The organism is Pseudomonas sp. UBT, from assembly GCF_050915955.1.
Classification (GTDB): Bacteria; Pseudomonadota; Gammaproteobacteria; order Pseudomonadales; family Pseudomonadaceae; genus Aquipseudomonas; species Aquipseudomonas antarctica_A.
The window spans coordinates 2,533,674-2,589,850 of the sequence record NZ_CP168079.1; the positions used below are offsets into that span (position 1 = coordinate 2,533,674).

Sequence of the window (56,177 nt, forward strand, 5' to 3'; positions counted from 1 at the left end):
GGGGTTTCCCCATGTGAGAGTAGGTCATCGTCAAGATTAAATTCCAGAACCCCTGTTTGCTAAAGCAAACAGGGGTTTTGTTTTGGGCGGTCGAAAAGTGCAAAGGGGCTATCGGCATCCACAATGCACTTCACCATGAACGCACGCTGTCTCATATGTAGCATCGCCCCGTATGTTTTTCGATAAGTCGCTCAATCCTTCCCGACAAATTTGCACAGTTATTTCTGAACCAGACCATTAGAATAGGCACCTAACCTTTTTTAGAATTAGAGCCCTATCTATGCCCGATCCGGTTGATACCCCCGAGGTGTCGGATTTACCACTGGATGATCTGGTGGCATGCCATGAGTGCGACTTGCTGATGCGCAAGCCAACGCTCGCCCTGGGCGAAAAGGCTCAATGCCCGCGCTGCGGCTACGAGCTCTATGCTCATCGCCACAATGTCGTCGAGCGAAGCCTCGCCTTGGTGATTGCCGCGCTGTTGCTGTACATCCCTGCGAACTTTTTACCGATCATGCAGCTCAATCTACTTGGGCAGTCGTCAGAGGACACCGTGTGGAGTGGCGTCGTCGGCCTGTTCGATACCGGTATGCAAGGTGTAGCGGTTGTCGTATTCCTGTGCAGCATGGGAATTCCCCTGCTCAAGTTGCTCTGCCAATTAGCGGTGCTGCTAAGCATTCGCTGGAAGATCGGGCGCAGTTATGGGCTGTTGCTCTATCGCATTTACCATCACTTGAAGGATTGGGGGATGTTGGAGGTCTACTTGATGGGTGTGCTTGTCGCGATCGTTAAACTCGCCGACATGGCCTCTATCACAATTGGCCTGGGTCTGACCTGCTTCGTCAGTCTATTAATCGTTCAGGTTCTGCTTGAGGTGGTGATGTCGCCCCACCAGATCTGGCAGGCATTGGCAGGAGAGGATGATCATGCGGGCGATTGATGCAGGCATTCTGATTTGTACCGAATGCCACGAGTTGAACAAGCAAGAGGCCGATACCGATGAGCAGCTCTGCACGCGCTGCGGTGCGCTGATCCATGCCCGTCGCCCCAACAGCCTCATGCGCACCTGGGCCTTACTGATCACTGCGGCGATCTTGTATATCCCCGCCAATCTGTTGCCAATCATGACCGTCAGCTCCCTTGGCCAAGGCGACCCCAGTACGATCATGTCGGGGGTGATTCAGCTGGTACAGCACGGTATGTTTCCCATCGCTGCCGTGGTGTTTATTGCCAGCATCCTGGTGCCGACATTCAAACTGGTAGGCATTGGCCTGTTGCTGTTTTCGGTGCAGCGCCACCAACCGCTGTCCGCGCAGCAACGCATCGTTATGTACCGCTTTATCGAATTCATTGGCCGCTGGTCCATGCTGGATATCTTCGTGATCGCCATCCTGGTGGCGGTTGTTAACTTTGGGCGACTTGCCAGTGTCGAGGCCAATCTTGGCGCTGCAGCGTTCGCCAGTGTGGTGATCTTGACGATGCTTGCCGCAGTAACTTTTGATCCCCGACTGATTTGGGATAACACGGAGTCGGACGACGACCATGAGTGATTTGCCAAAAGCTAAAACCCGCCCAGCTTCCAATTGGTCGGCCATTTGGGTGTTGCCATTGGTCGCCCTGATTATTGGCGGCTGGTTAGGGTGGCGCGCCTATTCCCAGCAAGGCATTGAGATCCAGGTCCGCTTTGAAAGCGGCGAAGGCATCCAGGTCAACAAGACCGAAGTGGTCTACAAAGGCATGACCGTGGGCAAGGTCAAGACGCTGGCCCTGGACGACGAGGGCAGCAATCGCGGTGTGATCGCGACCATTGAGATGAACAAGGATGTCGAGCAATACCTCAAGACCAACACCCGTTTCTGGCTGGTCAAACCCAGCGTCAGCCTCGCTGGCATTACGGGTCTGGAAACCCTGGTCTCGGGTAACTACATTGCCGCCAGCCCTGGCGATGGCGAGCCCACTCGCAAATTCAAAGCGCTCTCCGAAGAACCGCCTTTGTCCGATGCCAAGCCCGGCCTCCACCTGACCATCAAGGCCGATCGCCTTGGCTCGCTCAACCGTGGCAGTCCGGTGTTCTACAAACAGATCCAGGTCGGTCAGGTCAAAAGCTACCTGCTGTCCGAAGACCAGAGCACTGTCGAGATCAAGGTCTACATCGAGCCGACCTACGCCAATCTGGTGCGCAAACACACACGTTTCTGGAACGCCAGCGGCATCAGCATCGACGCCAACCTCTCCGGCGTAAAAGTGCGCAGCGAATCCCTCTCCAGCATCGTCGCCGGTGGTATCGCGTTCGCCACACCCGAGAATCGCAAGGACAGCCCGCCGACCGACCCGAGCCTGCCGTTTCGCCTCTACGAGGACTTCGACGCCGCCGCAGCCGGCATCAAGGTCAAGGTCAAGCTCACCGATTTCGAGGGCCTGCAAGCCGGGCGTACTCCGGTCATGTACAAAGGCATCCAGGTCGGTAGCCTGAAAACCCTGAAGATTGACCCGGACCTGTCCAGTGCCAACGCCGAGCTGACCCTCGATCCGCTCGCCGAAGACTACCTGGTACAGGACACCCAATTCTGGGTGGTCAAACCGTCCATCTCCCTGGCGGGCATCACGGGGCTGGAAGCCCTGGTCAAAGGTAACTACATCGCCATCCGCCCCGGCGACAAAGGCAGCGCACCACAACGTGAGTTCGTCGCCCGAGCCAAAGCGCCGCCGTTGGACCTGCGTTCCCCAGGCCTGCACATGGTGCTGTTCACGGACAACCTTGGCTCCCTGGATGTCGGCAGCCCGATCCTCTATAAGCAGGTCAAAGTGGGTTCGGTGCAGAGCTACCAGTTCTCGCGCAAGAACAAACAACTGGTCATCGGTGTTCACATCGAGAAGGAATACGAGAACCTGGTCAACGGCTCGACGCGTTTCTGGAATGCCAGCGGCGTCACGCTGACCGGCGGCCTCACCGGCGGCATCCAGGTTAAGAGTGAATCCCTCGCCAGCCTGATGGCCGGTGGTATCGCCTTCGAAACGCCGGAACCGAATGTGCCGCTGAAAAAACGCATCCCGCGTTTCCGTCTGTTCACTGATCGTGAAGCGGCCAATCAACATGGCACCCTCGTGACCATCAAGGTTGATCGCGCCGACGGTTTGCGCGCGGGCACGCCAGTGCGCTTCAAAGGCCTGGATGTGGGCAAGATCGAGCACGTCGACCTCAGCGCCGACATGCAGTCAGTGCTGCTCAGCGCCCGTATTACCCAAGTGGCCGATCGGATCGCGCGCACAGGCAGCCAGTTCTGGGTGGTCAAGCCTGAGCTGGGTTTGATGAAAACCTCAAACCTGGAAACCCTGGTAACCGGCCAATACATTGAAGTGCTGCCCGCCGCGAAAAACCTAGGGCCGCAAAAAAGCTTCGTCGCATTGGACAAGCCACCGGAGGCGGTTCACCAGGAGGAAGGCCTCAGCTTGGTACTCAGCGCTGCACGTCGTGGCTCGCTGAAAGAGGGCGTTCCGGTCACTTACCGTGAAGTCACCGTCGGCAAAGTCACTGGCTACGAGCTGGGCCAGACCGCCGACCGTGTGCTGATCCACATCCTGATCGAACCCAAGTACGCGCCGCTGGTGCGTGGTGGCAGTCGCTTCTGGAACACCAGCGGTTTTGGACTCGACTTCGGCCTGTTCAAAGGTGCGACGGTCCGCACCGAATCCCTGGAAACCCTCGTTGCCGGCGGCATCGCCTTCGCAACGCCAGATGGCGAGCGTATGGGCAACGCCGCCCGCCCGCAGCAAACCTTCCCGTTGTTCGACAAGTTCGAAGATGAATGGCTGACTTGGGCGCCTAAAATCCCACTCGGCAAATAAGCCGAGGCGCGGCCTTCGCGAGCAAACCCGCTCCCACATTCGACCGCGTTCCTACAGGATAAACGCGGTCAAAAGTGGGAGCGGGCTTGCTCGCGATGAGGCCCTCAAAAACACCGCAAAAAAAGGCCACGATCCATAAGATCGCGGCCTTTTTGCATTTCAGCGCAGTGGATTAAACCGCATCCAACTCCGGCTCATCCGCCTGCACATTCACCGTTGCCTTCACCGCATCGTGACGACGGATGTACTTCCAATCCGCCTCGTCGATGTAGATGCCATTCGGCCCGCTGCCGCCTTCCAGGTCGATCGCCACCTGGGCGGACACCTGCGGCTTCACACTGGCCAGGATCGGCACAAAGCCCAACTGCAAACTGGTTTCCAGCAGCGCCGCCTGGTTCTTCTCGTCGATGTCTGCCGCTTCATCGAGGTAGTACGGCAAGCGCACGCGACCGGCCTGGTCACGGTCCATCAAGTGCAGCAACAAATACATGTTGGTCAGTGCCTTGATGGTCATGGTGGTGCCGTTCGACGCCGCGCCATCAATGTCGGTGTGAATCACGGGCTGACCGTTCACCTTGGTGATTTCGAACGCGAGCTCGAACAGGTCCTTGAGGCCCAACTGGTTATGGTTGGCAGCCACCAGGCGTGCGAGGTATTCCTTGGCCTCTTCGTTCTTGTTGTCCTGCTCGGCGCTCTGGCTGAGGTCGAACACCGACAAGGTTTCGCCTTCTTCATATTGACCGGCACTGTGGATGATCTGGTCGATATGCTTGAGGGCTTCCTTGTTCGGCGCCAGCACGATACGGAAGCTCTGCAGGTTGGAAACCTGGCGCTTGTTGATCTCGCGGTTGAACAAGGCCAGTTGGTGTTCCAGGCTGTCGTAGTCGCTGCGGATATTGCGCAGGGTCCGCGCGATATCGGTGACCGCTGCGCGGCGTGCCTTGCCCAGCGTCAGGGCTTCATCGGTGCGGTGCGCATAGGCGTTGATCAGCAATTGCAGGCGACGCTCCACGTCATCCTCGCTGTCAAACTTGGCCACACCCTTGAGGCGCACTTGGGCGTAAAGCGCTTCGATCTGGCCGTCGGCGCGCAGCAAACCTTGCCAGCTGTCCTGATAGTCGTTGAGCAACGGCAGCAAGTTGTCCATGGAGTCGTCCACCGGGTCCATGAACGGTGTGCCGAACGGCAAGTCCGCCGGCAGTAACTGACGGCGGCGCAGCGCGTCATCCAGCGTGCGCTGTTTGGCTTCCATATCGCCGATCTGACGCCCGACCAATTGCAGCTTGGCCGACAGCTGTTGGACGCGCTCGGTAAACGCATCGCTGGAGCGCTTGAGTTCATCCTGCGCCGCTTCCATCTGCGCCAGGTTTTCCAGTTTCTCGCCTTCCTCGGCACTCAGGGTTTGCGCGCGGCGGAAATCTTCCAAAGCCTTCTGCGCATCCAGCACTTGCTGGTACAGCGCTTCGGTCTGCGTCTTGCTCGCTGCCCGGTCAGAGGCTACGGCCTGTTGGGTCTTGAGCTGCTTGAGTTCTTTTTCCAGGCGCTCTTTCTGGTCGCGCAACGCCGCGCGATCCGCCAGCGCCTGCAATGCAGGTGGTTCGATGTGGGAGATGTCGATGGACAGCCCCGGTACTTCAAAACGCTCGCCTTTGAAGCCGTCGAGAATCTGCTCCAGGGATTTGACCCACTGGCCGTCCTCATCCAGCGTGATGCCGTGTTCGCCCAATGGCAGGCTGAACAACGAACTGTTGAACAGACGCATCAGGCGCTCGACGTCCTGCTGTGAGAATTCTTCGCGCAGTTTGGCGTAGCTGTTGTTGTCCGCGTGATCGAGCTGCTGCTTGACCGACTTCAGGCGTTTTTCCAGGTCGCGCAAACGCTCGTCCAAATCCTCGGCGCTGAACTGCCGCGACTGCGCCAGGGCGCCCGCCAGTTCATCGTGGGCATCTTTGGCCGCCAGCAGTTGCTGCTCCAGCACCTTGACGTCATCCACCAGGGCAAAGCGATGCTTGAGTACCGACAGCTCGCCCAGCCAACGCTGGATGCCGCTGATTTCCCGCTCCAGGCGCATCAGCTCCTGGGTGCCCCCACGTTGATCGTTTTGCAGCGCGTCCTGCTCGTTGCGGTAGTGCTCGGCCTGGATCGTCAGTTCTTCCTTGCGCGCACTGGCGTAGTCCGACCAAGTGCCGAGCAGCGAGTCCAGCAGCGGCGACAGGCGATGCAATTTGCCGCGTAAAATGTCGCGCTGTTTTACGCCATTGGCGAGCGCTTCCACCAACGGCCCGGCGGCCACCAGCGAGTTGTAATCCTGCTCCATGCGTCGCACGTCGCGGAAGGCTTCTTCGCACGCCGCGATGTAATCGACACTGCCGGAACGCAGGCTGTGTTCGAAAGCATCCAGGAACAGTTGCTTGAGCTTGGCCGCGGTGATTTCGCGCATGTGCAGCAGATTGATAAACAGCGCGCGGAAGGTCTTCAGGCTCTGTTCGCTGGTGGAGCGCAGCGGAATCAGGGTCAGGTCCAGCGGCACCGACGTGTGGCCGCCTACCAGCAAGCGGCGCAGTTCATCCGGCTTGAGTTCGTAGGCTTTCAGGCCTTCGCGTTCAAGGTTGGTGAACAGCTCTTTCTGGCGCAGGCAGGTGTCGTTTTTCTGGTAGTGGGCCAGGTCCAGCTTGCCCGCATAGGCAAAGAACTGGTGACCGAAACCACCGCCCGGGCCGCGCCCGACCACGCCGATCACGTGCGGGCCGTGGGGCAGCGAGACTTCCACCAGGATGTAGCTGGTGTCAGTCGCAAAGTAGAACCGCCGCGATTGCTCCAGGGTGTACTTGCCAAAACTCATGTCCGACATGCGTGCCAGAATCGGGAACTGCAGGGCGTTGATCGAAGCGGATTTACCCAGGTTGTTCGCGCCGTACACCGACAGCGGCTCTTCCAGTGGGAACAAACCCAGGCTGTAACCGGCGGTGTTCAATAGGGCGAAGCGGCGGATGCCGTAGCGTTCCTTACTCATGCGTCGGTCTCCTGTTCTTCGGCAATGGCACGGGCCAGGGCGTCTTCTTCGCTTTCTTCCGAGAAGTCACTCAGGTCGAGGGGGTCATCGGTCTTGAGCAGTTTTTCATCGCTGTCATCATCGATGATCACCGGCGCCGGCAATGGCAACACGCTGTGCACGCTGGCGGCAAGGTCGCGGTCCTGCTGCACCGACAGGCACACATCGAGGAATCGGTGCATCGGCGGCAGGAAGCGATAGATGCCGTTGTCCTCGCTGGCAAAACCCAGCTGGGTCATGCGGCGCATGATTTTTTCTTCGAGCTCTTCCTGGGTCTGCACTTCGGCCTGGATAAACAGGTCGCGGTACTTCTCCAGCAACGACGGCAATTCATCGCGGCCCAGGCTGCCACCGTCGAGCACAGCGATCGGGTCGCGGCCCTGGTCGGCCAAATGCTCGACGATGATGAAGGTGAACAACGCCAGGCGCTGGGCGGTCTTGTTCACCTGCGCGCTGGCAATGGCGGAGTCCGGCACGAAGTAGTAGAAACCGCGCGTATCGCATACCAGCTCGAAGCCCAGGGCCTTGAACAGCGTGCGGTACTGGTCCTGGAAGTTCGACAGTTGCGCATACAGCTCCGGGTCACGGCGGCTGACGTGATAACCCTTGAACAGCTCGCGAAAGATCGGCGCCAGCTGGGACAGTTCGGATAGATCAAGATGCATAAGGGGTGCTCGCAGAATTCTCGACGGCGTCAGTGCCAGCCGGGAGCAGGGCGAATGAGCGCAGGCTGACCTGGTGCTCGTGTGTGTGGTAGTCGCGGCGTTCCAGGCGTTCGCGCTTGAAACGTTTCTCGCGTGAGAGTCGCGAGAACCAGTACAGCAATTCGTCGGTGGCTCCGTCCGGCTCCTGCTCCAGCAGCCAGGTCATCAGGTCCGGCATCGGCAACGCGTCTTCGCAGCGCTCGAGCATTTCCTTGACCGTGCGCGGTGCACGCTGGGCTTCGCCCTTGTGGGATTTGTGCGCCTTGGGGAACCGCGCCGGTTTCGGCTCGAAATTCGCCAGGGCATACACATACGCTTCGACCTGGCTGGCGCTGCCGAGGAAGGTGCTTTGTGGCCGGGTGAACATCGGCATTGCTGCCTGTGGCACCGCGTCCAGGCCTTTACGGCGGATGGCCGATAGCGCCAACGCCGCGCCACGGGTCACGGCATTGTGCCGACGCGCTTCTTCACGCAACGGCAACAGCAGTTCGCGGGCATGACGCAAGGTCAACTGGGCACTGGTCTGCATTTCGAGGATGCGCGCGTGGGTGCGCAACAGCATGTCGTCGTCGACCAGGTGGCCGAGGCGCTGTTGCTCGGTCAGCATGCGCAACAGCACGTTTTCGACCTTGCGCACGCCTTGTTCGAAGGCGCCGTCGGCGTTCACCAGTTGGATCATCGGTTCGACGTATTCGTCCCAGGTTGCCAATACCTCGGCATAACGCTGGCGCAACGGGATCTGGCGGTCGCTGGTCTTGGCGCGGTCGGCCACGGCAGCGAGGGCCTGTTCGTCGTTGGCGAGTTTTTTCAGCACATCGCGGACGCGCATATCCAGCAGGCGCAGTTGACGGGCCAGGTCGTGGCCGTCACGGATGTCGAAGGCGTCCTGGATGTAGCCGGCCAGGCGCTCGAGGTGGCGCAGGTAGGCTTCGATTTCCAGGCACAGGCCAAGCCGGTGCTCCTTGCGAAGATACGCCAGGAAGTCGTGGATCTGTGCATTGAGCTCGAAACGGTTCGGGCTCTTGGCGACAGGCACCAGGATATCCAGGCGAATCCACACGTCCAGCAGGCTGGTGATGTCCTGGGGCGTGCTGTCCAGTTGTTGGGCGGCCAGTTGTGCGCGCAGCTCGCCAAGGCTCAAGGTGCCTTGGTCGAAGTGTTCGCACAGTGGCTCAAGTAAGGCCCAGTGTTCGGCGAGGGCGCGCAGGACGCGCTTGGGTTCGATCATGGGAATGGCCGGCTGGTTGGCGATTAAAAGTCGCGATTGTACTGCATCAGGCGCGGGATTTATCCACAGCCGGTCAGTGCGCAGTGGGCGATTGTTACCGAACAGCGGTAGAATCCCCGCTCTTTACTTATCCACAAGTGGCCGAGCTGTGCTTATCGAGTCCCGACGTCGCGCTTACTTGACCGCCATGCAGGTGGTCAACTGGCTGCCCCGCACCGAACTGCCGTTTGCCGCCCCGTCGCGGCCCGAGCTGCTGCAGGCGCCTGAGCCTTATGAGGCGTTCGAGGTTTCAGGGGAGGAGGCGGCGGCGCCGGTGGCGGTGGTCAAGCCCGTTCCCGAGGCGCGTCCTGTGGTCGAGCGGGCGAAGATCGAAGTACCGCGCCCTTCACCAGCAGCCAAACCCGTGGTGGCCGAAGAGGCCGCGCCGGTGGTCAAGGCCCCGGTGGTGCCGCCGCCACGCTTTGCCCTGCAATTGCTGCGGGCCGGGCGTTGCCTGCTGTTAGTGGAATTGCCCACTGGCGAACGCTTCCAGACCCGCGACCCGGCCTACATGCTGCTCAAGGACATGCTGCGCGCCGCCGGCCTGCCCGACAGCCCGCAGATCGTCGGCGACCCGGTGCGCTGGCCGCTGCTGGTGCGTGGCACCATGGACCAGGGCCCGGAAGCCGCGCGGGATTTTGTACAAGGTTTTGTGTCGGCGCGCCTGGAAGACGAACCCTGCGTGTGCCTGTGGTTGATCGGCCTGCCCGCTGTGCGTTTTGCCGGCGAAGCGAATGCCGAAGCCTGGTACCGCGAACTGCAGGTCGAAGGTCTGGGCTCGGTTTGGGCCCTGCCGGGCCTGGAATTATTAATGGAAGAGCCACAGCGTAAGGCTGATGTCTGGCAAGCCATGCGCCGGCTGATGGCGCGCTGGAAAAGTACCGATGAGTGAAGCTTTATCCTTTCGCCCGATGACCGAGGCGGACCTCGACGCTGTACTGAAGATTGAATACGCGGCGTTCAGCCATCCCTGGACCCGCGGAATTTTTCTCGATGGGCTGGGCAAGTACCAGATCTGGCTGATGTTCGAGGGCGAGCAGCAGGTGGGCCACGGTGTGGTGCAAATCATCCTTGATGAAGCGCATTTGCTGAATATCACCGTCAAGCCGGAAAACCAGGGCCGTGGTTTGGGCCTGGCGCTGCTGGAACACTTGATGTCCCGCGCGTATGCCGCCAAAGCCCGGGAATGCTTCCTGGAAGTGCGCGACAGCAATACCGGCGCGTTCCGCCTGTATGAGCGCTACGGTTTCAACGAGATCGGCCGTCGACGCGATTACTACCCCGCCGTGGGTGGGCGCGAAGATGCAGTCGTAATGGCTTGCACCTTAGTCGACTAAGACACAAAACCCCTGTGGAGGCACACTCCTGTGGGAGCTGGCTTGCCTGCGATAGCATCCCCTCGGTCTCACTGAGACACCGAGGCACCAGCATCGCGGGCAAGCCCGGCTCCAACAGGGGCGGTGGTGTGTCAGCGGTTACCGTCTACCGGGTCGATATCCGCCAACTCGGCTTCATCCAGCCCATTCCCGCCGCCGATCTCATCTTCATCGACGATGCTCAAATCGTAATCCGCCGGGCTGTCTTCACCTTCTTCCCGAGCATCCCGTGCGCCGTCCTCATGAATCAGCGTTTCCGGGCTCATGTCATCATCGGTGGGTTCGTGGTCATCCGTTGAAGCCCCGGTCATCCCGGCTTCGCGTACCCGCTCGTCGGGCATCAGGTGTTCACGTTCACTCGGTGGGATTTCATCGCCGATTTCTGCCGTCGGCGCTTCTTCGTCAAAATCCAGCTCATGTATCGAGCCCATGCGGTCTTCATTGTCATCAATGGGTTCCGGCTGCGTAGCGCCGTAGGGACGTCGTGATTCTGTCATGGCCAATCCTCATGCTGTGGGGCTTATAGTGTGTGGACAGGCATGGCTCCCCAAAGATTCAAGCTAATTAACGCCGGTCTATTCTTTAAACCGGGCGTGACCCGGACGAGCGGTCGTCTGTCAAAGCTGCGCATCATTCCTGAGGCTTTCCCTGATGAACGAACTACAAGACCTGCTTGATAACAACGAACGCTGGGCGGATGCGATCAAACAGGAAGATCCCGAATTCTTCGCCAAGCTCGCCCGCCAGCAAACCCCGGAATACCTGTGGATCGGCTGCTCCGACGCCCGTGTACCGGCCAACGAAATCGTCGGCATGCTGCCCGGTGATCTGTTTGTGCACCGCAACGTGGCCAACGTGGTATTGCACACCGACCTTAATTGCCTGTCGGTGATCCAGTACGCGGTCGACGTGCTCAAGGTCAAACATATCCTCGTGACTGGCCACTACGGCTGCGGCGGCGTGCGCGCGTCCATGCAGGACCGCCAGTTCGGCCTGATCGATGGCTGGCTGCGCACCATTCGTGACCTCTACTACGAAAACCGCGAACTGTTGGCCCAGTTGCCGACCGAAGAAGAACGCGTCGACCGCCTTTGCGAGCTGAACGTGATTCAGCAGGTGGCCAACGTGGGTCACACCAGCATTGTGCAAAACGCCTGGCACCGTGGGCAGAGCCTGTCGATCCATGGCTGTATCTATGGCATCAAGGATGGTCGCTGGAAGAGCTTGAACACCACCATCAGTGGTTTCGAGCAACTGCCACCGCAATATCGCTTGCGGCCATTGGGCGAGGTCTAAGGCCGTTTGCGCAGCCGCCATTGGGCCATGAAGGCCTGACCGTCGGCGTTCAAGGGCTCCGCACTGCCGGTGATCCACCCCCGGCAGTTCAGCTCGCCGCATTGGCAGGCGAACTGCCGGAACACCGCGTCCTCGGTATTGGCGTAATCCATCGTCAGCAGGTCGCCTGCAGCGATGGCTTGCACCGTCCAGACTTCCAGGTAAGTGGCATCGAAAAACACGTTCGGGTTGCAGGAGTGCGACAGCAGGCCGCTGAACCACGGGTCATACAAGTGGATGCGTGATGACAGTTGCAGGGTATGCAAGCGTCGCTCGCTCAGGGCGTAGCCGGAGACTCGGGCAATGCGCAGGCGGCTGTCAAAGGTAACGCACGCCTTGATGACGGCGCCTGGCCCATTTGCGTCCTGTGCGATCTGGAAGTGTTTGGTCGAGGGGTAACCCTGTTCAACGAGCACCGTCTTGAAGGGGTAAAGGCCGTCACTCACAGCGGTGTTAGCCTTATCCATGGCTTGAGTTTTCATGACTCTCCTGGGTTGGGCTGCATCGACCTGCGAGTGGGGCTGACTATCAGTCTTGCAGCGGATGGGTGCCACTCAAGACTCGCTGATATTGGATCCGATTTCTACTGTCAACTCTGACAGTAGAAATCGGTTATAACCTGTTCAGCTTACAGCGCCGGGGCCATGACCGCCGGGGTTGGAGCGGCGTCCTTCAGTTGTTTCAACTGAGCCTTGATGACGGGGGTGGCGCATTTGGCGTTGGCTTGTTCCGGGGTCAGATTGCGCACCGAGGTATAGAACAACTCACAGGTCTGTTCCTTGCGCGTGACCTGCCAGGTATTCATGCAAGCCTTGAGCAGTACATTCGCATCGCTGGCGGGTTTCTGCCCCATGCCGGCTTGCCAGCAGGCGGCGCTCAGGTCCTGCCCCATCACCTTCAAGCCGGCCTCATCGGCTTTCTGTTCATTACCGTCGTAGGTTGCAGGGTCTGCCGCATACCAGATGTAACTCGGGTGGTTGGCGCCCAATACCGACACGGTCTTGCCCGCTGTCGGGCTGATCTGCGCCAGGCCCAGCACGCCCACGGTCTGGCCGTATTGTTGCTTGATCCAATTCCGCACCGGTGCGCCGAACGCCACCATTGGCAACGAGCCGTTGGCGCGCAGGCTCAACTCCTTGACCATGCGTGTCTGGTAATCGGCGAAGTAGCTGTAAACGTTTTCGAGGTCCTTGCCCGCATTGGAGGGCGCGGCGATCGGTGCGATATCGATGATGGTCTGGTAGGCCGGCGTTTCGGTGGCAGGGATGCCATTGTCGGTGAGCAACGTGGCCCAGCGGTCGGTGGTTGCCGATTCCAGGTAATCCTGGGCCTGGGTCAGCGAATAGTCCGGCGGGAAGTGCAGCAGTTCGATGCTCTTGCGATTTTCCAGGGCCATGCCCAGCGGCAGGAACAGGTACCAGTTGTAAGCCCACTTGCCGTCGCTGTTGAGTTTGCTGGCGCCTTGGTAGGCCAGGTCGGCGGTATCGAGCAGCGTGGTCAGCGGCTGGCCGTAGTGGTCGGGCACGCCGCTGAAGGTGGCTGAGACCTGGCCGTCATGGGTTTTCACACTGACCTTGGCGCGGCTGTAACCGTCGCGCTGCAGGCTCTGGTTCAGATAATGCTCGGCGGTCTGCTCCAGCGTCCATGGCCGAAAGCAGATCACGTTGCAGTTATTGGGGAACGCAAACAACTGGGTGACCCGTTGCGTGCTGCCCAATGGTACTTCGATGTCGGCCTGTACGACCGCACTGGCCAGCAGTGCGGCCAGGGTGAAGGACAGCCTGGTCGGTTTGAACATAGTTGTTTCCTTGTCAGCGAAAGCCCGTCTGCGCGGGGTGAAAGCCCACTTCCACACAGTAGCGGTTGACCAGGAAAACCGCGTGCTAAATCGCTGGGCATGTCGCTATTGGATAAGAAAACCTACACCTTGAACTGCAAGGCGTTGCTCAGATCGCCCATGGGCTTCTGGCCGCGCGCAATCATTGCGTCGTCGCGCAGCTTGAGGCCGTCCAGTTTCTCCAACTGGAACACCCGGGTGATCAAGCGCAGGATCGAGGCGGTGTCGTAAACCGTATGGTCCACCGTACCTTTGCGCGCAAACGGCGAAATAACCAACGCCGGGATACGCGTGCCCGGGCCCCAGCGGTCGCCTTTAGGCGGTGCGACGTGGTCCCACCAGCCGCCGTTCTCATCGACGGTGATGATCACGACCATGTTTTTCCACTGCGGGCTCTCCTGCAACACTTTCAGGGCGCGGGTGATATGGCGGTCGCCTGAGGCCACGTCGGCGTAACCGGCGTGCATGTTGAGGTTGCCCTGGGGTTTGTAGAAACTCACCGCCGGCAGTGTTCCCGCCTGGGCATCAGCCAGGAAGTGATTGGTGCTCGGCTCGTCGCCCAGGCCGCCGTCGCGCAGGCGTTTCTTGCGCTCCGCCGGGTTTTCCGGACCTTGCTGCTTGAAGTAGTTGAACGGCTGGTGGTGATACTGAAAGCTGGGGATCTTCGGAATCGCCAGCGAATCCTTGTGCTCGTCGATCGTTGCCTGCCAGGCACCGCCATACCAGGCCCAATCGACGTTCTTCTTCGACAGCTTGTCGCCGATGTGTTCGTGAGACTGCGGCACCAGCACGCTGGGCAGGTCGGGCTTGGCGTAGTCCGGGCGCTCCGGGTCGCGGATCCAGGTGGGCCAGTACGGTGGCGCCATGGTGTTTACCGAATAGCCGTCCGGCGTCAGCGCGCTGGGCCCGAACTGCGGCGGGCCGGTCATGGCGCTGGCCGGTGACTTGTCCAACGGCTTGAGGCGCGTGTCGGTTGGGTCGTCGCTCTGCAGCGTGGCGATCTGCGATTTAGCCACCGAGTTGGCGGCGTCCGGGTAAAACGGCACTTGAGCACTGATCAAGTATTGGTGGTTGAGGTACGAACCGCCAAAGGCACCCTGGAAGAAGTTGTCGCACAGCACGAACTCCCTGGCGACGTCCCACAGGCGCAGCGAATAACGCGTTTGCGGGTAATGGCCAAGCGTTAGCGCACCGGAGTCGGCCCAGGCGACAAACAGGTCGTTCTTGCCCCCATTGATCTGCATCTGGTTCTGATAAAACACATGCCACAGGTCGCGGGTGACCAGGCCCAGGGGCAGGTCTTCGCCGTTCGGCCCCTTCAGTGCGTAGGGCGCGTTGGGCAAGTGTTCCTGATATTGGGTGGCGCTGGGGTAAAGCACCCCGTCAATTGTTTGCGGCCCTAGCTGATTCACGCCGCCCCAGACTTCCGGCAGCGTCTCCAGCAGGCTGCCGTCGCGGTCGCGTTGCTGGTAGTCGGCGGGTTTGAGAGCGGACAGCGGGCTTTCCACGCCGGGGAAGTCGGCAAACAGGTTGTTGAAACTGCGGTTTTCACCGTAGATCACCACCACATTCTTCACGTTGTCGTGCAAGGCCTTGTCCAGCTCGGCAGGCGACAGTTCGCGGGTGACCACCGGGCCAGCCGGTTCAGCGGGCCCACCGCAGGCGCTCAAGGTCGCCCCGGCGCCCAGTACGGCAACCCCTCCTAAAAAGCGCCGACGGCTTGAATCGGGGAGCGTGTCGGCGGCGTTTTTGGTGGCTTTCTGGTCTTCGGTTTCTTCGGTCATCCGAGGCTTCTCACTGCTGTTTTTGGTTTATTTGTTGCTGGATGTTTCGTTGAAAGGGCATCAAATATGGCAAAGCTTAAACGCTTCAGTCTATAAGGCGAGGCCTTAGGGCATAAGGGTTCTGATGATGACTATCGGGTGTCGTAACGTGGCCGCGCTGCAACGCATCGTGTGCACCTTGATCGGTTGAAGGCCGATCAAGGTGCAGGAGGCGTTGCCGGGCCTGAGGGCGAAGCTTAAGCAGGCAATGTGACAGAAGCGTTTACGGCATCACGGGAGGCAGGTATTTGAGCGTCGTGCCCAGCGCCCATAGCAGGAACAACACCAACGGCGTGTGCACCAGCAGTTGCACAAACGAGAAACCAATCAGGTCTCGCGCCTTCAGCCCCAACACGCCGAGCAACGGCAGCATATAGAACGGGTTGATCAAGTTCGGCAGCGCCTCGGCAGCGTTGTAGATCTGCACCGCCCAGCCCAAGTGGTATTGCAGGTCATTGGCCACTTGCATCACGTAAGGCGCTTCGATGATCCACTTGCCGCCGCCCGATGGAATAAAGAAACCCAGCACCGCGGAGTACACGCCCATCAACAACGCATAGGTGTCGTGAGAGGCGATGGAGGTAAAGAAGGTCGAGATATGGTGCGCCAGGGTCTGGCCGTCGCCGCCCTTGACCACGGTCATCAGCGCCGCGATGGAGCCATACAGCGGAAACTGGATCAGCACGCCGGTGGTGGTCGGCACGGCGCGGGCCACCGCATCGAGGAAACTGCGCGGGCGCCAGTGCAGCAGCGCGCCGACCATGATGAACAGGAAGTTATAGGTGTTCAGCCCCGAGATGGCGCTGATCGCCGGCTTGGTCGAGAACTCATGGAACAACCAACCGGCCGCCAGCAATGCCAGCAGAATGGTTAGCAGTGGGCTGTGCTCCAGCCATTCACCCGGGCGGGTTGGCGCTTGAATCTTGGGCAGGTTGAAGGCCGGGTCGACGCCGCAGGCCTTGGCATCACGGGCGCTGTTCGGCCCTGGTGCGGTGGCGTAAGCGATGATCAGCGAGACCACGATCAACGCCAGCAACATCACCCCGGATTGCCACAGAAAGATCGTGTCAGTGAACGGAATCACCCCCGTAATCGACAGAATCGACGGCGGCAAGCTGGCCGGGTTGGCCTGTAGTTGCGCCGCCGACGACGACAGTCCCAATGCCCACACCGCGCCCAGGCCCAAGTAGGCGGCGGCACCGGCCGCGCGGTAGTCCATGCGTAAATCCGTACGGCGGGCGAGTGCGCGCACCAGCAAACCGCCAAATACCAGGGACAAGCCCCAATTGAGCAGGGAGGCGACCATCGAGATCAACGCCACCCACGCCACGGCCGAGCGGCCGTTTTTCGGGATGCGCGCCAAGCGATCGATCAGTTTTACCGCAGGTGGCGAACTGGCCACGACATAACCGCCGATCACCACAAAGGCCATCTGCATGGTGAACGGAATCAGGCTCCAGAACCCATCACCGAAGGCTTTGGCGGCCTCGGTCGGCGCGGCGCCCATGCCCAGGGTCGCCACGGCGACGATAATCACGGCGAGGGCGGCAAATACCCAGGAGTCAGGAAACCAGCGTTCGGCGAAGTTGGAGCAACGCAGGGCAAATCGGGCATAGCGGCTTTCTTCGATAGCATCGGCCACGAGTCTTTCCTCTTGTATTTATTATGGGTTTTGGCAGTTTTACGGCATGTTCCTCTACGCCCATTGTTTTGGGAATGTAGTTATCTTCATTGATCCATGAGTAAAACAAATATATCTGTCGCGATTGCCATCATTGGGCTCAGCTCATAACCTGCACGCCATTTTGTTTGTCTGCCGAGCCTCCACATGACTGCCACCTTTTCCCCACAGGCGCAGCGTTTTTCCCGCTCCGACTACAAAACCCTGGGCCTGGCCGCCCTCGGCGGCGCCCTGGAAATCTACGACTTCATTATTTTCGTATTCTTTGCGCTAACCCTCAGCCAGTTGTTTTTCCCACCGGAAATGCCCGAGTGGCTGCGCCTGCTGCAAAGCTTCGGCATCTTCGTCACCGGTTACCTGGCGCGCCCGCTGGGCGGCATCCTGATGGCGCACTTCGCCGACCACCTGGGGCGCAAGCGCGTATTCAGCCTGAGCATCCTGATGATGGCGCTGCCCTGCCTGCTGATCGGGATCATGCCCACCTACGCACAAATCGGTTATTTCGCGCCGCTGATCCTGCTGGTGCTGCGCTTGCTGCAAGGCGCTGCGGTGGGCGGGGAAGTGCCCAGCGCCTGGACCTTCGTCGCCGAACACGCGCCGCGTCATCACCGTGGGTATGCCTTGGGCTTTCTGCAAGCCGGCCTGACCTTCGGCTACCTGCTCGGCGCACTCACCGCGACATTGCTGGCGCAACTGTTCACCCCCGCCGAAATCCTCGATTACGCCTGGCGCTTCCCGTTCCTGCTCGGCGGCGTCTTCGGTGTGATCGGCGTGTGGTTGCGCCGCTGGCTCAACGAAACCCCGGTGTTCCTCGAAATGCAGGCCCGCCGCCAGGCCGCCGCCGAATTGCCTCTGCGCACCGTGCTGCGCGACCATCGCGCCGTGTTGCTGCCGGCAATGATCCTCACCTGCGTGCTCACCTCGGCCGTGGTAGTGCTGGTGGTCATCACCCCGACCATGATGCAAAAAACCTTCGGCATGAGCCCCAGCCACACCTTCGCCTTGAGCGCGCTGGGCATTGTTTTTCTGAATATCGGTTGTGTACTGGCCGGCCTGCTGGTGGACCGCATCGGCGCCTGGCGCACGGTGCTGGTCTATAGCCTGCTGCTGCCGGTGGGCATTGCGGTTCTGTATGCCAGCCTGATCAGCGGCGGCGTGTGGCTAGGGGCGGCGTATGCGGTGGCGGGCTTGAGTTGCGGGGTAGTGGGCGCAGTGCCGTCGGTGATGGTCGGCCTGTTTCCGGCGCCGGTGCGGGTCTCGGGGATTTCCTTCACCTACAACATTGCCTACGCGCTGTGGGCGAGTACCACACCGCTGTTGTTGATTGCGTTGATGCCGACGAGCCCGTGGATTTGCGTGGGCTATTGCGTGGTGATGGGGGCGGTGGGGGTGGCGAGTGTGGCGCTGTTTGGCAAGCGCCACACCTTGGCGACCTGAGGGTCAGGTCAGAAAGTGCCAGAGCAACAGCGTACCGACCAGCCCGACCACCGAAACAATCGTCTGCAACACCGACCACACCCAGATCGTCTGTTTGAGCTGCAAGCCGAAGTACTCACGCACCATCCAGAACCCGGCGTCGTTGACGTGGCAGAAGAACACCGAGCCGGCGCCAATTGCCAATGCCACCAATGAACTCTGCGTAGCCGCCAGCCCGGCCATCATTGGCGCGAGGATGCCCGCCGTCGTGGTGGTGGCGACCGTCGCCGAGCCGGTGGCCTGGCGCAGGGCCACGGCAATCAGCCAGGCCAGCAGCAGATACGGCATGTGCGCGCCTTCGGCGACCTTGCTGATGGTCTGGCTGACGCCGGCGTCCAGCAGGGTTTGCTTGAGGCCACCGCCGGCGCCGATGGTCAGCAACAACACGGCGATGGGCGCGAGGGCTTTGCGCAGGGTGTTGCCGACTTCGGCACGCGGCATGCCGGCGGCCCAGCCCAGGCAAACCACCGCGGCGATTACCGCCAGGCCGAGGGCGATAAGCGGCTCACCGAGGAATTTCAAGGTCAGCGCCAGCGGGTTTTCCGGCGACATGGCGACCTTGGCCAAGGTGCTGCCGAGCATCAAAATCACCGGCAGCAAAATGATCAGCAACGACACGCCGAAACTCGGCTGGCGCGGCGCCTTGGGCGGTGCGCTGAACAGCGCGCCGATGTCGGCCGGTTCATCCACGTGCATGCGCTTGGACAGCCAGTTGCCATAGAGCGGGCCGGCCAGAATCACTGCCGGCACCGCCAGGCAGAAGCCCAGCAACATGGTCAGGCCGAGGTCGGCGTGCAACGCGCTCACCGCAATCAGCGGTCCCGGATGCGGCGGCATCAGGGCGTGCAGGGTGGTCATGCCCGCCAGTGCGGGGATGGCGATTTTCAACAAGGGCTGGTTCGAACGTTTGGCCATCACAAAGATGATCGGCACCATCATCACCAGGCCGACTTCGAAGAACAGCGGCAAGCCGATCACCATCGCCACCAGCGCCATTACCCAGGGCAGTGATTTGCCTTTGCCCAGCCCGAGCAGGGTGGTGGCGATACGGTCGGCCGCGCCGGATTCCGCCATCAGCGCACCGAGCATCGAGCCCAGCGCGATGATAATTCCTGCTTCACCGAGAATCGCCCCGGCGCCTTTGCTGAAGGCTTTGGCGACTTCCTCCGGGGGCAACCCGGCGCCGACACCCGCGATAAACGTGCCGATCAAAATTGACAGGAATGGCGGCAGCTTGGTCGCGCTGATCAACACAATGATGCTGGCGATCGCCAGCAGAACGCAGAACATGAGGCGGGTGTCGTGAACCATCCACGCGGCAGTCGATAACTCCAAAGCGGGACTCCTTATCGAACAGGTTGGCTAATATGTTTCTTTTTGTTTCCTGCTCGAAAAGCATACCTGATAGAACTGTGCCAGAGCGTCCATGTGCGATTTTGGTGCGCGTCATGTAACGGCGGGCTGTCGCGCGGATGACAAATTTGCAACCCGTGCCCGAGTATTTGGCCTATAGCTCTATGATCAACGGACCACACCTTTTGAGGATATTTCATGAGCGCAGGACATAACCACGGCCAAGCACGCGCCGGCCACGAGCGTCTTCTATGGATCGCCCTCGGGCTGACCAGCAGCTTCATGATTGCCGAGGTGATCGGCGCGTTTATCACCGGCAGCCTGGCGCTGTTGTCCGACGCCGCGCACATGATGACCGACGCCCTGGCCCTGGCGATTTCCCTGGTGGCCATCCAGGTTGCCAAACGCGCAGCCGACCGCAAGCGCACCTTTGGTTATGCGCGTTTCGAGATTCTGGCGGCCGCCTTCAATGCGCTGCTGCTGTTCGCCGTGGCGTTTTACATCCTGTATGAGGCCTATCAACGGCTCCAGGCACCGGCTGAAATCCAGTCCACCGGTATGCTGGTCATTGCGGTGCTGGGGCTGATCGTCAACCTGATTTCCATGCGCCTGCTCAGTGCCGCCAGCGGCGAAAGCCTCAATGTGAAGGGCGCTTACCTGGAAGTCTGGAGCGACATGCTCGGCTCTATCGGCGTGATCATCGCGGCGGTGGTGATCATGTTCACCGGCTGGGGTTGGATCGACTCCGTGGTGGCGGCGGCGATTGGTTTCTGGGTGTTGCCGCGTACCTGGACGCTGCTCAAGGAAAGCATGAACGTGCTGCTGCAAGGTGTGCCGGACGGGGTTGATATCGATCAGGTCGAGCAGGCCATTCGCAAGGTGCCCGGGGTCAAGGACGTGCACGATCTGCATATCTGGGCCCTGACCAGCGGCAAGAATGTGCTGAGCACTCACTTGGTGGCGGACTCGTCGCTCGGCACGGAGCAGCAGATCCTCGCGCTTGTGACGGAATTGCTGCACGAACAATTCGATATTTCCCACGTCACGTTGCAGGTTGAAGGCGAAGGGTTTCATCACGACGAACATGACGACGTGCACGCCTGATCCTCGCTAACGGATTTGTAATGTTCTGCCCACCGCCCTGATAAGTACCGAAAGTTACATTGCCCCCGCTGGGAAACCTCAGCGACTTCATGGGCGTGGAACTTTCGTTATGGCAATTTCCGTTAAAACACTGTTGGGGGCGACTGCGTTGTGGGTGGCGGCCAGTGCTGTCCAGGCGCAAACCCTCACGCTTGATAGAGCCCTGCAAACCGCGTTTGCCAACAACCCTGACCTGGCTGCCGCGCAGTGGGAAATCGACATCGCCCAGGGCGGTCGCCAGCAGGCGGGCTTGATCCCCAACCCGGTGGCCTCCTGGGATGCTGAAGACACCCGCCGCAGTACGCGCACCACCACCGTCAAACTCAGCCAGACCCTGGAACTGGGCGGCAAACGCGGTGCGCGGATTGACCTGGCCACTCGGGCCCAGGACGCTGCCGCACTGACCCTGGAGCAGCGTCGCAACGGTCTGCGCGCCGATGTGATCGACAGCTATTACGGCGCCCTGCGTGCCCAGGAGCGCCTCGACCTGGCGCAACGCTCTATGGCCCTGGCCGAGCGCGGCCTGGTGGTCGCCAACGGCCGCGTCACGGCCGGCAAGTCGTCGCCGGTCGAAGCCACTCGCGCGCAGGTGCAGGTCTCGGAGATCCGCCTGGAACTGAACCGCGCGCAGATCGGCCTGAGCGACGCCTATCGCCGCCTTGCGGCCATTACCGGCGGCGCCGCGCCTGATTTCCAGGCGGTCGCCACACAACGCCAATCCGCTCCGCCATTACCGGCCTCCACACCGTTGCTCGCGCGTCTTGAGCAAACCACGGAGCTGCGCCTGGCTGAACTGCAAATCCAGCAAAGCGAAGCCAGCGTCGGCCTGGAAAAAGCCCAGCGGATTCCCGACCTCGACGTGTCGATCGGCAGCCAGTACGACGCCAGCGTGCGCGAGCGGGTGAACCTGGTGGGCGTGTCGATGCCGATCCCGCTGTTCAACCGCAACCAGGGCAACGTGCTCGCCGCCAGCCGCCGCGCCGACCAGGCCCGTGACTTGCGCAATGCCACCGAGTTGCGCCTGCGCACCGAAACCCGCCAGGCCCTGGACCTGTGGCAAACCGCGAATACCGAAGTGCGCGCCTTCAACCAACAGATCCTGCCCGCTGCCCAAAGCGCGGTGGACAGCGCCACCCGGGGTTTCGAGATGGGCAAGTTCAACTTCCTCGACGTGCTCGACGCCCAGCGCACCTTGATCGCCGCGCGCACCCAGTACCTCACGGCGACCGCCCAGGCCACCGACGCCTGGGTACGCATCGAACGGATTTACGGCGACCTCGCCCGGTTTTGATTTTTTCTGGAGTCTTTTATGAAGCATAAACACGGTGTGGCGCTGGCCGTCGCCCTGGGCCTGATGCTGTCTGGTTTTGCAAACGCCGAAGAAGAGGAGGGCGCACTCGAACTCACTGAGCAGCAGATCCAGGCCGCCGGTATTCAACTCGCCCAGGCCCAGCCACGCGCCATCAGCACCCTGCTGACACTGCCGGGAGAAGTGCGTTTTGATGAGGATCGCACCTCGCACATCGTACCGCGCGCGGCCGGTGTGGTGGAGGCTGTGAAGGTCAACCTCGGCCAATCGGTTAAGAAGGGCGAGCTGTTGGCGGTGATCGCCAGCCAGCAGATTTCCGACCAGCGCAGTGAGCTGGCAGCCAGTGAGCGGCGGGTCGAACTGGCGCGCACCACCTTCCAGCGCGAGCGCCAATTGTGGCAGGACCAAATCTCCGCCGAGCAGGATTACCTGCTGGCGCGCCAGGCCTTGCAGGAAGCGGAAATCGCCCTGAACAACGCCCGCCAGAAAATGACCGCCCTCAGCGGCAGCGCAGTCCTGGTCGGCGGTAATCGCTATGAACTGCGTGCGCCCTTCGCCGGCATGGTGGTGGAAAAGCACCTGGGAGTCGGCGAGGTCGTGAGCGAAACCAGCAACGCGTTCACCCTTTCGGACCTGTCCCAGGTATGGGTCACCTTCGGTGTATTTCCCAAGGACTTGAACAAGGTGCGCGTCGGTAAACCGGTGAAAGTCAGTTCTACGGAAATGGGCACCGACGTGCTCGGCACCGTGGCCTACGTCGGCAACTTGCTCGGTGAGCAGACGCGTACCGCCACCGTGCGCGTGAACGTGCCCAACCCCGACGACGCCTGGCGCCCCGGGCTGTTTGTCACCGTGCAATTGGCCACTGACACCTACCAGGCCAAGGTCACCGTGCCTCAAACCGCGATCCAGACCATCGAGGACAAACCCTCGGTGTTCGTGCGCACGCCGGACGGTTTTATCACCCGCCACCTTGAGCTGGGCGTGAGTGAAAACGGCTACGTCGAAGTGCGCCAGGGTCTCGACGCCGGGGCGCAGGTGGCGACTGTCGGCAGCTTCATCCTCAAGTCCGAACTGGGTAAAGGCTCGGCCGAGCACGCCCATTGATCCTGCGAGTGATTCCCCATGTTTGAGCGCCTTATCCAATTTGCCATCGAGCAGCGCATCATCGTGCTGCTGGCCGTGTTGTTGATGGCCGGTGTCGGCATCGCCAGCTATCAGAAATTGCCCATCGACGCCGTACCCGACATCACCAATGTGCAGGTGCAGATCAACTCGGCGGCGGCCGGGTTTTCGCCGTTGGAAACCGAACAGCGCATTACCTTTCCCATCGAAACCGCCATGGCCGGGTTGCCGGGTCTGCAGCAGACGCGGTCGCTGTCGCGCTCCGGTTTGTCCCAGGTGACGGTGATTTTCAAAGACGGTACCGACCTGTTCTTCGCCCGCCAATTGGTCAATGAGCGCCTGCAGGTCGCCCGTGGACAATTGCCCACCGGCATCGAAACCGCCATGGGGCCGATTTCCACCGGTCTCGGGGAAATTTTCCTGTGGACCGTCGAGGCCGAGGACGGCGCACTCAAAGAGGATGGCACGCCCTACACGCCGACCGACCTGCGCGTGATCCAGGACTGGATCATCAAGCCGCAACTGCGCAACGTGCCCGGTGTGGCCGAGATCAACACCATCGGCGGCTTTGCCAAGGAATACCAGATTGCCCCGGACCCCAAGCGCCTCGCGGCCTACAACCTGACGTTGACCGATTTGGTCACGGCGCTTGAGCGCAACAACGCCAACGTCGGCGCCGGTTACATCGAGCGCAGCGGCGAACAGCTGCTGATCCGCGCGCCGGGGCAAGTGGCGTCGATTGATGACATCGCCAATATCGTGATCACCACTTCCGATGGCACGCCGATCCGCGTGCGCAATGTGGCGCAGGTCGAAATCGGCCGTGAGCTGCGTACCGGCGCCGCCACCGAAAACGGCCGTGAAGTGGTGCTGGGCACGGTATTCATGTTGATCGGTGAAAACAGCCGCACTGTGTCCCAGGCGGTGGCGAAAAAACTCGAAGAGATCAACCGCTCGCTGCCCGCCGGCGTGGTCGCCGTCACCGTTTACGACCGCACCAACCTGGTGGAAAAAGCCATCGCCACCGTGAAGAAAAACCTCTTCGAAGGTGCGCTGCTGGTGGTTGCGGTGCTGTTCCTGTTCCTGGGCAACATCCGCGCGGCGTTGATCACCGCGATGGTGATTCCCCTGGCAATGTTGTTCACCTTTACCGGGATGTTTACCAACAAAGTCAGCGCCAACCTGATGAGTCTTGGCGCACTGGACTTCGGCATTATCGTCGACGGCGCGGTGGTGATTGTCGAGAACGCCATCCGCCGCCTGGCGCATGCGCAACAGCGCCACGGCCGTTTGTTGACCCGCAGCGAGCGGCTGCATGAAGTGTTCGCGGCGGCCAAAGAGGCGCGGCGGGCGCTGATCTTCGGGCAACTGATCATCATGGTGGTTTACCTGCCGATCTTCGCCCTCACTGGCGTGGCCGGGAAGATGTTCCACCCTATGGCCTTCACCGTGGTAATCGCGCTGCTGGGCGCGATGATTCTGTCGGTGACGTTCGTGCCGGCCGCGATTGCGCTGTTCGTCACCGGCAAGGTCAAGGAAGAAGAAAACCTGGTGATGCGCACGGCGCGTCGGGTCTATGCGCCGGTGCTGGATTGGGTGATGGCGCGCCGCCCGTGGGTATTTGGCTTGGCGGTGTTGACCATTGTCGCCTCTGGGGCGGTGGCCAGCCGCATGGGCAGTGAATTCATCCCCAGCCTCAGTGAAGGCGACTTCGCCCAACAGGCCCTGCGCGTGCCGGGCACCAGCCTGACGCAATCGGTGCAGATGCAGCAGCAGCTTGAGAAAACCTTGAAGACCCAGGTGCCGGAAATCGAGCGGGTCTTTGCGCGCACCGGCACCGCGGAAATCGCCTCTGACCCGATGCCGCCGAATATTTCCGACAGCTACGTGATGCTTAAACCGAAGGCGCAGTGGCCCGATCCAAACAAGTCCCGCGAGACACTGATTGCCGACATCCAGCGCGCCAGTGCGATTGTGCCGGGCAGTGCGTATGAACTGTCGCAACCGATCCAGCTGCGCTTCAACGAGCTGATTTCCGGGGTGCGCAGTGATGTGGCAGTGAAGGTGTTTGGTGACGACATGTCGGTGCTCAACAAAACCGCCGGGGAAATCGCCGAGACCCTGCAAAAGCTGGAGGGCGCCTCGGAAGTCAAGGTCGAACAGACTTCCGGCTTGCCTGTGCTGACCATCAATATCGACCGCGACAAGGCCGCACGTTTCGGCCTGAATGTGGGCGATGTGCAGGACACCATTGCGGTTGCCGTGGGCGGGCGTCAGGCCGGTACGTTGTACGAAGGTGATCGCCGCTTTGACATGGTCGTGCGTTTGTCCGACGCCCTACGCACCGATATCGACGGGCTGTCACGGCTGCTGATTCCGGTGCCGGCGCTGGCCGGCAGTGCGGCTGGGCAGTTGGGCTTTATTGCCTTGTCCCAGGTCGCGAGCCTGGACCTGGTGCTCGGCCCCAACCAGATCAGCCGCGAGAACGGCAAGCGCCTGGTGATCGTCAGCGCCAACGTGCGCGGGCGGGATATCGGCTCGTTTGTCGAAGAGGCCGAGGCGGCCATCAGCACTCAGGTGAAAGTCCCCGCCGGTTATTGGACCACCTGGGGCGGCCAGTTCGAACAGTTGAAGGAAGCGTCCGAGCGTTTGCGCATCGTGGTGCCGGTGGCATTGCTGCTGGTGTTCGGGCTGTTGTTCATGATGTTCAACAACCTCAAGGACGGCCTGTTGGTGTTCACCGGGATTCCGTTCGCGTTGACGGGTGGGATCATGGCGCTGTGGTTGCGCGATATTCCGCTGTCGATTTCGGCGGGCGTGGGCTTTATCGCCTTGTCCGGCGTTGCGGTGCTTAACGGGCTGGTGATGATTGCCTTCATCCGCAACCTGCGTGAGGAAGGGCGCGCGTTATCGGTGGCGGTCAACGAAGGGGCGCTGACCCGTTTGCGTCCGGTATTAATGACCGCGCTGGTGGCGTCCCTGGGGTTTATCCCGATGGCCCTGGCCACCGGCACCGGCGCCGAAGTGCAGCGCCCGTTGGCGACGGTGGTGATTGGCGGGATTATTTCTTCTACGCTGCTGACCTTGCTGGTGCTGCCGGCGCTTTATCAGTGGGCGCACCGCAAGGAAGAGGAAACACCAGGCGAAACAGTGTGAAACCACCGGGCAGGCTGCGCACGTCAGCCTGCCCCTGGTGCAGGGTCATGATCGACCGCACGATGGCCAGGCCCAGGCCGGTGCCACCCTCGGTGCGAGCGCGGCTGCTGTCGACACGGTAGAAGCGTTCGAACAGGTGCGGCAGGTGGTGCGCTTCGATGCCGGGGCCGGGGTTGCTGACCGACACCGACGCCGTGTTCCCGTAGGCCTCCACCAGCAGCGAAATATGCGAGCCCGCAGGGCTGTGGCGGATGGCATTGGACAGCAGGTTCGACAGGGCGCGCTGGATCATCAGGCGATCGCCGTGCACGTGAGCATCGCCGCTGAGGGTCAGGGTCAGTTGTTTGTCTTCGGCACTGAGGGCGAACAAGTCCATCACCCGAGCCGTTTCAGCCGCCAGCGACACCGCCGCGAACGAAGCCCGCGCCGCCGGGTGGCTGACCTGGGCCAGAAACAGCATGTCGGAGACGATACGCGCCAGGCGCTCCAGCTCTTCGGTGTTGGATTCCAGCACGGCTTTGTATTCGTCAGGCGGCCGCTGGCGCGACAGCGTCAACTGGGCTTTGCCCATCAGGTTGGTCAGGGGCGCGCGCAATTCGTGGGCGAGGTCATCGGAGAATTGCGACAGTTGCTGTACCCCAGCGTCCAGGCGATTGAGCATCACATTAAAGCCTTGCGCCAACTCGCCCAGCTCCTGGGGCAGGTTGTCGACGGAAAGACGATGCGTGAGGTCCTGAGTGGTGACTTTGGCCGCCACATGGCTGAACTGTTTCAACGGCGCCAGCCCGCGCTGCACCAGCCACCAGGCGCCCATGCCGATCAAGAGCAGCAGCATGGGCAAGGCGATCACCGTAGCGCGCAGGTAAGCACTGAGCAGCGCTTGATCGTCGGTGCGGTCCAGGGACAGCAGCACGCGTACACGTTCGCCGCTGGCCAGGCGCATCAGGCTGGAAGCGCTGAGCACTTGGTTGCCGACACTGTCGGTCCAGTTGAGGTAACCGAGGGTTTCCCGTGGGGTGAAGTCTGTGAGCAAAGGCGTCTGAGGCTTGGCCCCGGTGCTCAGCAGCACGCTTTCGTCGGGTGCGGTGCCGACGATGGTCAGGTAGAAGTTGTCATGGCCAATCACCAAGTCCATCAGTGAATGCGGGCGGGCGCGGATGGTGTTCACGTCCATGCCCTGGGCGACGCTGTGCTGGATCTGTTCCATCTTGCTTTCCAGGCCCTTGCGCGCCAGCTTTTCCAATTCGTGGGTCAGGGCCAGGTACGCCAGGGTTGCCAGCAACAACACCAGGCCTGCGCCCATCACACTGACCGTCAGGCCCAGGCGCATCGACAAACTGCCGGTTTTCATCCGCGCGCCTCCAGCACATAACCCACGCCGCGAATGGTGTGGATCAGCTTGACCTCGCTCTGGTCATCCACCTTGGCCCGCAGGCGGCTGATGGAGACTTCCACGACGTTGGTGTCGCAGTCGAAATTCATGTCCCACACCAGGGAAATGATTTGCGTGCGGGTCAGCACTTCGCCGGTTTGGCGCATCAATACCTGCAGCAGGGCGAACTCTTTGGTGGTCAGGTCGATCCGTCGGGAGCCGCGATACGCGCGATGGCGGCGTGGGTCCAGCTCCAGGTCCTGCACGCTGAATACTTCCGGTTGCGGGATATGCTCGCTGCGTCGCAGCAGGGTGCGGACCCGTGCGAGCAATTCGGGAAACTCGAAGGGTTTGACCAGGTAATCATCGGCGCCCATGTCCAGGCCCTTGATCTTGTCGGCCAGCCGGCCACGCGCGGTCAGCATCATTACCCGTTGCGTGCCGTTGCGGCGCAATTGCTCCAGCACTTCCCAGCCATCCTTGCCCGGCAGGTTGACGTCAAGAATGACCAACTCATACGCGTGCTGCCCGGCCAGGTGCAGGCCGTCGATGCCATTGGACGCGCAGTCGACCACATAGCCACTTTCACTCAGGCCTTGCTGCAAATAGTCAGCGGTTTTTTGCTCGTCCTCAACCACAAGGATACGCATAGAAATTTACCTTTTACTGAAAGAGAAGAGGTCCATTTCCCTATGGAATCAGGTGTTTTGAGAGTAGGGAAATTCTGAAGTCTGAAGTAGCTTCAGGGTCAACTGCGACCATTGGTCGCGACTTGGCTTGCGGGCAAAAAAAACGCCCCAGAGGGGCGTTAAAAATTCATCTCTTTCCAAAGGAGCTACACAAAAGCTTCAGAGATGAATGTGCTCGGTGCAACTAAGTTGAAGCGAGTATAGGAAGTTCAACTTAACGGGAAGCTGAACCCAATGTTACAGTTTTGATAGTTATCAATTTGTGAGCAGATGTTAGTTAATGGCGAACGAATGTAAGCAATGGTCAAAGTGCTACTAGTGGGTATTCGGCAATCAAGCGAATTTCCTCCAGGTCTGATTCGAAGGCGCTGGAGCGCACGGTGGCCTGGCGTAAACGCAATGACAAATCCTTCAGGCTGCCACTCTGCACCACGTACTTGGCCTCGACGTCCCGCTCCCAGCGACGTTGATCCGTCAGCGGATCGCCTGCCGCATCGCGGCGCATGTACACCGCGTTGGCGTTGCTGTAATCGGCGCCGGTGCCTTTGCCGTAGCGGGTCATGAACGACAGGCCGGGAATGCCGAACGTCTGCATGTCGAGGTCGTAACGCACCATCCACGAGCGCTCCTTGGGCGAGTTGAAGTCGTTGTACTGGATAGAGTTGTTGAGGAAGATCGAGTCCGATTGGCGCAGGTAATCGAAGTCGTCGTCGCCATTATTGCGCTGGTGCGACACGGCCAGGCTGTGGGCGCCGACCTTGACCCCGAGCCTGGCGCTCCAGATGTTGTTATCGAATTCACCCAGCAGTTTTTTGCCTTCGTCCACGGCCTTGTAATAGTTGACGTCGCCGAACAAGGAGACGTCGTCGGTCAGCGGGTACGTGGCGGCACTGCCGACGTAATACTGATCCCAGGCGTCCTTCAAGCGGCTGCTGTACAGGCTGACACTCAGGTGTTTATTGACGGTGTAGTCGCCGCCGAAATAACCGATCCAGGGTGAGTCGACCTTGCCCGCATAGAAAGTCGCAAAGCCTTTGTTCATGCCGCTTTCGCTTGGCTGGCTCATGCCGCTCAGGCGCCCACCTTGCAGGCTCAGGCCTTCAAGGCTGGTGTTCTGCGCGGTGACACCGCGAAAGCTTTGCGGCAACAGGCGTGAGTCGCCGGCGGCCACCACCGGCGTGGCGGGGAATACGTCGCCGGCCTTGAAGACCGTGTCCAGCACGCGCAATTTCGCGGCGCCGCCGAATTTGCTGTAACCGCTTTCGGGGTGGTTATTGCTGTCCACCGGCAGCATGCCGAACGAACCCTTGCCGCCGCTGCGGCCGGTGCCGGAGTCGAGTTTCAGGCCGTACATGACAAACGCATCCAGGCCAAACCCCACGGTGCCTTGGGTAAAGCCGGATTCGAACTTGCCGATCAAACCCTGCGCCCAGGCCTCGGAATAGCCATTGCCCGTGGGGCTGGACTGGCCCTTGCGGTCGTCGCGGTTGAAGTAAAAATTGCGCGCCAGCACGTTCACGCTGCTGCCTTCGATAAAACCTTCGGGCTTGTCCTCCACGGCCACGGCTGCCAGGGGCAGTGCGGCCAGCAATGAAAAGGGAAGGGTGTAGTAAGCAATGCTCATGGTTCGCTCCTCGGTGTTGGCAGTGTTCAGCTTCTTATAGAAGTGGGCGTTTTTATTGATCTGGCCCGGGCTGATAGTTGCAAACAGCGGATAACGACTTCATGGCGTGAACATTACAATTCTGGAAACTCACGGCCACCTAACAAATAAGTAATGGTTTGGTGAACATTCCGTCAGGGTTACTTCATTACGCTCGTCACTGAACTTCTTAGACGAGGAACCTGTCATGAACTTTTATAAAATTGGCCTGGGTGTATTTACTGCAATCCTGTCATTGGGTGCATTGGCCGAAGGCGGCGGTGATCGCACCTTTGCCCTGATGATGGAACGCAATGAGAAAGCCATGGCGGCTTACGCCGAAAAAAAGGGGCAGCCGGCACCCGAGGTACAGGCCTACCGCTATGGCATGGCGCTGGACATTGCCAAGGTGGTCAACGTCACGCCGCCGATCCGTTCGTGCAACCCGGTGCCGTCGCGCATGACCTATGAAGACTCCAGCGGCAAGCTCAATACCCTTGAATATCAAGTGATGGGCGTCTGCCGAAATAATGGTGGTTAACAGAGCCAGAAAAACAGTTGGGCGAGGGGCTAAAAAGCGCTTCAGAAAATCCCGGCAGCGCCGATGCAGGTCAGATTCATCTCCTCAAATATCATCGGTGCCTCATGTTCAACACCCGTTTGAAGCAGGAGCTGTCGGCTCTTCGTGAAGAGTTGTCGAGCTTGCAACAGGTCAAGGAGAGCCTGGAAAGTGAAATGCTGTGCCTGACGCTGGACGCTGAAGGCCGGGTGGAGTGGGCAAATGCCAACTTCCTGCAGGAACTGGCGTACCAGGCCACCAATATCCTGGGGCGCCACATTGATGATCTGGTGCCGGCACACGTGCGTCAGGACGAATTCCAGCTGCGTTTCAAGAATGCCCTGGTGCGCGGCGAACACTTCGCGGGCACCGTGCGGCTGATGCGCGGCAATGGCAAGGAAGCGTGGTTGCGCTCGATCCTGCAACCCGTGCGCAGCTCGGATGGGCGCATCAAGCATTTTTCGATTTACTCAAGCGACCTCACCCGCACCATCGAGGCCTCGCGCGAGCATGAAAACCTTATCACCGCGCTGGTGCGTTCTACGGCGGTCATCGAGTTCGACCTCGGCGGGCATGTGCTGACGGCGAATGACCGGTTCCTCAGCGGCATGGGTTACAGCCTGGCGCAGATTCAGGGCAAACATCACCGGATGTTCTGCGAGCCGCAGGAATACAACAGCGCCGAGTACCAGAACTTCTGGAAGCGTTTGAATGCCGGTGAGTTTGTCGCCGCGCGTTTCAAGCGGGTCGACAGCCATGGCCGTGTGGTCTGGCTGGAAGCCACTTATAACCCGGTGCTGGATGCCAATGATCGCCTGTACAAGGTGGTCAAATTCGCCACGGTAATTACCGACCAGGTCAGCCAGGAACAGGCGGTGGCCGAGGCCGCCAACATTGCCTACAGCACCTCGTTGCAAACCGACAACAGTGCCCAACGAGGCACCACTGTGGTGACGCAGGCGGTGGACGTGATGCGTGATTTGGCCAAGCACATGCAGCAGGCCGGTGATGGCATTGAGGCGCTCAATGCCCAGTCGCAAGTGATCGGCAGCATCGTCAAGACCATCAGCGGCATTGCCGAACAGACCAACCTGCTGGCGCTCAATGCGGCCATCGAAGCGGCGCGCGCGGGTGAGCAGGGCCGTGGTTTTGCGGTGGTTGCCGATGAGGTGCGTCAATTGGCGTCGCGCACCAGCAAGGCCACCGAGGAAATCGTCGGTGTGGTGCGTCAGAACCAGGACATGGCTCGCGATGCGGTGTCCCTGATGACCGAGGGGCGTCTGCAGGCCGAGCAAGGCTTGGCGCTGGCGGCTGAGGCCGGCACGGTGATTGTGGAAATCCAGGACGGTGCGCAAAAAGTGGTGAGCGCAGTCGGGCAGTTCGCCAATCAGCTGTCGAGCTGACCCGTCGGGCTTGTGCTTGAGGTATCGTAGGTTTTTTCTTGCTTGAAGAGCCGACCCTCCATGAGCCCTACTCACTGTCGCCCCGTTCCACTGTCCAAGGCCTATCGCTTGCTCAATCACGGGCCGACCGTATTGGTGAGCGCAGCCCACGACGGTCGACGCAATATCATGGCCGCTGCCTGGGCCATGCCCTTGGATTTTGAACCGCCGAAAGTCGCTGTGGTGCTGGACAAGGCCACCTGGACCCGGCAATTGCTGGAAGGCGCCGGCACCTTCGTGCTCCAGGTGCCCTGCGTGGCGCAGGCCGATCTGGTGCAGACGGTCGGCAACACCACGGGCGCCGACACGGACAAATTCGCCGCTTACGGCCTGCAAACCTTCCACGGTGAACACACCGACGCGCCGTTGCTGGAGGGTTGCGTGGCGTGGTTGGAATGTCGCCTGTTGCCCGAGCCTCACAACCAGCAGACCTACGATTTATTCCTCGGGGAAGTGCTCGCGGCTTATGCCGACGAACGCGTATTCAGCGAAGGGCACTGGCACTTCGAAGGGCATGACGCGTTGCGCACCTTGCACCATATCGCGGGCGGGAATTTCCTGAGCATCGGCGAGCCGGTTGTCGGGCGCCAGCTGTAAGCCTTGCCTCCCTGCGGCGGCTGCGCACATTGCGCCCGGTGGGGCCGATATTGGAAACAACCTGGATCAAGTGTGGGAGGGAGCTTGCGCCCTCCCACCGTTTTATTGCATTTCCCCTCAGCCAGTCAGCGCCCGAGCATCTTCACCCATCGCGACGGTGGCATGCCGTAGGTGCTGCGAAATTGCCGCGTCATATGGCTCTGGTCGGTGAACCCGGCGGTCAGTGCTGCATCGACCAGCGCTTGGCCTTGGGCCAGCAGGCTACGCACCAAGTCCAAACGCCGCATGGTCAGGTAGCGGTAGGGACTGGTGCCGAACAACAACCGAAAATCGCGCGACAATGCCCAGCGGTCACGGCCGCAATGGTCGGCCATCTCATCCAGGGTGATGCTGCGGCCCAAGGCGCTGTGGATAAATTTCCGGGCACGCTCGGCGGCCACGTAATCGAAGGATTTACGGCTGACGATCACGCCCGACGCAGCGCTCAGCGCCTGGGCCAGGTCGTACAGCGCGTCCTGTTCCTGCATCGGGTCAATCGGGCAGTCCAGGCTTTGCAGCAATACCTCGCTGGCGCGGAACAGCCTCGGGTCAGTCGACAGGCCGTTGTGGATAAACGGTAGCGGCCGGCCGCCCAGGATCTGCTGGATCAGCGCCGGCTCCACATAAATCATGCGGTACTTGAAGCCTTCTACACTGCTGGCGCGGCCGTCATGGGTTTCGTCGGGGTGAATCACCATGGTCGTACCGGGCAGGCTGTGGGTCATGCAGCCGCGGTAATGAAAACTTTGCACGCCAAACAACGTGCGCCCGATGGCGTAGGTGTCATGGCGATGCGGGTCGAACGCGAAGCCGGCAAAGTACGCCTCGATACGATCCAGGCCGCTGGCGTGCGGGGCGCGGTGCAGCCAGTCGAGTGCGGAGGTGGGTTGGCCCATGGTGGTTTGTCACAAATTGAGGTGGAAACACGTTAACCCAGTCTGGCGTGGGTTGTCTGGCGGGGTCTTGAACGATTGTGCGTGCTGGCGGTAGCGCCGAGACAGTGTGTTTCTCAGTTAATACACTGCTATGCATTAAAAAATGATTGTTTTACGATAATTTATCTATTATTTTTGCGTCCTCCTTCACCCATTGAGGTTGCTTATGAATACCCAACGTCTGGCCCAGCTCAGTCAGCGCATGTCGCTGCTTACCCTTTTGCTGATTGTCGTCATGCTGGTGCTCAATACCTGCGTATGGCTGTTCCCGGTACTGAGTTCTTCTGCCGATGGCCTGGGGTTTGGCTTTGCCTTGAGTGACCGCCTGATCCAGGCACGCAGCGCGCAAGTAGCGCTGCTGCCCTGGTGGCAAATCCTGGGCGCTATTGTGCTTTCCAGCATTCCGTTGCTGGCCCTTGGCGGGGGCTTGAACCATCTTCGCCTATTGTTCCAGAACTACGCCCGTGGCGAGTATTTCTCCCGTGCGGCGGCGCAGCACTTGGGCAAGGTGGGGCGGGCGGTTGCGGTGTGGGTGCTGCTGGACTTTTTATGCGAGCCGTTGCTCAGTGTCTGGGTCACGATGAATGAGCCGGTCGGCCAGCGGTTTATCACGTTAAGTGTCACGGCGCCGAGCTTCGTCGCCTTGTTTCTCGCTGCCTGTATCGCGGTAATCGCGCGTATCCTGTGGCAGGCCAGTGAAGTGGATTCTGAAAACCGCACTTTTGTTTGAGATCGACATGCCCATTGTGATTGAACTGGACGTTATGCTTGCCCGGCGCAAGGTCAAATCCAAAGACCTGGCAGCCGCTATCGGGATTACCGAACAGAACCTGTCGTTGCTCAAACAAGGCAAGGTCAAGGGCATACGGCTGGGTACGCTGGATGCAATCTGCGCCTATCTGGACTGTCAGCCCGGCGACCTGTTGGTGCACACACCGGAGCCGGCGGCCGAACAGGCTTAACCACTTGCCAAGAGGGATCGTCCAATGCAGTTCTTCGACTTGCCGTATGCCGCGCCGTTATTGGCGCTGGGGCTGCTTTGGACGGTCGCGGTGGTGACGCCGGGGCCCAACTTTTTCAACACCGCCCAACTGGCGGCAAGTTGCTCGCGTCGGCATGGCGTGGTGGCGTCGGCCGGGGTGGCGACGGGGACGGTGATATGGGGGCTGGCGGGCGGCTTGGGCATCAAGTCGCTGTTCACCGCCGCGCCCATGCTCTATCTGGCGTTCAAGCTCATCGGCGGCTGCTACCTGATTTACCTGGGGCTGAAACTGTTCAAGCGTTCGGCGCCCTCGATGAGCCAGACGCTATTGCCTGCCGAACCCCGGCGCTCGCTGTTTTCCGCCTGGCGCTTCGGCTTGCTGGGCAACTTGTCCAACCCCAAGGCCGCGTTGTTCGTCACCACCGCCTTCGCCTCGACTATGCCGCCTTCACCGTCCCCCACATTGTTGGCCCTGGCGGTAATCACCATGGCCACGTTGTCATTCAGCTGGTACACAAGCGTGGCCCTGGTGTTTTCCAGTGAACGGATGGCCAACGTCTATGGCCGTTCGCGCAAGTGGCTCGACCGGTTCGCCGGTGGTTGCTATGTGCTGTTCGGCGCACATCTGGTAGCGAATCGCTGACGGCTCATGGTAAGAAGCCTTACTTTCAACAGTGAGGCCGAGTCATGAGCAAGGTGCGGGTAGGTATTATTTTTGGTGGCCGTTCGGCCGAGCACGAGGTCTCGCTGCAATCGGCGCGCAATATCGTCGATGCACTGGACCGCTCGCGTTTCGAGCCCATCCTGATCGGCATCGACAAGGCCGGCCACTGGCACCTCAACGACACCTCAAACTTCCTGATCAACCAGGAAAACCCGGCCTTGATCGCCCTTAACCAATCCAATCGTGAACTGGCGGTGGTGCCAGGCAAGGCCAGTCAGCAAGTGGTGGAGACGTCCGGTCAGGGTTTGCTGGAACACATCGACGTGATCTTCCCCATCGTCCACGGCACCCTTGGCGAAGACGGCTGCCTGCAAGGCCTGCTGCGCATGGCCGACCTGCCGTTTGTGGGCTCCGACGTGCTCGGTTCGGCGGTGTGCATGGACAAGGACATCAGCAAGCGCCTGCTGCGCGATGCCGGGATTGCCGTCACCCCGTTCATCACCCTGACCCGTCGCAACGCGGCGCGTACATCCTTTGATACGGCCGTGAGCACGCTCGGCTTGCCGATGTTCGTCAAACCCGCCAACCAGGGTTCCTCGGTGGGTGTGAGTAAAGTTGGCAACGAAGCTGAGTACCGCGCCGCCGTCGAACTGGCCCTGGGCTTTGATGAAAAAGTGCTGGTGGAGTCCGCCGTCCAGGGCCGCGAAATCGAATGCGCCGTGCTGGGCAATGACAGCCCTGTCGCCAGTGGCTGCGGCGAGATCGTGGTGAGCAACGGGTTTTATTCCTACGACAGCAAATACATCGACGGCCAGGCCGCCCAAGTGGTGGTGCCGGCCGATATCAGCCCTGAAGCCAGCGAGCGCATTCGCCACCTGGCCATCGAAGCGTTTGAGGTATTGGGCTGCGCCGGGTTGGCGCGGGTCGATGTGTTTCTCACTGGCGACGGCGAAGTGCTGATCAACGAAATCAACTCGCTGCCCGGCTTCACCCGCATCAGCATGTACCCCAAGCTGTGGCAGGCGGCGGGGATGAGCTACAGCGACTTGGTGAGCCGGTTGATTGAGCTGGCGCTGGAGCGGCACGCGGGGCGTAAGGGCTTGAAGATCAGCCGCTGAGTGTTCAAGGCCTGACGCGGTCCCTTGTGGCGAGCGGGCTTGCCTCGCCACAAGAGTCGCGTGTTCTTCAGGGGCTACGAACGATCCACGAATAGATCAAGGTCTTCGCCTCTTGCGGGTGATGAGTTCTTCGGCGGTAGCTGGCGAAGGTGGGGGATGTGCAATAAGTGCACACCTCACTGACGTCGATCTGTTCACGCTGCACCCCCGCAGCGTGTAACAGCATCACCCCATAGCCGCTCAAGTCAAACCAGGCACTTCCCGCTTGCCTCGCGTAGGGCGGTGCAATCTCCGGTGCCAGCAACGGCGCCGGTTGCTCGAAGCGCCACGGTGCCTGACCGGCATGCCACAAGTGACCCTGGTCCGCCTGAAACTGCGCAATAAACCCCTCGCTCACTTCATAGCAGCACGGTTTGATCGATGGCCCGATAGCCACCTGCAACTGGTCCACCGCAATCCCTTGAGCGGCAAATTGCTGCACGGCGTTGGCGATGATCCCGCCCTGCAACCCCTTCCAGCCGCCATGCACCGCCGCCACCATGGCAGCGCTTTTTGCAGTGATCAGAATGGGCAGGCAATCAGCGGTAATCACTGCGATCGGCTGATGCTCGCGAGTGAACACGCCATCCGCCTCGATCGTATTGGCCACCTGATCTGCCTGCCATTCAATCACCGACGCACTGTGTACCTGCTTGCAGATGAACACGTCATCCGGGCGCAGTGGATCATTGATCGAACAAAAGCCGTGTTCGACGCCGGGGATGGCGTCGAGATTATCTGCCTGCTGCACCGCGCGCGCTCCCTTGGATAAATACTCAGTCGCCGACCGCTTCGCCTTCACGCCGAGGGTCTGCCCCGCCGCTCAGCGACACCTTGCCGTGGGCATCCCGCGTGAGAACGATGGCCTGGATGCCGCTGGTCATATCGATCTCGCTCAGCGCATGGCCCTTGTCCTTGAGTGCCTGTTTCAACGCCGGGCTGAACAGACCTTGCTCCAGTTCTGTCGCGCCGTTGCGGCTGCCGAAGTTGGGCAGGCTGATGGCGGCTTGCGGGTCGAGGTTCCAGTCGAGCATCGCCACCAGGGATTTGCTCACGTACTCGATGATCTGCGAACCACCCGGTGAGCCCACCGTGGCCAGCAACTCGCCGCTCTTGCGGTCGAACACCAGCGTTGGCGCCATGGCCGAGCGTGGGCGCTTGCCGGGCTCGACGCGGTTGGCCACCGGTTGGCCGTTTTCTTCGGGGATGAACGAGAAGTCGGTCATCTGGTTGTTCAGCAAAAAGCCCTGGACCATCACATGGGAGCCGAACGCCGCTTCCACCGTGGTGGTCATCGACACGGCGCCGCCCTGGTCATCCACCGCGACCACTTGCGAAGTGGAGATGCGCAGTGGCGAGCGGTCCGGCGCGTACGCCACCTGGATGCCCGCAGGCTGGCCCGGTGTGGCGATGCCCATGCTGCGTGCGCCGATCAGCGCGGCGCGTTTGGCCAGGTAGTCGGGAGCGACTAGGCCGGCGACCGGCACCGGTACGAAGTCGGCGTCGGCCACGTACAGCCCACGGTCGGCGAAGGCCAGGCGGCCGGCCTCGGCGATCAGGTGCACGGCTTCGGGCGTGGGCTCAAGGCCGGCAGGCGAGGCACTCTTGACCGGTTTCATCGGTGCGATGGCCAGGCGCGGGTCGCGGGCTTCCACGGCCTGCAACGTGCCGAGGATCTGCGCCACCGCAATTCCGCCTGACGACGGCGGTGGCATGCCGCACACCTGGTATTGCTTGTAGTCGGTGCACAGCGGCGTGCGTTCCTTGGCGATGTAAGCCTTGAGGTCCGCTTGCGACAGGCTGCCCGCATTGCGGTTGCCCTGAACCTTGCGCGCGATCTCGTCGGCAATCGGCCCGTGGTACAGCGCGTCCGGTCCTTCTTTGGCGATGCGTTTGAACACGGCGGCCAGCGCCGGGTTCTTCAGCAGCGTGCCGGTGGCTTTGGGCGTGCCATCGGCATTCAGAAAATAGGCCGCCATGTCGGGTGATTGCGGGATGAAACGGTCGGCGGCGATCAACGCGTGCAAGCGTGGAGAAATCGCGAAGCCGTGCTCCGACAGACGAATCGCGGGTTCAAACAGCTTGGCCCATTGCAAGTGCCCGGTCTTCTTGTGTGCCATCTCCAGGGCACGCAAGACCCCGGGTGTACCGACCGAGCGCCCGCCAATCTGCGCATCGGGAAACGCCATCGGCGTGCCGTCGGCCTTCAGGAACAAGCGCTCAGTTGCACCGGCCGGTGCCGTTTCGCGGCCGTCATACGCGTGCACGGTTTTCCCGTCCCAGAGCATGATGAACGCGCCGCCGCCGATGCCGGATGACTGCGGTTCCACCAGGGTCAACACAGCCTGCATCGCAATCGCCGCGTCAATCGCCGACCCGCCCTGGCGCAACATCTCGCGCCCGGCTTCGGCCGCCAGTGGGTTGGCGGCGGCGGCCATATGGCGCTCGGCGTGGCGGGTGGTGAGGTCGGTGCGATAACCCGAACCCAATTCCGGTGCCGGCGGCTGTTCATTGACAGGGGTGTGACAGCCAGCCAGGGTGAGGGCTGCGGCAATCATCGACAGTTGACGGCGGGAAATCGAAAACACGCGTTGAACTCCGTTCATTTTGAGAATGATCTGTTGTCCTTGGGAAAGTGCTTTTTACAGGTAAATCGTGCCTTGCAGGTAGAGCGCTGCGTGGCCGGAGATAATCACCCGGTCGCCTTTGAGCTCACAACGCAGTTGCCCACGGCGGTTGCCACCCTGTTCGGCGGTCAATCGCGACTGGCCCAAACGCTCGCTCCAGAACGGTGCCAACGAGGTGTGGGCAGACCCGGTCACCGGGTCTTCGTTGACACCCACGTTGGGGCCAAACCAGCGGGAAATGAAATCAAAGCGCGTGCTTTTGGCCGTTACCGCAATCCCCCGTTTGGGCAGGCCCTTGAGGCGTGCGAAGTCCGGCGTCAGGGCGGCGACCTGGGCTTCGTCGTCGACCAGAACGATGTAGTCATCGGTGGCAAATACCTCAGCGTGCTCGACCCCCAATGCGCTCAACATGCCGGCTGGTGGTTCGCAGCGCTGGGGTTGTTTGGCCGGGAAGTCCATTGCCAACTCATCGCCATTGCGCGTCACGCGAAGCTCGCCGCTGCGGGTGGCAAAGCGCAACACTTCAGGTGCGCCCGGCAACTGGTGAATCAACACCCACGCTGCTGCCAGCGTGGCATGGCCGCACAGGTCGACTTCAACTTCCGGTGTAAACCAGCGCAACTCATAGACCTCGCCACGCGGCACGAAAAACGCGGTTTCCGAGAGGTTGTTCTCCGCGGCGATGTTGTGCAATTGCTCGGTGGGCAGCCACTCGGTGAGCGGGCAGACGGCCGCCGGGTTACCGCCAAAGGCCTGTTGGCTGAAAGCATCGACTTGGTAGATGTCCAATTTCATCGCAGGCGCTCCATGTGAGGGGAGGCTGGACACTAGCAGTGGGGTCGCGGGAGCGTCAAAGTACAGATGGCGCCTTTTTTTGAGCGCATGAGTCTGAGCTGCGCAGCGACGAGCCGCGCTCAACCCAGGCGCAACACCATCGCCCCGGCGGCAATGATGCACGCGGCAACGATGCGAACTCGCGTGAGAGGCTCTTTGAGCACCCACGCTGAAATCACCACGCCGAACAGGATCGACGTTTCCCTAAGTGCCGAAACACTGGCGATCGGTGCCTGCGTCATTGCCCACAGGGCCAGGCCGTATGACGCCACGGTGCCTGCGCCCCCAACGATGCCAAGCCGCCAATGACGCGCGACGTAATCACAAAACACCGCACGCCGCGTCACTAACGCCCACGTGGCAAGCGGGATGCCGGTCAGCAGGAAAATCCACAGGGTGTAAGCCGCCGGCGCGCCGGACGTGCGCACGCCCAAACCATCAATCAGGGTGTAACCGGCAATCACACCGGCGTTGATCAGTGCCAGGACCAAGCCTTTTCTGTGCCCTGCCGAAGGCGCGGCGGCCATGCTCAAGATGCCGAGTGAGATCACTGCGATCCCAAACCAGGCGAACGTCGACAGCGGTTCAGACAGCGCAAACACACTCACCGTCGCCACCAGCAGCGGCGCGGTGCCGCGCATGATCGGATAGGTCTGGCTCATATCGGCAATGCGGTACGTTGAGGCGACCAGCACGAAATACAGCACCTGGAACAGCACCGATACGCCGAGGTACGGCCAGCTCTCTTTCGCCGGCAGCACCAGAAAAGGGACGGCCGCCAACGCGATCAACGAGGCGACGGCGGCGATCATGCAGGTGGTCAACAGCGTGTCGACGCCGCCTTTGACCACGGCGTTCCAGGTGGCATGAAGTGCGGCACCCAGCAGGATGATCGCGAAGACGGTGAGGCTCATGTGTCGCGGTTTGCGCTGTTGATCAGCGACGTCAACACGTGGTCCGCCCACTCGCCGTTAATCTTGAGATAGGCCCGCGCTGCACCCTCGCGCTCGAACCCCAGCCGTTTGAGCAAGCGCGCACTGCGTTCATTCTCCGGCCGGTAGTTGGCCATGATGCGATGAAGCTTCATCTCGTCGAACACATAGGCAATCGCGGCGTTCAGTGCTTCGTGCATCAACCCCTGGCCCTGAGCCGACTCGTCGAGTGCATAACCCAGATGGCACGCTTCGAATGCGCCACGCACGATGGTGGTGAAGTTACAGCTGCCGATGATGTGCCCGTCGCGCAGTATCAGCAGGTGCAAGGCTTCGCCGCTGGCGGTTTTCTCGGCCATGGTTGCCAGGCGTTGGCTGATCGCACCCAGTTCGAAATACTCGTCGTCGCGCGAGGGTTCCCAGGGTTGGAGGAACGCGCGGTTGGCCACAAGGTGCGCGCGCAGGGTGCCCGCGTGGGAGGGGTGGGCCGCTTGCAGCAACAGCCGTTCGGTGCTGATGCAGCGGGTGGGGAATTGAGGGTTCACGTATCGCCTCCTTGGGGTTGGGGCGAGTATGCCTCAGGGCTTTTCTGGAGGCATAAAAAAACGGCCTACCTTTCGGTAAGCCGTTTTTAGTACTTGGTGGCTACACAGGGACTTGAACCCCGGACCCCAGCATTATGAATGCTATGCTCTAACCAACTGAGCTATGTAGCCAAGTGGCGCGCATTATTCGCGTAGAACGGGAATGCGTCAAGCACTTTTGTTGAAAATTTTTCTACGCTTTCAACTGTTTAACCAAAATTGCCGGTTCTGGCGACGAGTGGCTTGTCATTCGTGCGCCGGACAGGCTGTGCGCGGGTGCAGGCTTTCAATCGAGCGGTCGATCACGGCCTTGGCCATTTCCAGCAAGTGCCATACGGCGTGGATCTTGGCGCGGTCGTGGGGTGGCAGGTCGTCGCCGCAGTCGAGGACAGTGGCGCTGACGCTGTGGATCAGGTGGGAAAGGTAGAGCTGGCGGAGCAGGCACCGGGCAGAGGCTTGATGTTGGCGGGATCATTGCGGTGCGGCGCGGGCCGCTGGTGGTCTGGTTGTTACGTACGCAAAAGGTCTGAAGTCGGTTGGGCAGATATCCCTGCTGCCCAACGCTTGCCCCCAGGGCTGTTTACGGGTGCAGCGGGTTGTGCGTGACGCGTTTGAGGTGTTCACGCGCCCGTGACAGGCGTGAGCGAACGGTGCCGATGGGGATGTCCAACACGTCGGCAGTGTCCTGATAGCTGCCGTCGGTTTCCAGCGAGGCGTACAACGTCCTGCGCATTTCTGTCGGCAGGTGGTCGATGGCGCTCAGGGTTTTCTCCAGCCGGCGGTTGACCTCGAATTCCCAATCCAGGTTGTTGTTTTCCTCTTGGCCGTGCCACAGCGACTCATCGAATTCGCAATGCACCGGTTTGGCATACATGCGCCGAAAATGGTTACGGATCAGGTTTTGCGCAATGCCGCACATCCAGGTGCTGAGGGTGGCCTGGCCACTGAACCGCTCCCGGTTACGCCAGGCTTCCAGGTACGTCAGTTGCAGGATGTCGTCTGCATCTTCGGGGTTGAGTACGCGTTTATGAATAAAACGTCGGAGTTTCTTCTGCTGGTCGTCCGTCAGTTCGAGCATGAATTGAGGCGAGCCGCCAACGAGCTGCGCTAAAGCTTCAATAGGGATATTCACGATTTTTTCCTCAGGGTAGACGCTATCGAAATAATTTCGACGGGAACCCCTTTAGCACTGGCTGTGCCAAGCGAAAAAATCATGCAACTTGCTGATTTAATTATATAAATATTTTGAAATAAGGCGTTTTTGCGCAGTTTTTTGCAAAAGGCTTGCTCGCTTCGTGCCGGTTTTTTCAGAAAACCGCGATGGAGAGATTTCGATGGAACCGTATGGCACCGGCTTGCCACATAGGGACACAAACTTCCTGTCCTGGCACGCCCATGAAAGTCGAATTCAACCATGATCTGCACAAAGTCCAGAGCCTGGAACAGCCTGCACCTGAGAAGGCCGCCCAAGCCCGAGCGCAAGTCGCCGCGCCGGGTATCGACGAGCTCGCGAGCATTTTCAGCCAGGAAGTGGCGCTCACCAGCAAGGCACTGAACCAGCGTGCGATGGGCGTGCGTGTGACCCCAACCGAACAGCTTGCGCAACTCTATGATCAGTTGGGGCACCCCGCTCAGGCGAGCCTGGCAGCCATCACTCGCCAAGTCAGGCAGCACTTGCAGCAGCAGCCGAGTGTGGAAAAGTTGTTGGACCTCACGGGGGGCGACCCGGCGCGTACGTATGTGGTGCTGCGGCAGATTACGGCCCAGGCAGAAGCGGAGGTGCGCAAGACGGAAGCCGCGCTGGCACGTGATGCACTGGCCAAGCTGGAAATTCGCTACAAGCGGGAAATCCAGGCGGGCCTCAATATCGCGATGGCGTTGCAGGCCAATAGTGATGATCCGCAGGAGCGCCAGGCGGTGCGTGCGCTGTACTACGCCAATGTGGTCGTGCGCCAGTCGCTGGCCAGCATGATGCAGGCGCTGTTGGGCCTGTACGGCGGTGAGCAGTTTTCGGGCGGGCTCAACATCATGCGCCGGGCCTTGGCAGATGATATTGCGGCCTGTGCCTCGTCCCTTCCGACAGCCAAGTTGCGCACGCTGCTGTTGGGCCTGCAAAGCTGCGGTCAATTGGGTGGCGTGTTGTCCAGTTGTCGCACGTTGATCCAGCGTCTGAAGGTTGAACACGACGCCGTTATCCTGTTGCAGCGTCTGTTGGGGTACGCCGGTAATGGCATCGCCCCATCCGAGGTCCAGCGGCTGGCGGATGAGTTGGCGGGCGCCGAATCGGCCAGCCAATTGGCCTCGCTCAATGCGGTCTACCCGGTGCTCAAAACATTGCCTATGGCGTTGTGGCGTGACACGCGGGGGCGCCAGGAGGGCCTGCACAACTTTTTGCTGGTGATGGATGAGTTCACCCGCCTGGAGAACGGCCAGGCGCGCCTTGGCAGTGATCCGAGGGCATTGGCGTGACCGTCCTGGCGACCCTCAACCGCTGGATGCTCAAGGCTGCACAACGTGCCGAAGTCCTTGGTGCGGTGGTGGTGTTGGCCATCGTGTTCATTTTTATCGTGCCGTTGCCCACCTGGCTGGTGGATATCCTCATCGCACTCAACATCTGCATTTCCTGCCTGTTGATTGTGCTGGCGCTCTACCTGCCGGGGCCGTTGGCGTTTTCTTCGTTTCCGTCGATCCTGCTGTTGACCACGATGTTTCGCCTGGCGCTGTCGATTGCGACCACGCGCCTGATCCTGCTGGAACAGGACGCTGGCGATATCGTCGAGGCATTCGGCAATTTCGTGGTGGGCGGCAACCTGGCGGTAGGGTTGGTGATCTTCATGATCCTCACCCTGGTCAACTTCCTGGTGATTACCAAGGGTTCGGAGCGGGTTGCCGAAGTGGCGGCGCGCTTCAGCCTGGACGCGATGCCCGGCAAACAGATGTCCATCGACAGCGACTTGCGTGCAGGCTTGATCGACGGCGTGCAGGCGCGCGACAAGCGTGACCAGTTGTCCCGTGAGAGCCAGCTGTTCGGGGCCATGGACGGGGCCATGAAGTTCGTCAAGGGCGATGCCATCGCCGGCTTGGTGATCGTGTTGATCAACCTGCTGGGCGGCTTCTCCACCGGCATGTTCCAGCACGGCATGAGCGCCGCCGACTCCATCGCCTTGTATTCGGTGCTGACCATCGGCGACGGTCTGATTGCGCAGATTCCCGCACTGCTGATCTCGTTGACGGCCGGCATGATCATCACCCGCGTGGCACCCGATGGACGCAAGGGCATCACAAACATGGGCACCGAAATTGCCCGCCAGATGACCAGCGAACCCAAGAGCTGGATGATCGCTTCGGTCGGGATGCTCGCGTTTGCGGCGTTGCCCGGTATGCCCACGCTGGTGTTCATCCTGATTGCGCTGATCACCGGCTGCCTGGGTTTTTACCTGGTGCGCCAGCGTCAACGCCAGGAACAGGAAGAGGCCGGCGCCACCGTCGAGATGGCGCCGGAAGAGAACGGGTTTGTGGACTTGCGAGGGTTTGATCCCTCGCGGCCCTACCTCTTGCAGTTTCCGCCCGTGCTGCGTGGCACAGACGTGGTGGTAGAGCTCATGCACGAGATTCGCAAAGCGCGTAACGGTATCGTCGCCAGGATTGGCTTGACCCTTCCGCCGTTTGAGGTCGAGTTCGACGCCTCCCTGGCCGACGATGAAATGCGTTTTTGCGTGCATGAAGTGCCGATGGTCAAGGCCACCCAAGGCCATCGAGTGGCGGTCGCGCGCTCGACCTTGAAAGACGAACCGGACAACGGCGTGCCGGGGCTGACCGAGCGTGAGGAACAGGACTGGGTGTGGCTGGCCGCCGATCATCCGCTGCTCGACGATCCGCAGCTTGAGCGCTTCAGCGCCTTGAGCTTGATCGTTGAGCGCATGACCCAATCGATGATGCTCAGCGGGCCGCAGTTTCTCGGGATCCAGGAGAGCAAGTCGATCCTCGGCTGGCTTGAAAGCAATCAACCCGAGCTGGTTCAGGAGCTGCAGCGCATCATGCCGTTGTCGCGCTTTTCGGCGGTGTTGCAGCGCCTGGCCAGCGAAGGTGTGCCGCTGCGCGCCGTGCGGCTGATTGTCGAATCGTTGATCGAGTATGGCCAGCACGAGCGTGAGCCGGAGGCCTTGGCCGATTACGCGCGCATTGCGCTCAAGATCGCAGATCTTTCACCAGTACAGCGAGACAGACGGCTTGCACGCCTGGCTGCTGGCGCCGCAGACCGAGAACATCCTGCGTGAGGCGTTGCGCCAGACGCAGACCGGAGTGTTTTTTGCGCTCGACAATGACAGCAGCGCGGCGCTGGTCAGCTTGCTCAACCAGGCCTTTACCCTGCGACCCAAGACTAAAAGCGTGATGCTGGTGGCGCAGGATCTGCGCAGCCCCTTGCGCACTCTGTTGCTTGAAGAATTCAACCATGTGCCGGTGCTGTCCTTCGCCGAATTGGGCAGCACCTCCAAGGTAAAAGTGCTGGGGCGTTTCGACCTTGCCCAGGACGCGTTGATGCGCGGGGCGTTGGCATGAATACGTTATTGCTGCCGGTGCCGGGAAGGGCACGATGATGTTCGAGCTGCGTGTATTGGATGGTTTGCATCAGGGCGCCGCGCTGCCCTTGTTCGGTGAACAATGGAGTATCGGTGCGCATGCCGACGCCGACCTGTTGCTCAACGACGCCGGGATTGCCGAGCATCACGCACGGTTGCGGTACATCGGTTCGTGCTGGTCGGTCCAGGCAGAGGCGGGGCTGCTTCAGGAGCCCGATGGCCTGATCCTGGCGCAGATCGCCAATCTGGCGCTCGGTACCCCTTTTTCGGTTGGCGCCATTCGTCTGTGCGTCACCCCGGCCGACCATCCCTGGCCCCAGGCGCCTGCCGCCCAGCCCGCGCCCTTGGCGCCCGATCCAGAGGCACCGTTGACCCTGACGTTGTCTTCCCTCTCACCGTCGCGGCAGAAGCACTTGATCAGCCTGGTGCTGGTGTTTGCCGTCATCTTCGTGGCGGTCGGTATCGCCTCCACCGGAGACCGCGACGCGCAGGCGTCATTGATGCCGGCGCTGGAGCACAAGCGTGAGCTGGCCTCGCCTTTCGAGGTGCGTCAGCAACTGCTGAAAATGCTCGGCGAGCGCGAATTGGGCCCGAAGGTCAGCTTGCTGGTGATCAATGGCCAGATTGTGTTGGACGGCGAAGTCCCCCAGGACGACGTGGAATTGGTGGCACGCATGCTCGGCCGGTTTGGCGAGCAGTTTGATACCGCCGTGCCGGTGTTGAGTCGTGTGCGGGTCAGCGACGGGACGCTGCCTTTCAAAATTCTTCAAATCGTCGGCGGGCCGAACGGCCACGTGGTCCTGGAGCAAGGCGATCGCCTCTTTGTGGGCGACGAAGTGGACGGTTTGCGCTTGGTGCTTATCGATAACAACAAGGTGGTTTTCGATGGGCCACAACGTTATGAGGTGCGCTGGTGAACGATAACCTGCAAGAGCGTCTGGAAGCCTGGCAGCAGCGTCAGTCCCAGGCATTGACGCGCTTTGCGCCCGTCATCCAGCGTGGCCGCATCCAACGCGTCAACGGCATGCTGTTGCAATGCCGATTGCCCGAGGCGCGCATCGGGGATTTGTGCCGGGTGGAGAAGTCACCGGGTGACGACATGCTCGCCGAAATCATCGGTTTTGATCAGCAGGATGCGGTGCTCAGTGCCCTGGGCAATCTCGAAGGCGTGCGGGTGGGTGCCGGCGTGGAGCGTCTGGGCGTGCCGCACCGGGTACGCGTCGGTGATGACTTGCTGGGCCAGGTGCTCGATGGTTTTGGCCGACCGATTGCGGGCGACGGGCCCAGTGCGTTTGTCGAAACCGCCAGCGGTGACGCAAGCCCGGTGTTGTGCGAGGCCCCTTTACCCACGGAGCGCCCACGCATCAACCGGGCGTTGGCCACCGGCGTGCGCTCGATCGATGGGTTGCTGACCTTGGGCGAGGGCCAGCGCGTCGGTTTGTTTGCGGGCGCGGGGTGCGGCAAGACGACCTTGTTGGCCGAAATCGCGCGCAACGTTGATTGCGATGTGATTGTGTTCGGTTTGATCGGCGAACGGGGCCGCGAGCTGCGCGAGTTTCTCGATCATGAGTTGGACGACGCGCTACGGGCCAAGGCGGTGCTGGTCTGCGCCACGTCCGACCGTTCCAGCATGGAGCGCGCCCGGGCCGCCTTTACGGCGACGGCGCTGGCCGAAGGTTTTCGGCGCAAGGGCAAGCGGGTGCTGCTGTTGATTGACTCCTTGACGCGTTTTGCCAGGGCCCAGCGCGAAATCGGTTTGGCCGCTGGCGAACCGTTGGGCCGTGGCGGTTTGCCCCCGTCGGTCTACAGCCTGCTGCCGCGCCTGGTCGAGCGCGCCGGGCTGACCCGTGACGGCGTGATCACGGCGATCTACACGGTGCTGATCGAGCAGGACTCGATGAGCGATCCGGTGGCGGATGAAGTTCGTTCGCTGCTGGACGGGCATATCGTGCTGTCACGCAAGCTGGCTGAGCGCGGCCATTATCCGGCGGTCGATGTGCTGGCCAGCCTTTCACGAATACTCAGCAACGTCGCAGAGCCTGGGCATATTCAGGCCGGTACGGCGTTGCGGCGCCTGCTGTCGGCTTATCAACAGATCGAACTGATGCTCAAGTTGGGTGAATACCAGCCAGGCAGCGATGCACTGACCGATATGGCGGTGGACAGCCGCCAGGCAGTCGATGGTTTTTTGCGTCAGGACTTGCGTGAGCCCACGCCGGTCGCGATGACCCTTGAGCAACTGACGGAGCTGACCGCTTATGTCCCATTCTGAGTCGCCTCCTGCGGACCCGATACTTGGCGAAATAGAGACCCTGCGACGCTTGCGCAGGCACCGTGCAGACCGTGCCGAACGCGCGCTGCGTGAGGCCAAAAGAACCCAGCAGGCCTTGTTGGCGAACATCCGCGAGGCAAAGGACACCCTTGAACAAACCCGGCTGGATGAGGCCGAGCAAAGTGCGCAAATGCTCAGCGAACACCAAGGGCAAGTGTTGACCTTTCAGGCGCTCAAAGCCTGGAGTGCCCAGGAGCAGACATTGTCCGCCTGCACCCGGCGCGAGGAAGGCCAATTGCATGAGCTGCAAGGCCAGCGGGAGCAGCAGGAAATTGAAATCGGCAGTGCCCAGAAGCAGGTCACCTTAAGCCTGCGTCAAGTCGAAAAACTTCAGGAATTGTCCATTTTGCTGGCTCAGGAGCCGACATGACCAAGGTGTCTACCAGCCCGCCCAAACGCCCGCGCCCGCGAGCACCCCGCAACGACCTCGCTCAGGGCAATGCGCTTGCGGTGCCGTGGGAACACGTCCGCCTGTTTACCCAGCTGTTTGACGATGGTGGTGACAGGCGCGGTGGCGGCGCTTCTCTGGCCGGGCGCAAGGCCTCCACCCAGGTGGCCATGATCGAAGCGTTGACCGAGCAATTGGCGCCGCGTGTGCTGGGCGCCTCGCAGTGGCCGCTGGTGGCGGTCCTGTACTTGCCGCGCCTGGGGCGGATCAACGCGACTGTGCGCCGTGAGACGGGCGCGTGGAGCATTGAACTGGCGGCGGAGGAAGCGTCCACCGCGCACTGGCTTGGCGGCGTACGGCAACGCTTTCAGGAAGGTCTTGAACAGAGCGTGGGCGTACCGGTGAGCTTGAGCCTGGCCAGTGTGGGCCCGGCATGATGGCGTCGTTGCTGAACCTGCCCACGGTCAGGGCTGACGCGGTGGCTGCACGGCGTCGGATGGGGCATGGCTTGCGTATGCCGTTTCAGGTTGCCGAGCAGAGCGGTGAGCTGCTGCTTGAGCCCGGGCCTGCCCCGGTGGGCATCCAGCCGTTGTGCTTCGAGACAGCCTGCGGGGTGCTGGCGTTCGGTGAGCCCGGGCCATTGTTCAGCCTGATGGGCGAGTGCCCGGTGACGCTGGCGCAGTCGGGCAACGATCCGGACTCCTGGTTTTGGGAGCTGTTCCAGCACCACCTCAGCACTCAGGTGCGCGGGTTGTTGGGTTACCTGCGCTTGCGGGTGACTGAGCACCCTTCGGACTTCGGTTGCAGCCTCACTGTGACCTTGGGCACGTCCAGGGTCGTGGGTTATCTGTGGCTGGCCCCCGAGAGTTTTCTCGCCTTGTGCGAAGCGGGGCCCTGGCAGCCTGTCGCCCGGCCGCTACCCGCGTTGTTTCAAGTGACTGTTGCCGTGCCACTGGGGCGCCTGCAGTTGCCCATTACGCAAGTGAGCAGCCTGCGCGCGGGCGACGTGGTGTTGCTTGAGCAGAGTTTTTTTCAAGCGCAGGGCGACGGCTATGTGCAGGTCGGCAGGCAACGCCTGCATGGGCGTATTGATGATGAGTCCGGGCCGTTATGCCTGACCCTAACTTCTATTGAGGACATGTTTGTGGATGAGGATTTTGCAGCGCAGCAGCACTACCTTGGGCAGGAGAACGATACGCCGGTAGCGGATGTGTTCGGCAACGAGCCGTTCGATGAATTGAGCATGGCCCTCAACGTGCGCTGCGGGACGCTGAACCTGACCCTCGGCGAGTTGCGCAATCTTGCTCCCGGCGCGGTGCTGGGGCTCGGCGGATATGCGCCGGGCATGGCCGGGCTCTATTACGGCGACCGGCCTATCGGCCAGGGGCAGTTGGTCGAAGTGGACGGGCGGCTCGGTCTGCAATTAACGCGAGTGATGGTTTCCCGATGAGCTTTCAGGGGGTAGACCCTCTCGTTCTCGCGCTGTTTCTTGCGGCATTGTCGTTGATGCCGATGTTGTTGATCGTGTGCACGGCGTTCTTGAAGATCGTGATTGTGCTGATGATTACGCGCAATGCCATCGGTGTGCAGCAAGTGCCGCCGAGCATGGCTATCAACGGTATCGCGTTGGCCGCGACGCTTTTTATCATGGCCCCGGTGGGGTACGAGATCGCCGAGGCCGTCAAGGTCACGCCGTTGAACCTGACCAACGTGCAGACGCTCCAGCAGACCGGGCTTGAAGCAATTAAGCCGTTGCGGGCATTCATGCTGCGCAACGTTGACCCGGATGTGCTGACGCACTTGCTGGAAAACACCGCGCGCATGTGGCCGGCGCAGATGGCGCAGGAAGTCCTGCGCGAGGACCTGATCCTGCTGGTGCCGGCATTTGTGCTGTCGCAGTTGCAGGCGGGGTTCGAGATCGGGTTTTTAATCTATATCCCCTTCATCGTGATCGACCTGATTGTCTCCAACCTGCTCCTGGCATTGGGCATGCAAATGGTCTCGCCCATGACCATTTCCCTGCCGCTCAAGTTGCTGTTGTTTGTGCTCGTCTCCGGATGGTCGCGGTTGCTCGACAGCCTTTTCCTTTCTTACCTCTGAGCCCTCTATGGAACCGATCGTGCTGTTCAAGCAGGGCATGCTGCTGGTGGTCGTGTTGTCGGCTCCGCCGCTGATCGTGGCGGTGGTCGTTGGTGTACTGACCTCGCTGGTGCAGGCCCTGATGCAGATTCAGGATCAGACGTTGCCGTTTGGTATCAAGCTGGTGGCGGTGGGTATCACGCTGGCTGTGACGGGCCGTTGGATTGGCGTGGAATTGATCCAGTTGATCAACCTGACTTTCGACATGATCGCCCGCTCGGCGCTGAACTGAGGCATTGCCTGTGTTGCTATACCTTGAGTTCCTGCCCAGCCTGCTGATTGGCATGGCGCGTATTTACCCCTGCGCGTTCCTGGTGGCGGCGTTTTGTTTTCAGCACATACGCGGTATGCCCAGGCACACGATCGTGATGGTCATGGCGCTGCTCCCCGCACCCGGCATCCACGCAGCGTTGGCGGGTAGCGACTACTCGGCGCTGATGCTCACCGGGTTAGTGCTCAAGGAGGCCATGCTGGGTTTTTTGCTGGGCGTGTTGCTGTCGATGCCGTTCTGGATGTTTGAGGCAGTAGGGGCGCTGTTGGATAACCAGCGGGGTGCCTTGGCCGGTGGCCAGTTGAATCCCTCGCTCGGCCCGGACGCCACGCCCATCGGCCACCTGTTCAAGGAGCTGGCGATTTTTCTTTTGATGGCCACCCTGGGCCTGGGGGCGCTGACCCAGGTGATTTGGGACAGCTACCAGATCTGGCCGCCGACCGCCTGGTTTCCGGTGGTGGGGCCTAATGGGTTCGGTACTTTTATCGCGCTGCTGGGCGATACCTTCACGCACATGATGCTCTACGCGGCGCCTTTTATCGCGGTGTTGCTGTTGCTTGAATTCGGCATCGCTTTGCTTGGGCTTTACAGCCCCCAGCTGCAAGTGAGTACGCTGGCCCCACCGGTCAAATGCCTGGCGGGCATTGGTATTTTGATCCTGTACTTTGCGTTGCTGCAGGACTTGATCGTCGGGCGCATGGTGCTGCTGGGCGACCTCAAACACTCTCTGGGCTTGATGTTCAAGGTACCGACGCCATGAGCGATTCGGGCGAGAAAAAGCACCCGGCCAGTGCCAAAAAGCTGCGCGACCAACGCAAGAAAGGCCAGGTCGCCCAAAGCCAGGATGTCGGCAAATTGCTGGTGTTGACCGCCATCAGTGAAATCGCGTTATTCACGGCCGAAACCAGTCTGCAGCGCTTTCAGCAACTGATGGTGTTGCCCCTGTCACGAATCGGCCAGCCTTTTGTTCACGCCCTGGAGGAAGTGCTGTTGGACGCCCTGGTGGTGTTCTTCTCGTTCGCCCTGTTGATGGTCGGGGTGGCGATTGCAGTGAAGTTGATCAGCAGTTGGATGCAGTTCGGGCTGCTGTTTGCACCGGAAACCTTGAAGCTGGATTTCAATCGCCTCAACCCGCTCAAACAAGCCAAGCAAATGGTCTCCAAGCAGTCGCTGATGAATGTGTTGATGGGCATCGTCAAGGCGGTGCTGCTGGGCCTGATTCTGTACGTGGTGATCGGCCCGTCATTGAACGCATTGATCAACCTCGCCAACAGCGACCTGCAAAGTTACATCCTGGCGCTTATCACCCTGTTTCGCCATTTGCTGCATGCGTGCCTGGGCCTGTTGTTGGTGCTGGCGCTGATTGACCTGACATTGCAGAAGTATTTCTTTGCCCAGCGCATGCGCATGACTCAGGTTGAGGTGGTCAAGGAGTACAAGGACATGGAGGGCGACCCCCACGTCAAGGGCCAACGGCGCCAGCTCGCGCAGCAACTGGCTCAGGAGGAGCCGAAGGTCAAGCTGCCCAAGCTCGAAGAGGCTGACATGCTGGTGATCAACCCCACGCACTTTGCCGTTGCCTTGTACTACCGGCCCGGTAAAACCCCACTGCCGCTGTTGGTGGACAAGGGCACCGATGCCGAGGCGCGACAATTGATCGCCCGCGCCAAGGCCGCCGATGTGCCGGTCATCCAATGTGTGTGGTTGGCGCGTACGCTGTATGAGAAAAAGCTGGGGGCGAGCATTCCTCGCGATACGTTGCAGGCCGTGGCACTTATCTACCGGACCCTGCGCGAGCTGGATGATGACGCCAAGCGTGAAACCCTGGAGTTGCCGGAGCTTGAACAGCGCTGATCAGCGAGCCATGCCGCCGTCCAAGGCTTCAAGGTTGGCCAGCGAGAGCATCCGGCTGAGCGTTGGCTCAAGTGCCGTGCGTTGCGCAGGCAGGGCATGCCAGATCACCAGGGCACGTTTGCCATCGAGATAAGCGAAGCAGCCCTCGAACGCGATGGCCTGTTCGAAGCGGCGCTCCAAGACGCGTTGCAACTGCCCGGCCTGCAACGCCTCGCCGGCTATTTGCAGGCTCAGCCCCTGGCGTGCGCCGACCTGCAGGGTGCACAGCTTGATTCCCGGGCAGAGCTGCAGGAGAGCGGCATCGCCGCTCTCCAGGCTGTCCAGGAACGCTTGGCGGTTCAAGTCATTGCCAGGTAGCCCCATTGCACTCATCGTTCCAGTGACACTGTCTGATAGTCCGCGCGTTCGCCTGACGGGCCAGGGGCCACACGCATCTGCGGCGGCCACCAGACCACCAGCGTGTCAGCACTCGATTGTGGGCGTGTGCAGGAATCGCCTTTGCAGGTGGGCGTACAGCCGGCGACGAGCAGTGCCGCACTGATCAGTGTGGCGTACAAGAGTCCGTGTTTCATGGCGTGGTCTTCTGGGTTGGGGTGAGGAGGGAAGGGCGGGTCACGCCAATGTGTTCATCCTTCACGACGGGACGCATGGCGATGAACACTTCGGCTTCCTCACCCGGTTTGAGCCAGGCGCGCGGCCAGACACTGACCGCCAGGGTCTGCGAGTTGCTGCATTCATTTTCATCGATACGCACATTGCGTTTGATCTGGTTGCGCAGCACCACCACCGCCACGTTGAATTGTGGGCCGGCGTACCATTGGCTGCGTTCAGTGTTGAGTGCCAACACATCGCGAGTGGTGCACAAGGTGTTCAAACCCAGGGGCATCGGCCCGGCCTTGAAGCCATCAGGCACTTGCCCGCTGACGAGACGCGCCAGGGTACCGGTGATCTCGCTGCGCTTGATCTCCGGCTGGTGGGGAGAAAGGCGGCGGGCCAAGGGTTTGAGGGCGGCTTGCAATTCAGCCTGGTCCTCTTGGGGCAAGTAGCGTGAAGGGTCGGCCTGATCGCCGATGACCCGTGGGGTCAGGATGAACAGGCGTTCGCGACGATTATTCAGGCGCTCAGTCGAGGAGAACAACGCCTTGCCCAGCAACGGGATATCTCCCAGCAGTGGCACCTTGCTGCGCTTGTCTGTGTTGTTCGTGACGTGGAACCCACCGACCACCAACGAGCGTTTTTCCGCCATCACCGCTTGGGTGCTGACCTTGCCTCGGCGTACATCGAGGTCTTTGATCGAGGGGTTGGACTCATCGAAATTGCCGTCTTCAATATCCACCACCAAGTGGATCTGATGGCTGCCGCGGCTGGTGATGACCCGGGGTACTACCTGAAAACTGGTACCGACGGTGACCGGCAAAATGGTTGCGTTCTCTGTACCCGCCTCCAGGAATCGCGTGCGGTTGAAGTCGATGACCGCCGGCTGGTTTTCCAGGGTGAGTACCGAGGGGTTGGAGACCAGGGTTGCCAGGCCTCGGACCTCCAAGGCGCGTACGGCGGCGATGAAACTGTCACGGTTGGCAATGGCCAACTGTGAGGTGGTGCCGGGCGCTACGCTGGCGCCGCCACGGAAACGGCTGTTTTGAAAGCCCCAGGTGACCCCGAATTCGTTCAGTTGCGTGCGCTCGATATCAAGGATGATTGCGTCGATCTCCACCAGTTTGCGCGCGACGTCGAGTTGGGTGATCAACTCGCGGTACATCGCCTGGCGCTCCGGCAGGTCGTAAATCAGTACCGCGTTGTTACGCACGTCGGCCTCGACACGGATGCGACTGGTTGCCCGTGAGGCGCGCGGGGTGAGCGATGCGCCGGTCGCCAATTCCCCGCTGTTCGCTGACGTGCCGAGCATTTGCTCCAATAGCGGGTTACTCAGCCGGGGGACGTTCGGTGTCACCATGGCGTTTTGCGACTGGGCGCCGGGGGGCTGGCTCGCGCTTGAGAGTGCGGAGGGCGTGCGCGGTTCCAGCAACCCGCGCAGCATGGTGGCGATGCCCGGGATGGTCAGTTTTTCACCGCGATAATCCACCACGCGGTCGGTCGCGTTGGCGAACTTCAGCGGATAACTCAGTACGCTCTGTTTTTCATCCGGTGTGCGGCGCTGGCTGCTGAATTGTTTGATCTGCTCGATATAGCGCTTGGGGCCCGAGACCAGCACCACGCCGTCTTCGGGCAGCTCGCCCCAGCCGAAGCGGCTATCGAGCAGGCCGATATCGGTCAGTGCTTGCTTGAGATCGGAGAGGGTCTCGGAGGAAACTTCCAGTCGCGCCGACTCTTGCTGGTCCAGCGTGCTGATGTACAGGGTGTTGTTGTACATGTACCACTGGAAGCGGTGCTCAACGCCCAGCCTGTCGAGCAATGACTGGGGAGTGTTGGCGCGTATCTTGCCATTGACGATGCCTTCCAGCAGGCCTTCGACCTGTAGCTGAATGCCAAAGGTTTGCGCGAAATCTTCCAGCACTTCCCGCAGGGGCTTGTGCTGCGCCTCATAGGCGTAGGCCGTGTTTTTCCATTCGGGCGGAATGGCGGCCAGGGTGCTTTCCAACGGCGCCAGCAACCAGGGCAGCAGCATCAGGCTGCGCCAGTGACTACTTTTGGTCGCGCACGCAGACGAGTCGGCGCACAAACCAATGCGTTTGTGGGGCTTGTTGTACATGGAGGGTTCTCTGATTAATGCGCCAGCGAGCGTAGCGACAAAGAGGGGCGCGGGAGTGCCGGCCGAAGTTGGCGCGCGATCATCGCGCGCCAGGCGTCACGTTGGTTGAGCAGGTTTTCGACGCCGCTCAAGACGTGCTTGTCATCCAGATCATCCGGTAGGGGCAGGCACTGGACCAGCCACAGCGCGCCACTGTCCGGCGCTTGCGCCAGGGCGCCCTGGAAGTGGTTCAGGCTGGGTTCACCTGGCCGCATCCAGGTTTCCAGTTGCGCGTTATCGGGCCTGTGCAGCGTCAGTTGGACACCTAATCGCAGTGTGCCCGGCAGGCGTTGCAGGGTAATTGCGTGGCCGTCTTCAAACAGGGT

Annotated in this window: 50 protein-coding genes, 1 tRNA gene and 3 pseudogenes (1 of these 54 only partly in view); 30 read left to right on the forward strand and 24 right to left on the reverse strand. The window is 60.9% G+C overall.

The features are described from left to right. Window positions 1–280 precede the first annotated feature (280 nt). The 3 genes from ACDZ94_RS11585 to ACDZ94_RS11595 are packed head-to-tail and all read left to right on the forward strand — an operon-like array spanning window position 281 to window position 3,846. Complete coding sequence (locus tag ACDZ94_RS11585) at window positions 281–940, forward strand: paraquat-inducible protein A (protein ID WP_064450535.1); 660 nt, start codon at window positions 281–283, stop codon at window positions 938–940. After that, window positions 927–1,550 (forward strand): paraquat-inducible protein A, encoded by a 624-nt coding sequence (locus ACDZ94_RS11590; protein ID WP_221293826.1) that lies wholly within the window; start codon window positions 927–929, stop codon window positions 1,548–1,550. The genes ACDZ94_RS11585 and ACDZ94_RS11590 overlap by 14 nt, the downstream gene beginning before the upstream one ends. Next, entirely contained in the window at window positions 1,543–3,846 is a 2,304-nt protein-coding gene (locus ACDZ94_RS11595) for a PqiB family protein (protein ID WP_407016636.1), read from the forward strand. The genes ACDZ94_RS11590 and ACDZ94_RS11595 overlap by 8 nt, the downstream gene beginning before the upstream one ends. Window positions 3,847–4,018: 172 nt before the next feature. On the opposite strand, the gene mksF is transcribed toward ACDZ94_RS11595, so the two are convergent. Genes mksF through mksB form a run of 3 tightly spaced genes read right to left on the reverse strand, consistent with a single transcriptional unit; the run spans window position 4,019 to window position 8,830 of the window. Beyond that, complete coding sequence (gene mksF / locus ACDZ94_RS11600; RefSeq protein WP_064450538.1) at window positions 4,019–6,859, reverse strand: Mks condensin complex protein MksF; 2,841 nt, start codon at window positions 6,857–6,859, stop codon at window positions 4,019–4,021. Then, window positions 6,856–7,563 carry an Mks condensin complex protein MksE gene (gene mksE, locus ACDZ94_RS11605; protein ID WP_064450539.1) on the reverse strand — a complete coding sequence of 236 codons (708 nt, stop codon included), beginning with the start codon at window positions 7,561–7,563 and terminating at the stop codon, window positions 6,856–6,858. Before mksE ends, mksF begins: the two co-directional genes overlap by 4 nt. Next, entirely contained in the window at window positions 7,553–8,830 is a 1,278-nt protein-coding gene (mksB, locus tag ACDZ94_RS11610; protein ID WP_064450540.1) for an Mks condensin complex protein MksB, read from the reverse strand. The genes mksE and mksB overlap by 11 nt, the downstream gene beginning before the upstream one ends. Window positions 8,831–9,017: 187 nt before the next feature. Between mksB and ACDZ94_RS11615 the strand changes: the two genes are divergently transcribed. Together ACDZ94_RS11615 and rimI are read left to right on the forward strand one after the other, a co-directional pair. Then, complete coding sequence (locus ACDZ94_RS11615; protein ID WP_262667960.1) at window positions 9,018–9,761, forward strand: energy transducer TonB; 744 nt, start codon at window positions 9,018–9,020, stop codon at window positions 9,759–9,761. Continuing rightward, a complete protein-coding gene (gene rimI / locus ACDZ94_RS11620) occupies window positions 9,754–10,206 on the forward strand; it encodes a ribosomal protein S18-alanine N-acetyltransferase (RefSeq protein WP_032886035.1) in 453 nt (150 codons plus the stop codon). Before ACDZ94_RS11615 ends, rimI begins: the two co-directional genes overlap by 8 nt. A 131-nt stretch (window positions 10,207–10,337) precedes the next feature. Here rimI and ACDZ94_RS11625 read toward each other — a convergent pair whose 3' ends face one another. Continuing rightward, on the reverse strand, window positions 10,338–10,742 hold the full coding sequence (locus ACDZ94_RS11625) for a serine kinase/phosphatase (protein ID WP_432750188.1): 405 nt from the start codon (window positions 10,740–10,742) through the stop codon (window positions 10,338–10,340). 154 nt (window positions 10,743–10,896) lie between these two features. Here ACDZ94_RS11625 and can point away from each other — a divergent pair, with 154 nt between their 5' ends. Further along, the gene (gene can, locus ACDZ94_RS11630) at window positions 10,897–11,541 is read left to right on the forward strand and encodes a carbonate dehydratase (RefSeq protein WP_064450543.1); all 645 of its coding nucleotides are present in this window, start codon (window positions 10,897–10,899) and stop codon (window positions 11,539–11,541) included. Here can and ACDZ94_RS11635 read toward each other — a convergent pair. The 4 genes from ACDZ94_RS11635 to ACDZ94_RS11650 all read right to left on the reverse strand — a co-directional run bounded on the left by ACDZ94_RS11635 (window position 11,538) and on the right by ACDZ94_RS11650 (window position 16,882). Continuing rightward, window positions 11,538–12,062 carry a hypothetical protein gene (locus tag ACDZ94_RS11635; protein ID WP_064450544.1) on the reverse strand — a complete coding sequence of 175 codons (525 nt, stop codon included), beginning with the start codon at window positions 12,060–12,062 and terminating at the stop codon, window positions 11,538–11,540. The genes can and ACDZ94_RS11635 overlap by 4 nt on opposite strands. A gap of 146 nt (window positions 12,063–12,208) precedes the next feature. Continuing rightward, complete coding sequence (locus ACDZ94_RS11640) at window positions 12,209–13,378, reverse strand: hypothetical protein (protein ID WP_064450545.1); 1,170 nt, start codon at window positions 13,376–13,378, stop codon at window positions 12,209–12,211. 122 nt (window positions 13,379–13,500) lie between these two features. Further along, on the reverse strand, window positions 13,501–15,201 hold the full coding sequence (gene acpA, locus ACDZ94_RS11645) for an acid phosphatase (RefSeq protein WP_262666941.1): 1,701 nt from the start codon (window positions 15,199–15,201) through the stop codon (window positions 13,501–13,503). 262 nt (window positions 15,202–15,463) lie between these two features. Further along, complete coding sequence (locus ACDZ94_RS11650; RefSeq protein ID WP_221293829.1) at window positions 15,464–16,882, reverse strand: short-chain fatty acid transporter; 1,419 nt, start codon at window positions 16,880–16,882, stop codon at window positions 15,464–15,466. A gap of 186 nt (window positions 16,883–17,068) precedes the next feature. Between ACDZ94_RS11650 and ACDZ94_RS11655 the strand changes: the two genes are divergently transcribed. After that, a complete protein-coding gene (locus ACDZ94_RS11655) occupies window positions 17,069–18,358 on the forward strand; it encodes an MFS transporter (protein ID WP_432750189.1) in 1,290 nt (429 codons plus the stop codon). 3 nt (window positions 18,359–18,361) lie between these two features. On the opposite strand, the gene ACDZ94_RS11660 is transcribed toward ACDZ94_RS11655, so the two are convergent. Then, complete coding sequence (locus ACDZ94_RS11660; RefSeq protein WP_064450549.1) at window positions 18,362–19,732, reverse strand: gluconate:H+ symporter; 1,371 nt, start codon at window positions 19,730–19,732, stop codon at window positions 18,362–18,364. Between the two features lie 216 nt (window positions 19,733–19,948). Between ACDZ94_RS11660 and ACDZ94_RS11665 the strand changes: the two genes are divergently transcribed. The 4 genes from ACDZ94_RS11665 to ACDZ94_RS11680 all read left to right on the forward strand — a co-directional run bounded on the left by ACDZ94_RS11665 (window position 19,949) and on the right by ACDZ94_RS11680 (window position 26,483). Beyond that, window positions 19,949–20,854 carry a cation diffusion facilitator family transporter gene (locus tag ACDZ94_RS11665; RefSeq protein ID WP_064450550.1) on the forward strand — a complete coding sequence of 302 codons (906 nt, stop codon included), beginning with the start codon at window positions 19,949–19,951 and terminating at the stop codon, window positions 20,852–20,854. 109 nt (window positions 20,855–20,963) lie between these two features. Further along, window positions 20,964–22,184 (forward strand): TolC family protein, encoded by a 1,221-nt coding sequence (locus ACDZ94_RS11670; protein WP_432750190.1) that lies wholly within the window; start codon window positions 20,964–20,966, stop codon window positions 22,182–22,184. A gap of 18 nt (window positions 22,185–22,202) precedes the next feature. Continuing rightward, window positions 22,203–23,309, forward strand: coding sequence for an efflux RND transporter periplasmic adaptor subunit (locus ACDZ94_RS11675; RefSeq protein ID WP_432750191.1), 1,107 nt, complete (start codon window positions 22,203–22,205; stop codon window positions 23,307–23,309). Window positions 23,310–23,327: 18 nt separating this feature from the next. Continuing rightward, window positions 23,328–26,483, forward strand: coding sequence for a CusA/CzcA family heavy metal efflux RND transporter (locus ACDZ94_RS11680; protein ID WP_432750192.1), 3,156 nt, complete (start codon window positions 23,328–23,330; stop codon window positions 26,481–26,483). Here ACDZ94_RS11680 and ACDZ94_RS11685 read toward each other — a convergent pair. The 3 genes from ACDZ94_RS11685 to ACDZ94_RS11695 all read right to left on the reverse strand — a co-directional run bounded on the left by ACDZ94_RS11685 (window position 26,398) and on the right by ACDZ94_RS11695 (window position 30,168). Beyond that, complete coding sequence (locus ACDZ94_RS11685; RefSeq protein WP_064450554.1) at window positions 26,398–27,834, reverse strand: heavy metal sensor histidine kinase; 1,437 nt, start codon at window positions 27,832–27,834, stop codon at window positions 26,398–26,400. The two genes, ACDZ94_RS11680 and ACDZ94_RS11685, sit on opposite strands and share 86 nt — an antisense overlap. Next, window positions 27,831–28,505, reverse strand: coding sequence for a response regulator transcription factor PcoR (locus tag ACDZ94_RS11690; RefSeq protein WP_053254221.1), 675 nt, complete (start codon window positions 28,503–28,505; stop codon window positions 27,831–27,833). Before ACDZ94_RS11690 ends, ACDZ94_RS11685 begins: the two co-directional genes overlap by 4 nt. Window positions 28,506–28,848: 343 nt before the next feature. After that, window positions 28,849–30,168, reverse strand: coding sequence for an OprD family porin (locus ACDZ94_RS11695; RefSeq protein WP_432750193.1), 1,320 nt, complete (start codon window positions 30,166–30,168; stop codon window positions 28,849–28,851). A gap of 226 nt (window positions 30,169–30,394) precedes the next feature. On the opposite strand from ACDZ94_RS11695, the gene ACDZ94_RS11700 reads away from it, so the two are divergent. From ACDZ94_RS11700 to ACDZ94_RS11715, 4 genes and pseudogenes are all read left to right on the forward strand, one after another. Continuing rightward, window positions 30,395–30,727, forward strand: a complete 333-nt coding sequence (locus ACDZ94_RS11700; RefSeq protein WP_064450556.1) for a DUF2790 domain-containing protein — start codon at window positions 30,395–30,397, stop codon at window positions 30,725–30,727. Between the two features lie 194 nt (window positions 30,728–30,921). Beyond that, window positions 30,922–31,560, forward strand: a pseudogene (locus ACDZ94_RS11705) (PAS domain-containing protein); the annotation flags it as partial. A 156-nt stretch (window positions 31,561–31,716) separates the two neighbouring features. After that, a pseudogene (locus ACDZ94_RS11710) lies at window positions 31,717–32,148 on the forward strand (methyl-accepting chemotaxis protein); the annotation flags it as partial. A 60-nt stretch (window positions 32,149–32,208) separates the two neighbouring features. Next, window positions 32,209–32,784, forward strand: coding sequence for a flavin reductase family protein (locus tag ACDZ94_RS11715; RefSeq protein WP_064450558.1), 576 nt, complete (start codon window positions 32,209–32,211; stop codon window positions 32,782–32,784). Window positions 32,785–32,909: 125 nt separating this feature from the next. On the opposite strand, the gene ACDZ94_RS11720 is transcribed toward ACDZ94_RS11715, so the two are convergent. After that, window positions 32,910–33,719 carry an AraC family transcriptional regulator gene (locus tag ACDZ94_RS11720; protein ID WP_432750194.1) on the reverse strand — a complete coding sequence of 270 codons (810 nt, stop codon included), beginning with the start codon at window positions 33,717–33,719 and terminating at the stop codon, window positions 32,910–32,912. 205 nt (window positions 33,720–33,924) lie between these two features. Between ACDZ94_RS11720 and ACDZ94_RS11725 the strand changes: the two genes are divergently transcribed. Genes ACDZ94_RS11725 through ddlA form a run of 4 tightly spaced genes read left to right on the forward strand, consistent with a single transcriptional unit; the run spans window position 33,925 to window position 36,522 of the window. Next, complete coding sequence (locus ACDZ94_RS11725) at window positions 33,925–34,488, forward strand: DUF2975 domain-containing protein (RefSeq protein WP_064450560.1); 564 nt, start codon at window positions 33,925–33,927, stop codon at window positions 34,486–34,488. A gap of 7 nt (window positions 34,489–34,495) precedes the next feature. After that, window positions 34,496–34,720 (forward strand): helix-turn-helix domain-containing protein, encoded by a 225-nt coding sequence (locus tag ACDZ94_RS11730; protein ID WP_064450561.1) that lies wholly within the window; start codon window positions 34,496–34,498, stop codon window positions 34,718–34,720. 24 nt (window positions 34,721–34,744) lie between these two features. Next, entirely contained in the window at window positions 34,745–35,383 is a 639-nt protein-coding gene (locus ACDZ94_RS11735; protein WP_064450562.1) for a LysE family transporter, read from the forward strand. A 44-nt stretch (window positions 35,384–35,427) separates the two neighbouring features. Beyond that, window positions 35,428–36,522 (forward strand): D-alanine--D-alanine ligase, encoded by a 1,095-nt coding sequence (ddlA, locus tag ACDZ94_RS11740; RefSeq protein WP_432750195.1) that lies wholly within the window; start codon window positions 35,428–35,430, stop codon window positions 36,520–36,522. Window positions 36,523–36,589: 67 nt separating this feature from the next. On the opposite strand, the gene pgeF is transcribed toward ddlA, so the two are convergent. From pgeF to ACDZ94_RS11775, 7 genes are all read right to left on the reverse strand, one after another. Continuing rightward, a complete protein-coding gene (gene pgeF / locus ACDZ94_RS11745) occupies window positions 36,590–37,312 on the reverse strand; it encodes a peptidoglycan editing factor PgeF (RefSeq protein WP_221293838.1) in 723 nt (240 codons plus the stop codon). 25 nt (window positions 37,313–37,337) lie between these two features. After that, the gene (gene ggt / locus ACDZ94_RS11750; protein ID WP_064450565.1) at window positions 37,338–39,167 is read right to left on the reverse strand and encodes a gamma-glutamyltransferase; all 1,830 of its coding nucleotides are present in this window, start codon (window positions 39,165–39,167) and stop codon (window positions 37,338–37,340) included. Between the two features lie 36 nt (window positions 39,168–39,203). Beyond that, the gene (locus tag ACDZ94_RS11755) at window positions 39,204–39,983 is read right to left on the reverse strand and encodes a PhzF family phenazine biosynthesis protein (protein ID WP_407016625.1); all 780 of its coding nucleotides are present in this window, start codon (window positions 39,981–39,983) and stop codon (window positions 39,204–39,206) included. A gap of 119 nt (window positions 39,984–40,102) precedes the next feature. Next, window positions 40,103–40,936, reverse strand: coding sequence for a DMT family transporter (locus ACDZ94_RS11760; RefSeq protein WP_221293840.1), 834 nt, complete (start codon window positions 40,934–40,936; stop codon window positions 40,103–40,105). Next, window positions 40,933–41,499, reverse strand: a complete 567-nt coding sequence (locus ACDZ94_RS11765) for a GNAT family N-acetyltransferase (protein ID WP_432750196.1) — start codon at window positions 41,497–41,499, stop codon at window positions 40,933–40,935. The genes ACDZ94_RS11760 and ACDZ94_RS11765 overlap by 4 nt, the downstream gene beginning before the upstream one ends. Window positions 41,500–41,593: 94 nt before the next feature. Beyond that, window positions 41,594–41,670, reverse strand: a tRNA-Met gene (locus ACDZ94_RS11770). Window positions 41,671–42,118: 448 nt separating this feature from the next. Continuing rightward, entirely contained in the window at window positions 42,119–42,670 is a 552-nt protein-coding gene (locus ACDZ94_RS11775) for an RNA polymerase sigma factor (protein WP_064450581.1), read from the reverse strand. A gap of 263 nt (window positions 42,671–42,933) precedes the next feature. Here ACDZ94_RS11775 and sctW point away from each other — a divergent pair, with 263 nt between their 5' ends. The 11 genes and pseudogenes from sctW to sctU all read left to right on the forward strand — a co-directional run bounded on the left by sctW (window position 42,934) and on the right by sctU (window position 53,102). Further along, complete coding sequence (gene sctW, locus ACDZ94_RS11780) at window positions 42,934–44,007, forward strand: type III secretion system gatekeeper subunit SctW (RefSeq protein WP_262666966.1); 1,074 nt, start codon at window positions 42,934–42,936, stop codon at window positions 44,005–44,007. Further along, window positions 44,004–46,098: pseudogene (sctV, locus tag ACDZ94_RS11785) on the forward strand (type III secretion system export apparatus subunit SctV). The gene sctW and the pseudogene sctV overlap by 4 nt, the downstream one beginning before the upstream one ends. 37 nt (window positions 46,099–46,135) lie before the next feature. Next, the gene (locus tag ACDZ94_RS11790; protein ID WP_259763659.1) at window positions 46,136–47,035 is read left to right on the forward strand and encodes an FHA domain-containing protein; all 900 of its coding nucleotides are present in this window, start codon (window positions 46,136–46,138) and stop codon (window positions 47,033–47,035) included. Continuing rightward, window positions 47,032–48,390: a FliI/YscN family ATPase gene (locus ACDZ94_RS11795; protein WP_262666967.1), complete on the forward strand. Its 1,359-nt coding sequence runs from the start codon at window positions 47,032–47,034 to the stop codon at window positions 48,388–48,390. The genes ACDZ94_RS11790 and ACDZ94_RS11795 overlap by 4 nt, the downstream gene beginning before the upstream one ends. Further along, the gene (gene sctO / locus ACDZ94_RS11800) at window positions 48,377–48,820 is read left to right on the forward strand and encodes a type III secretion system stalk subunit SctO (RefSeq protein WP_064450586.1); all 444 of its coding nucleotides are present in this window, start codon (window positions 48,377–48,379) and stop codon (window positions 48,818–48,820) included. Before ACDZ94_RS11795 ends, sctO begins: the two co-directional genes overlap by 14 nt. After that, window positions 48,817–49,275 (forward strand): type III secretion system HrpP C-terminal domain-containing protein, encoded by a 459-nt coding sequence (locus ACDZ94_RS11805; protein WP_432750197.1) that lies wholly within the window; start codon window positions 48,817–48,819, stop codon window positions 49,273–49,275. The genes sctO and ACDZ94_RS11805 overlap by 4 nt, the downstream gene beginning before the upstream one ends. Continuing rightward, window positions 49,272–50,288: a FliM/FliN family flagellar motor switch protein gene (locus ACDZ94_RS11810; RefSeq protein ID WP_432750198.1), complete on the forward strand. Its 1,017-nt coding sequence runs from the start codon at window positions 49,272–49,274 to the stop codon at window positions 50,286–50,288. Before ACDZ94_RS11805 ends, ACDZ94_RS11810 begins: the two co-directional genes overlap by 4 nt. Next, on the forward strand, window positions 50,285–50,938 hold the full coding sequence (gene sctR / locus ACDZ94_RS11815) for a type III secretion system export apparatus subunit SctR (RefSeq protein WP_064450589.1): 654 nt from the start codon (window positions 50,285–50,287) through the stop codon (window positions 50,936–50,938). The genes ACDZ94_RS11810 and sctR overlap by 4 nt, the downstream gene beginning before the upstream one ends. A 7-nt stretch (window positions 50,939–50,945) precedes the next feature. Continuing rightward, on the forward strand, window positions 50,946–51,209 hold the full coding sequence (gene sctS, locus ACDZ94_RS11820; protein ID WP_053254244.1) for a type III secretion system export apparatus subunit SctS: 264 nt from the start codon (window positions 50,946–50,948) through the stop codon (window positions 51,207–51,209). Between the two features lie 10 nt (window positions 51,210–51,219). Beyond that, entirely contained in the window at window positions 51,220–52,008 is a 789-nt protein-coding gene (sctT, locus tag ACDZ94_RS11825) for a type III secretion system export apparatus subunit SctT (protein WP_064450590.1), read from the forward strand. Then, window positions 52,005–53,102, forward strand: coding sequence for a type III secretion system export apparatus subunit SctU (sctU, locus tag ACDZ94_RS11830; protein ID WP_064450591.1), 1,098 nt, complete (start codon window positions 52,005–52,007; stop codon window positions 53,100–53,102). The genes sctT and sctU overlap by 4 nt, the downstream gene beginning before the upstream one ends. On the opposite strand, the gene ACDZ94_RS11835 is transcribed toward sctU, so the two are convergent. The 4 genes in view from ACDZ94_RS11835 to ACDZ94_RS11850 are tightly spaced (at most 14 nt apart) and all read right to left on the reverse strand, a layout consistent with a single transcriptional unit that may run on beyond the window. Continuing rightward, the gene (locus ACDZ94_RS11835; RefSeq protein ID WP_064450592.1) at window positions 53,103–53,474 is read right to left on the reverse strand and encodes a hypothetical protein; all 372 of its coding nucleotides are present in this window, start codon (window positions 53,472–53,474) and stop codon (window positions 53,103–53,105) included. Next, window positions 53,471–53,674, reverse strand: coding sequence for an HrpT family type III secretion system protein (gene hrpT / locus ACDZ94_RS11840; RefSeq protein WP_432750199.1), 204 nt, complete (start codon window positions 53,672–53,674; stop codon window positions 53,471–53,473). Before hrpT ends, ACDZ94_RS11835 begins: the two co-directional genes overlap by 4 nt. Continuing rightward, complete coding sequence (gene sctC / locus ACDZ94_RS11845) at window positions 53,671–55,812, reverse strand: type III secretion system outer membrane ring subunit SctC (protein ID WP_064450594.1); 2,142 nt, start codon at window positions 55,810–55,812, stop codon at window positions 53,671–53,673. The genes hrpT and sctC overlap by 4 nt, the downstream gene beginning before the upstream one ends. A 14-nt stretch (window positions 55,813–55,826) precedes the next feature. After that, window positions 55,827–56,177 carry the 3' portion of a type III secretion protein gene (locus ACDZ94_RS11850; RefSeq protein WP_432750200.1) on the reverse strand. The gene runs 48 nt beyond the window's last position, so 351 of the gene's 399 nt are visible here — the last part of the coding sequence; its start codon lies off the right edge, out of view; its stop codon occupies window positions 55,827–55,829.

What these genes read in the sequence shown, in the direction of transcription:
- ACDZ94_RS11760 (WP_221293840.1), bottom strand. Translation starts at nt 40,936, where the DNA reads ATGAGCCTCACCGTCTTCGCGATCATCCTGCTGGGTGCCGCACTTCAT.
- sctU (WP_064450591.1), top strand. Translation starts at nt 52,005, where the DNA reads ATGAGCGATTCGGGCGAGAAAAAGCACCCGGCCAGTGCCAAAAAGCTG.
- ACDZ94_RS11595 (WP_407016636.1), top strand. Translation starts at nt 1,543, where the DNA reads ATGAGTGATTTGCCAAAAGCTAAAACCCGCCCAGCTTCCAATTGGTCG.
- ACDZ94_RS11735 (WP_064450562.1), top strand. Translation starts at nt 34,745, where the DNA reads ATGCAGTTCTTCGACTTGCCGTATGCCGCGCCGTTATTGGCGCTGGGG.
- ggt (WP_064450565.1), bottom strand. Translation starts at nt 39,167, where the DNA reads ATGAACGGAGTTCAACGCGTGTTTTCGATTTCCCGCCGTCAACTGTCG.
- ACDZ94_RS11835 (WP_064450592.1), bottom strand. Translation starts at nt 53,474, where the DNA reads ATGAGTGCAATGGGGCTACCTGGCAATGACTTGAACCGCCAAGCGTTC.
- ACDZ94_RS11640 (WP_064450545.1), bottom strand. Translation starts at nt 13,378, where the DNA reads ATGTTCAAACCGACCAGGCTGTCCTTCACCCTGGCCGCACTGCTGGCC.
- hrpT (WP_432750199.1), bottom strand. Translation starts at nt 53,674, where the DNA reads ATGAAACACGGACTCTTGTACGCCACACTGATCAGTGCGGCACTGCTC.
- rimI (WP_032886035.1), top strand. Translation starts at nt 9,754, where the DNA reads ATGAGTGAAGCTTTATCCTTTCGCCCGATGACCGAGGCGGACCTCGAC.
- mksE (WP_064450539.1), bottom strand. Translation starts at nt 7,563, where the DNA reads ATGCATCTTGATCTATCCGAACTGTCCCAGCTGGCGCCGATCTTTCGC.
- mksF (WP_064450538.1), bottom strand. Translation starts at nt 6,859, where the DNA reads ATGAGTAAGGAACGCTACGGCATCCGCCGCTTCGCCCTATTGAACACC.
- ACDZ94_RS11805 (WP_432750197.1), top strand. Translation starts at nt 48,817, where the DNA reads ATGACCAAGGTGTCTACCAGCCCGCCCAAACGCCCGCGCCCGCGAGCA.
- ACDZ94_RS11665 (WP_064450550.1), top strand. Translation starts at nt 19,949, where the DNA reads ATGAGCGCAGGACATAACCACGGCCAAGCACGCGCCGGCCACGAGCGT.
- ACDZ94_RS11690 (WP_053254221.1), bottom strand. Translation starts at nt 28,505, where the DNA reads ATGCGTATCCTTGTGGTTGAGGACGAGCAAAAAACCGCTGACTATTTG.
- ACDZ94_RS11680 (WP_432750192.1), top strand. Translation starts at nt 23,328, where the DNA reads ATGTTTGAGCGCCTTATCCAATTTGCCATCGAGCAGCGCATCATCGTG.
- sctC (WP_064450594.1), bottom strand. Translation starts at nt 55,812, where the DNA reads ATGTACAACAAGCCCCACAAACGCATTGGTTTGTGCGCCGACTCGTCT.
- mksB (WP_064450540.1), bottom strand. Translation starts at nt 8,830, where the DNA reads ATGATCGAACCCAAGCGCGTCCTGCGCGCCCTCGCCGAACACTGGGCC.
- ACDZ94_RS11625 (WP_432750188.1), bottom strand. Translation starts at nt 10,742, where the DNA reads ATGACAGAATCACGACGTCCCTACGGCGCTACGCAGCCGGAACCCATT.
- ACDZ94_RS11685 (WP_064450554.1), bottom strand. Translation starts at nt 27,834, where the DNA reads ATGAAAACCGGCAGTTTGTCGATGCGCCTGGGCCTGACGGTCAGTGTG.
- ACDZ94_RS11700 (WP_064450556.1), top strand. Translation starts at nt 30,395, where the DNA reads ATGAACTTTTATAAAATTGGCCTGGGTGTATTTACTGCAATCCTGTCA.
- ACDZ94_RS11755 (WP_407016625.1), bottom strand. Translation starts at nt 39,983, where the DNA reads ATGAAATTGGACATCTACCAAGTCGATGCTTTCAGCCAACAGGCCTTT.
- sctS (WP_053254244.1), top strand. Translation starts at nt 50,946, where the DNA reads ATGGAACCGATCGTGCTGTTCAAGCAGGGCATGCTGCTGGTGGTCGTG.
- ACDZ94_RS11585 (WP_064450535.1), top strand. Translation starts at nt 281, where the DNA reads ATGCCCGATCCGGTTGATACCCCCGAGGTGTCGGATTTACCACTGGAT.
- ACDZ94_RS11730 (WP_064450561.1), top strand. Translation starts at nt 34,496, where the DNA reads ATGCCCATTGTGATTGAACTGGACGTTATGCTTGCCCGGCGCAAGGTC.
- sctR (WP_064450589.1), top strand. Translation starts at nt 50,285, where the DNA reads ATGAGCTTTCAGGGGGTAGACCCTCTCGTTCTCGCGCTGTTTCTTGCG.
- ACDZ94_RS11720 (WP_432750194.1), bottom strand. Translation starts at nt 33,719, where the DNA reads ATGGGCCAACCCACCTCCGCACTCGACTGGCTGCACCGCGCCCCGCAC.
- sctO (WP_064450586.1), top strand. Translation starts at nt 48,377, where the DNA reads ATGTCCCATTCTGAGTCGCCTCCTGCGGACCCGATACTTGGCGAAATA.
- ACDZ94_RS11670 (WP_432750190.1), top strand. Translation starts at nt 20,964, where the DNA reads ATGGCAATTTCCGTTAAAACACTGTTGGGGGCGACTGCGTTGTGGGTG.
- ACDZ94_RS11655 (WP_432750189.1), top strand. Translation starts at nt 17,069, where the DNA reads ATGACTGCCACCTTTTCCCCACAGGCGCAGCGTTTTTCCCGCTCCGAC.
- ddlA (WP_432750195.1), top strand. Translation starts at nt 35,428, where the DNA reads ATGAGCAAGGTGCGGGTAGGTATTATTTTTGGTGGCCGTTCGGCCGAG.
- ACDZ94_RS11675 (WP_432750191.1), top strand. Translation starts at nt 22,203, where the DNA reads ATGAAGCATAAACACGGTGTGGCGCTGGCCGTCGCCCTGGGCCTGATG.
- acpA (WP_262666941.1), bottom strand. Translation starts at nt 15,201, where the DNA reads ATGACCGAAGAAACCGAAGACCAGAAAGCCACCAAAAACGCCGCCGAC.
- ACDZ94_RS11725 (WP_064450560.1), top strand. Translation starts at nt 33,925, where the DNA reads ATGAATACCCAACGTCTGGCCCAGCTCAGTCAGCGCATGTCGCTGCTT.
- ACDZ94_RS11810 (WP_432750198.1), top strand. Translation starts at nt 49,272, where the DNA reads ATGATGGCGTCGTTGCTGAACCTGCCCACGGTCAGGGCTGACGCGGTG.
- can (WP_064450543.1), top strand. Translation starts at nt 10,897, where the DNA reads ATGAACGAACTACAAGACCTGCTTGATAACAACGAACGCTGGGCGGAT.
- ACDZ94_RS11715 (WP_064450558.1), top strand. Translation starts at nt 32,209, where the DNA reads ATGAGCCCTACTCACTGTCGCCCCGTTCCACTGTCCAAGGCCTATCGC.
- ACDZ94_RS11635 (WP_064450544.1), bottom strand. Translation starts at nt 12,062, where the DNA reads ATGAAAACTCAAGCCATGGATAAGGCTAACACCGCTGTGAGTGACGGC.
- ACDZ94_RS11695 (WP_432750193.1), bottom strand. Translation starts at nt 30,168, where the DNA reads ATGAGCATTGCTTACTACACCCTTCCCTTTTCATTGCTGGCCGCACTG.
- sctW (WP_262666966.1), top strand. Translation starts at nt 42,934, where the DNA reads ATGAAAGTCGAATTCAACCATGATCTGCACAAAGTCCAGAGCCTGGAA.
- ACDZ94_RS11590 (WP_221293826.1), top strand. Translation starts at nt 927, where the DNA reads ATGCGGGCGATTGATGCAGGCATTCTGATTTGTACCGAATGCCACGAG.
- ACDZ94_RS11615 (WP_262667960.1), top strand. Translation starts at nt 9,018, where the DNA reads ATGCAGGTGGTCAACTGGCTGCCCCGCACCGAACTGCCGTTTGCCGCC.
- ACDZ94_RS11790 (WP_259763659.1), top strand. Translation starts at nt 46,136, where the DNA reads ATGTTCGAGCTGCGTGTATTGGATGGTTTGCATCAGGGCGCCGCGCTG.